Annotated in this window: 42 protein-coding genes; 22 read left to right on the forward strand and 20 right to left on the reverse strand. The window is 62.5% G+C overall.

Translation table 11 applies throughout. From position 1 onward, the window contains the following. Positions 1-11: 11 nt before the first annotated feature. From JMY28_RS03735 to JMY28_RS03745, 3 genes are all read right to left on the reverse strand, one after another. The gene (locus tag JMY28_RS03735) at positions 12-986 is read right to left on the reverse strand and encodes a LysR family transcriptional regulator (RefSeq protein ID WP_201694533.1); all 975 of its coding nucleotides are present in this window, start codon (positions 984-986) and stop codon (positions 12-14) included. 186 nt (positions 987-1,172) lie between these two features. Then, positions 1,173-2,270 carry a porin gene (locus JMY28_RS03740; RefSeq protein WP_201694534.1) on the reverse strand — a complete coding sequence of 366 codons (1,098 nt, stop codon included), beginning with the start codon at positions 2,268-2,270 and terminating at the stop codon, positions 1,173-1,175. 545 nt (positions 2,271-2,815) lie between these two features. After that, positions 2,816-3,388, reverse strand: coding sequence for a hypothetical protein (locus JMY28_RS03745; RefSeq protein ID WP_236596666.1), 573 nt, complete (start codon positions 3,386-3,388; stop codon positions 2,816-2,818). Positions 3,389-3,953: 565 nt separating this feature from the next. Here JMY28_RS03745 and JMY28_RS03750 point away from each other — a divergent pair. Next, entirely contained in the window at positions 3,954-5,000 is a 1,047-nt protein-coding gene (locus JMY28_RS03750; protein WP_201694536.1) for a bile acid:sodium symporter family protein, read from the forward strand. Between the two features lie 259 nt (positions 5,001-5,259). Further along, entirely contained in the window at positions 5,260-7,116 is a 1,857-nt protein-coding gene (locus JMY28_RS03755; RefSeq protein WP_201694537.1) for an EAL domain-containing protein, read from the forward strand. Between the two features lie 107 nt (positions 7,117-7,223). On the opposite strand, the gene JMY28_RS03760 is transcribed toward JMY28_RS03755, so the two are convergent. Then, a complete protein-coding gene (locus tag JMY28_RS03760) occupies positions 7,224-7,379 on the reverse strand; it encodes a DUF3309 family protein (protein WP_042296285.1) in 156 nt (51 codons plus the stop codon). A gap of 230 nt (positions 7,380-7,609) precedes the next feature. Here JMY28_RS03760 and JMY28_RS03765 point away from each other — a divergent pair, with 230 nt between their 5' ends. From JMY28_RS03765 to JMY28_RS03795, 7 genes are all read left to right on the forward strand, one after another. Next, complete coding sequence (locus JMY28_RS03765) at positions 7,610-8,665, forward strand: LacI family DNA-binding transcriptional regulator (RefSeq protein WP_201694538.1); 1,056 nt, start codon at positions 7,610-7,612, stop codon at positions 8,663-8,665. Between the two features lie 63 nt (positions 8,666-8,728). Beyond that, entirely contained in the window at positions 8,729-10,048 is a 1,320-nt protein-coding gene (locus tag JMY28_RS03770) for an AGE family epimerase/isomerase (protein WP_407945461.1), read from the forward strand. 16 nt (positions 10,049-10,064) lie between these two features. After that, the gene (locus JMY28_RS03775) at positions 10,065-11,048 is read left to right on the forward strand and encodes a carbohydrate kinase family protein (RefSeq protein WP_201694539.1); all 984 of its coding nucleotides are present in this window, start codon (positions 10,065-10,067) and stop codon (positions 11,046-11,048) included. Between the two features lie 237 nt (positions 11,049-11,285). Beyond that, positions 11,286-11,507 carry a hypothetical protein gene (locus JMY28_RS03780; RefSeq protein WP_028201740.1) on the forward strand — a complete coding sequence of 74 codons (222 nt, stop codon included), beginning with the start codon at positions 11,286-11,288 and terminating at the stop codon, positions 11,505-11,507. A gap of 123 nt (positions 11,508-11,630) precedes the next feature. Beyond that, positions 11,631-11,876, forward strand: coding sequence for a hypothetical protein (locus JMY28_RS03785; RefSeq protein ID WP_201694540.1), 246 nt, complete (start codon positions 11,631-11,633; stop codon positions 11,874-11,876). Between the two features lie 271 nt (positions 11,877-12,147). Next, positions 12,148-13,086: an ion channel gene (locus JMY28_RS03790; protein ID WP_201694612.1), complete on the forward strand. Its 939-nt coding sequence runs from the start codon at positions 12,148-12,150 to the stop codon at positions 13,084-13,086. A 310-nt stretch (positions 13,087-13,396) separates the two neighbouring features. Further along, positions 13,397-17,020 carry an indolepyruvate ferredoxin oxidoreductase family protein gene (locus tag JMY28_RS03795; RefSeq protein WP_201694541.1) on the forward strand — a complete coding sequence of 1,208 codons (3,624 nt, stop codon included), beginning with the start codon at positions 13,397-13,399 and terminating at the stop codon, positions 17,018-17,020. Between the two features lie 61 nt (positions 17,021-17,081). Here JMY28_RS03795 and JMY28_RS03800 read toward each other — a convergent pair whose 3' ends face one another. Together JMY28_RS03800 and JMY28_RS03805 are read right to left on the reverse strand one after the other, a co-directional pair. Beyond that, positions 17,082-17,795, reverse strand: coding sequence for a copper homeostasis protein CutC (locus tag JMY28_RS03800; protein ID WP_201694542.1), 714 nt, complete (start codon positions 17,793-17,795; stop codon positions 17,082-17,084). Between the two features lie 49 nt (positions 17,796-17,844). After that, complete coding sequence (locus tag JMY28_RS03805) at positions 17,845-19,110, reverse strand: EAL domain-containing protein (RefSeq protein ID WP_201694543.1); 1,266 nt, start codon at positions 19,108-19,110, stop codon at positions 17,845-17,847. 529 nt (positions 19,111-19,639) lie between these two features. Here JMY28_RS03805 and JMY28_RS03810 point away from each other — a divergent pair. After that, complete coding sequence (locus JMY28_RS03810; protein WP_201694544.1) at positions 19,640-21,307, forward strand: Na+/H+ antiporter; 1,668 nt, start codon at positions 19,640-19,642, stop codon at positions 21,305-21,307. An 86-nt stretch (positions 21,308-21,393) separates the two neighbouring features. Here the strand turns inward: JMY28_RS03810 and JMY28_RS03815 are convergent, their stop codons facing one another. The 6 genes from JMY28_RS03815 to JMY28_RS03835 all read right to left on the reverse strand — a co-directional run bounded on the left by JMY28_RS03815 (position 21,394) and on the right by JMY28_RS03835 (position 27,563). Then, positions 21,394-22,698 carry a solute carrier family 23 protein gene (locus JMY28_RS03815; RefSeq protein ID WP_201694545.1) on the reverse strand — a complete coding sequence of 435 codons (1,305 nt, stop codon included), beginning with the start codon at positions 22,696-22,698 and terminating at the stop codon, positions 21,394-21,396. Between the two features lie 387 nt (positions 22,699-23,085). After that, a complete protein-coding gene (locus JMY28_RS03820) occupies positions 23,086-23,709 on the reverse strand; it encodes a DUF2239 family protein (protein ID WP_201694546.1) in 624 nt (207 codons plus the stop codon). Between the two features lie 90 nt (positions 23,710-23,799). After that, positions 23,800-25,314 carry a sensor domain-containing diguanylate cyclase gene (locus JMY28_RS03825; protein ID WP_201694547.1) on the reverse strand — a complete coding sequence of 505 codons (1,515 nt, stop codon included), beginning with the start codon at positions 25,312-25,314 and terminating at the stop codon, positions 23,800-23,802. 329 nt (positions 25,315-25,643) lie between these two features. After that, complete coding sequence (locus tag JMY28_RS38850) at positions 25,644-26,423, reverse strand: HvfC/BufC N-terminal domain-containing protein (protein ID WP_236596667.1); 780 nt, start codon at positions 26,421-26,423, stop codon at positions 25,644-25,646. After that, a complete protein-coding gene (bufB, locus tag JMY28_RS38855) occupies positions 26,420-27,268 on the reverse strand; it encodes an MNIO family bufferin maturase (RefSeq protein WP_236596668.1) in 849 nt (282 codons plus the stop codon). Before bufB ends, JMY28_RS38850 begins: the two co-directional genes overlap by 4 nt. Before the next feature lie 40 nt (positions 27,269-27,308). Next, the gene (locus JMY28_RS03835) at positions 27,309-27,563 is read right to left on the reverse strand and encodes a BufA1 family periplasmic bufferin-type metallophore (protein ID WP_201694548.1); all 255 of its coding nucleotides are present in this window, start codon (positions 27,561-27,563) and stop codon (positions 27,309-27,311) included. A gap of 274 nt (positions 27,564-27,837) precedes the next feature. Between JMY28_RS03835 and JMY28_RS03840 the strand changes: the two genes are divergently transcribed. Then, complete coding sequence (locus tag JMY28_RS03840; RefSeq protein WP_201694549.1) at positions 27,838-28,146, forward strand: DUF4148 domain-containing protein; 309 nt, start codon at positions 27,838-27,840, stop codon at positions 28,144-28,146. Between the two features lie 262 nt (positions 28,147-28,408). Here the strand turns inward: JMY28_RS03840 and JMY28_RS03845 are convergent, their stop codons facing one another. Beyond that, positions 28,409-28,702, reverse strand: a complete 294-nt coding sequence (locus JMY28_RS03845; protein WP_201694550.1) for a hypothetical protein — start codon at positions 28,700-28,702, stop codon at positions 28,409-28,411. A gap of 148 nt (positions 28,703-28,850) precedes the next feature. On the opposite strand from JMY28_RS03845, the gene JMY28_RS03850 reads away from it, so the two are divergent. Continuing rightward, positions 28,851-29,297 (forward strand): SRPBCC family protein, encoded by a 447-nt coding sequence (locus JMY28_RS03850; RefSeq protein WP_201694551.1) that lies wholly within the window; start codon positions 28,851-28,853, stop codon positions 29,295-29,297. Between the two features lie 44 nt (positions 29,298-29,341). Here JMY28_RS03850 and ggt read toward each other — a convergent pair whose 3' ends face one another. The 6 genes from ggt to JMY28_RS39490 all read right to left on the reverse strand — a co-directional run bounded on the left by ggt (position 29,342) and on the right by JMY28_RS39490 (position 34,462). Continuing rightward, complete coding sequence (gene ggt, locus JMY28_RS03855) at positions 29,342-30,934, reverse strand: gamma-glutamyltransferase (protein WP_201694552.1); 1,593 nt, start codon at positions 30,932-30,934, stop codon at positions 29,342-29,344. A gap of 70 nt (positions 30,935-31,004) precedes the next feature. Next, entirely contained in the window at positions 31,005-31,805 is an 801-nt protein-coding gene (locus JMY28_RS03860) for an amino acid ABC transporter ATP-binding protein (RefSeq protein ID WP_201694553.1), read from the reverse strand. Position 31,806: 1 nt separating this feature from the next. Continuing rightward, a complete protein-coding gene (locus JMY28_RS03865; protein ID WP_201694554.1) occupies positions 31,807-32,574 on the reverse strand; it encodes an amino acid ABC transporter permease in 768 nt (255 codons plus the stop codon). 15 nt (positions 32,575-32,589) lie between these two features. Continuing rightward, entirely contained in the window at positions 32,590-33,408 is an 819-nt protein-coding gene (locus tag JMY28_RS03870; protein ID WP_201694555.1) for an ABC transporter substrate-binding protein, read from the reverse strand. 53 nt (positions 33,409-33,461) lie between these two features. After that, on the reverse strand, positions 33,462-34,145 hold the full coding sequence (locus JMY28_RS03875) for a GntR family transcriptional regulator (RefSeq protein ID WP_201694556.1): 684 nt from the start codon (positions 34,143-34,145) through the stop codon (positions 33,462-33,464). Between the two features lie 206 nt (positions 34,146-34,351). Next, positions 34,352-34,462, reverse strand: coding sequence for a SymE family type I addiction module toxin (locus tag JMY28_RS39490; protein WP_407945462.1), 111 nt, complete (start codon positions 34,460-34,462; stop codon positions 34,352-34,354). Positions 34,463-35,839: 1,377 nt separating this feature from the next. Here JMY28_RS39490 and JMY28_RS03885 point away from each other — a divergent pair. The 10 genes from JMY28_RS03885 to JMY28_RS03930 all read left to right on the forward strand — a co-directional run bounded on the left by JMY28_RS03885 (position 35,840) and on the right by JMY28_RS03930 (position 47,498). Next, positions 35,840-36,025, forward strand: a complete 186-nt coding sequence (locus JMY28_RS03885; RefSeq protein ID WP_201694557.1) for a ribbon-helix-helix protein, CopG family — start codon at positions 35,840-35,842, stop codon at positions 36,023-36,025. Continuing rightward, on the forward strand, positions 36,026-36,436 hold the full coding sequence (locus JMY28_RS03890; protein WP_201694558.1) for a very short patch repair endonuclease: 411 nt from the start codon (positions 36,026-36,028) through the stop codon (positions 36,434-36,436). It begins immediately after the preceding gene. Continuing rightward, a complete protein-coding gene (locus tag JMY28_RS03895; RefSeq protein ID WP_201694559.1) occupies positions 36,429-37,622 on the forward strand; it encodes a DNA cytosine methyltransferase in 1,194 nt (397 codons plus the stop codon). Before JMY28_RS03890 ends, JMY28_RS03895 begins: the two co-directional genes overlap by 8 nt. A gap of 19 nt (positions 37,623-37,641) precedes the next feature. Then, the gene (locus JMY28_RS03900; RefSeq protein WP_236596669.1) at positions 37,642-39,990 is read left to right on the forward strand and encodes an ATP-binding protein; all 2,349 of its coding nucleotides are present in this window, start codon (positions 37,642-37,644) and stop codon (positions 39,988-39,990) included. Position 39,991: 1 nt separating this feature from the next. Next, positions 39,992-41,668 carry a DEAD/DEAH box helicase family protein gene (locus JMY28_RS03905; protein ID WP_201694560.1) on the forward strand — a complete coding sequence of 559 codons (1,677 nt, stop codon included), beginning with the start codon at positions 39,992-39,994 and terminating at the stop codon, positions 41,666-41,668. After that, on the forward strand, positions 41,665-42,201 hold the full coding sequence (locus JMY28_RS03910; RefSeq protein ID WP_201694561.1) for a hypothetical protein: 537 nt from the start codon (positions 41,665-41,667) through the stop codon (positions 42,199-42,201). The genes JMY28_RS03905 and JMY28_RS03910 overlap by 4 nt, the downstream gene beginning before the upstream one ends. Before the next feature lie 213 nt (positions 42,202-42,414). Then, positions 42,415-43,530, forward strand: coding sequence for a DUF262 domain-containing protein (locus JMY28_RS03915; protein ID WP_201694562.1), 1,116 nt, complete (start codon positions 42,415-42,417; stop codon positions 43,528-43,530). Then, complete coding sequence (locus JMY28_RS03920; RefSeq protein WP_201694563.1) at positions 43,527-44,717, forward strand: AAA family ATPase; 1,191 nt, start codon at positions 43,527-43,529, stop codon at positions 44,715-44,717. The genes JMY28_RS03915 and JMY28_RS03920 overlap by 4 nt, the downstream gene beginning before the upstream one ends. Positions 44,718-44,719: 2 nt before the next feature. Continuing rightward, positions 44,720-45,676: a hypothetical protein gene (locus JMY28_RS03925; RefSeq protein WP_201694564.1), complete on the forward strand. Its 957-nt coding sequence runs from the start codon at positions 44,720-44,722 to the stop codon at positions 45,674-45,676. A gap of 1,363 nt (positions 45,677-47,039) precedes the next feature. Further along, positions 47,040-47,498: a hypothetical protein gene (locus JMY28_RS03930; protein WP_201694565.1), complete on the forward strand. Its 459-nt coding sequence runs from the start codon at positions 47,040-47,042 to the stop codon at positions 47,496-47,498. 239 nt (positions 47,499-47,737) lie between these two features. On the opposite strand, the gene JMY28_RS03935 is transcribed toward JMY28_RS03930, so the two are convergent. After that, the coding region (locus tag JMY28_RS03935) for a tyrosine-type recombinase/integrase (protein WP_407945463.1) at positions 47,738-48,184 on the reverse strand (447 nt) is incomplete at its 5' end.

Raw genomic sequence — 48,184 nt, forward strand, 5'->3', positions numbered from 1 at the left:
CAAGGCCGAGTTCAGCGGGCAGCGGAGCCGGTTCGTGCGGCGTCGGCCTTGACGGCCGCCGCGCGGATCGCCTCCACGCCGGGCCAGAGTTCGCGCTCCGAAAAGCGCGCGGCGAGGAAATCGACGAACGAGCGCACCTTCGCCGAGAGATGGCGGCGGCTCGCGTACACGGCATAGATCGGCAGTTCGCGCGGCGGCAACGCGTCGACGAGCAGCGGCACGAGGCGCCCTTCGGCGATATCGTCGCCCACCACCTCGGTGCCGAGCATCGAGAGCCCGCCGCCCTGCAGCACCACCACGCGCAGCGCTTCCAGGTGATTGACGATGAGGTTGCCGCCCGGCTTCGGCTTCACGCCGCCCTCGCCCTCCGCGAACGGCGCGAGTTCCTGGGCCGAAGCCCCCGCGTAATGAACGAAGTTGTGCCGGGCCAGATCGGCCACGGTCTTCGGCACGCCGTGGCGGCGCAAGTACTCCGGCGACGCGCACAGCACAATGTGCGCGGTGGCGAGCGGCCGCGCGATCAGAGACGAAGACTTGAGCCCCGAAGGCGCGGCGCGGATCGCCACGTCGAAGCCCTCGTCGATCAACTCGACCACGCGGTCGGAGAGCGTGATGTCGACGGTCACCTGCGCAAACGCGGCGGCATAGTCGGCGACCGCGCCCATCACATGACGCAGCCCGAACGCCGTGAGCGACGACACGCGCAGCCGCCCCTGCGGCACGACGCTCGCCGCGCCCACCGCCTGGCCGGCTTCGTCGAGTTCGGTGAGCGCCGTGGCCACACGCTCGTAATACTCGCGCCCCGCCTCCGTCGGCGCGACACGGCGCGTGGTGCGGTTCAACAAACGCGCGCCAAGTTGCTGCTCGAGATGCATCACATGCTTGCTCGCCATCGCGGCGGACATGTTCATGCGCTCGGCCGCCGCGACAAAGCTGCCCGCCTCCACCACCTGGCGGAACACTTTCATGCTGACGAGGGTATCCATTGCGCGAGCTTCAAGTCGAACATAAATGAGTGGGAATCAATCGGCGATATTTTCCTTGTTTTATCAAATGCGGGTGTTGAAACGTGCAAGTGGGCTTTGGATCAGGCAACCCAGAAAGCAAAAAACCCCGCGCTGCACGCAGCGCGGGGTTTTCCAGCCGAACGTCGACTTGGGAGGCAGCGTCGATCAGAACTTCGCGCGCAGGCCCACGCCGTAGGTTTGGCCGCTCGACATGTTGTCGAAGTGGTCGTACATGTACGCCGCGTAGACGTCGGTGCGCTTGGAGAGCGGGTAGTCGTAGCCGATGGCCGCCGTCTGGCGCGTCTGGTTCAGACCGCCGCCGTTGCGCGAATACGCGTACGAGGCCATGACCGTGCCCGGACCGACCGGCGCCGTCACGCCGCCCTGTGCGGTGTTCACGTGCCAGCTGCCTTCCTGCTGCCAGTTCGCCGTGTACATGTACTGGCCGAAGAACTTCACGAACTTGAGGTCGTACGAGAGGCCGAGTTGCGCGACGCCCTGGCTCTTCAGGCCGACGATGGTCGTGTCGCCGCTCACAATGCTGCCGATGTCGCCCGGCGTGTTGTTGAAGTTCACGTACTGATAGACGGCCGTGGCCGCGAACGGGCCATGGAAGTACAGGCCCTGCACGCTCCACTTCTTCGAACCGTTCTCGCCGGCCTGATTGCCGAAGGCGTACATCGCCGAACCGGAGAGGCCGTTGAAGTTGGGCGTCGAATACTGGACCGCATTGTTCCAGCCCGAGTCGCCCACCACGCCCTGGTCGGTCGTGTAGGTCGGGAACGTCGAGAGGCCGAGGTACACGTGGTACACCATCGGCGAGAAGGTGTACGAATCGCCGAACGGGTTGAAGAGAATCGTCGAGACGAACAGCTGCGTCGTCAGGCGCCCCGCCGTGACCGTGCCGTAAGGCGATTCGAGGCCGACGTACGCGTTGCGTGCGAAGAACGTGTCGCCCTGGAAGCGGCCGTACTGGCCGTTCTGCGCGCGGAAGAAGCTTTCCAGCGTGAAGATCGCCTTGTAGCCGCCGCCCAGATCTTCAGATCCCTTCATGCCCCAGTACGACGTGGACATGCCCCCTCCGCCCACGTTCCAGGCGGTCTGGCTGCCCGGAAATTTCGTCGCCCCGACCCATTCGTCGACCTGGCCGTAGAGCTGAACGCTCGACTGCGCAAATGCCGACGACGACGCGGCGGCAAGAACAGCGGCGAACGCGCTCGCCTTGAGGGTGGTGCGCAGCGCGCGGCTGACGGTTGTATTCATGGGTTCTCCAGTCTTTGTCAAAAAAGGGTGTCGGGCGGCTGAGGCGCTCGCGCAAAGCTTTGTTTTTCGTCGTTCGCAGGCGTGGCCGTTCTGGGCGGATCCATCTTTGCGGACCATTTTTATGGTCAAAAATAAACGGTGTTATTGCCGGTATATCGGGCGGATTAGTTTGCCGTCCGTAAGACCTTTTTTGCCGCGCTCGACGCCGCCTTCCGTTGCGCTGCGTCACTTCGAATCGCAGCCTGCCGGGCCGCGCCCAGTGGGGCGCTCCCGCACGCGCGGGGGCTGCAGATGACGCGCCGCCGAAGCGAAAGCGAGATTTGAGACGAAAGGATTCTGTATGACGAGAGATTTCCAAAAAAGTGTGGTATCCACGCGTCAGTTTTCGCAGCGTGGACGAACCGAGCTTCTTGGGGACGTGTTTCGACGGCGCTAGCCGGTCAGCGCCTGAAGCGAATCCCGAGGCGAATCAACTGGAGAAAGCGGGAGAAAAACGCAGAAAGCGTGAGGCGGGGAGAAAGCGAAAGCAGCTGCGAGCGCAGCGCTCAATTGCGGTAAGGCGAGGGCATGGGCGGGCGCGGAACCTCGCCGCCGTTGCGCGGGAACGGCCGGAAGGTACCGCCGCGCTCTTCGTTGTACCGGGCGACGTCTTCGCGAATCGAGCCCGCGCGCACCGGCGAGTCGGCCGGCGGGTGCGGCACCTGACGCGATTCCGCGCTCACGGGCGTAATGGGGTTGCCGCGGGGGTCGCCGCGATAGCCGCCGTAGCCGCCGCCGAACGGCGTGCCATAGCTGTAGTCGCGACGGGGAGCCTGCTGCTGGACCTGCCCTTGCCACTGATTCGGTGCACGATTGCCGCCGCGCTCATAGCGGCCGCCCTGATCGGCCACGCGCATGGGCGTTGCTGTAGGGCCGCGGCCGCGCTCGGGGGCGCCGTGGTAGCCGCCGCCCCATGACATGCCGGCCCGCGGCGCGGGCATCGAGTGCATGGCGGGCATGGAAGGCGCGCGCGCGAAGCCGCCGCCCCCGCCGTGCCCCGGAAAACCGGGCTGCGCATGGGCGAGCGCAACGAAGGCCGCCAATCCGGCCCCGAAGATCCACTGTCCCAGTTTTGACAACCCTGCGTGCATTGTGACGTTTCACCTGCCCGACGTTTGCGCTTGGCAACCCGCCACTCGGGCCATGGCGGGCCAGTCCCGGGACGCCCGCCGCGCAGCGCGTAACGATTGCCGCCACAACGATTTTGGCGTCCCTTTGACGGTAATTTATGGGCGTGCCGTATGGGTGTCGAGCCAAAAGATGTTATGCCGCCCGAAGGGTTGTAACACCATGTTACTGCTAGGTTTTCCGGATCTGGAGGCGGTCTCGGAAGGCCGCCCAGCAAGGCGCTGCGGGCAGGTATAGAGTGGTCCGCCTTATGCTTGAGCACGGCCTCAACATCTGAAGAATGCGCGGACTCCTGACGACTTTTGCGGCACGGGAATGCCCCTCGCATGTCGATGAGGAATCCGGCATAAAAGAGTCATCGACATGGGCGATCCATGCGCTGCTTTCATTAATCGATGCTTCAAATGAATTTGCTTTTTCAATCGGCTTGCGCCGACAATAGACGTCCCGATTCACCCGTTGCACGCACACCGATTGCGCGCAGCCAGCGCCCAGGCGCGCACTAGAGATTGTCCGATGGCACGTCCGAAATTCCTGCCCGATAACTTCACCCTCTGCCTTGTCGGCACGGTGATTCTTGCGAGCCTGTTCCCGGTGCACGGCCAGGCCGCCACCGGTTTCAACTGGCTCACCAACGTAGCCGTCGGCCTGCTGTTCTTCCTGCACGGCGCCAAGCTGTCGCGCGAGGCGATCGTCGCCGGTGCGACGCACTGGCGGCTGCACATCGTCGTACTGCTCAGCACTTTCGTACTCTTTCCGGCGCTGGGGCTCGCGCTCAAGCCGGTGCTTTCGCCGCTCGTCACCCCGGCGCTCTATGCGGGCGTGCTGTTCCTCTGCACGCTGCCTTCCACGGTGCAGTCGTCCATCGCCTTTACCTCGATCGCGCGCGGCAACGTGCCCGCCGCCGTTTGCAGCGCTTCGGCGTCGAGCCTGATCGGCATCTTCGTCACGCCCGCGCTCGTGAGTCTGGTCGTCACGAACCAGAGTGCGGCCGCCGGCTCGGCCTGGCACACCGTGTGGAACATCGTGCTGCAACTGCTCGTGCCGTTCGTGGCGGGTCAGTTGCTGCGCCCGGTGATCGGTCACTGGATCGAGCGCAACAAGGGTGTGCTCAAGTTCGTCGATCAGGGCTCGATCCTGCTCGTCGTGTTCGGGGCGTTTTCCGAGGCCGTGAACGAAGGGCTCTGGCATCACATTCCGCTCACCGCGCTCGGCGGCCTGCTCGTGGTCAACGCGGTGCTGCTCGCGCTCGCACTCGGCATCACGATGTACACGAGCAAGAAGCTCGGCTTCTCGCGCGCCGACCAGATCACCATCATTTTTTGCGGCTCGAAAAAGAGCCTCGCGGCCGGCGTGCCGATGGCAAAGGTCATCTTCGCCTCGAACGCCGTGGGCGCGGTCGTGCTCCCGCTCATGCTGTTCCACCAGATCCAGCTCATGGTGTGCGCGGCGCTCGCCCAGCGCTGGGGCGAGCGCGACATGAGCGCCGAGCGCGCCGCCAACTCGGGCGACGAATCGCGTGCCGGCACGAGCGAGCGCACTGCTACGGCCGCGCGCCGATAAGCGCCGATAAGCGCCACTGAGCGCCACCAAGTGGCGTTCAATACGTCGTTCAGGGCGGCGAGAAGTCGTCGCCCTGCTGCAGCAAACGCCACGGCCTGGCCGCGGCGCCCCCCTCTCTGCCTCCAGCTACCCTCCCCCCGTTCCGCGCGCATCCGCCGCACGCCCAAAGAGGGCTCCACCGTACTGTCACCAAAAATTCATTGAATTCATCCGATGATATGCCGTTAAGTTCAACGTCTTCGCCCGTTCCAGCCTGTCCATGTCTGCGTCCGCTCGCGCGCCATTCCTTCACGCCACGCCCGGCGTTGGGGCACTGATCGCCCAGCGTCAGCTGCGCGCCGTCTTCCAGCCCATCGTCGATTTCGAGGGTGGCGTGATCCTCGGCTACGAGGGCCTCATTCGTGGACCGGCCGGCTCGCCGCTCGAAACGCCCGCCGCCCTCTTCGCGCGCGCAGGCGACGAACAATGCACCGCCGCGCTCGAACGCGCGGCCGCCCGCACCTGCATCGAAACGTTCGCCGGGCTCGACTGCCCCGGCAAGCTGTTCCTCAATTTCAGCGCCGACGCGCTGCGCCAGCTCACCGCCGCCGGCGACGCCGCGCTTGCACTCTTCGACGGCCCGATCGACCCGACGCGCGTCGTGATCGAACTCACCGAGCAGAGCGCCATCCACGACCTGCGCAACTTCTCGCCCGTGGTGGAAACGTTGCGCGCGGCGGGCGCCCAGTTCGCGCTGGACGACTACGGCACGGCCAACGCCAGCCTCAACCTCTGGGTGCAATTGCAGCCCGATGTCGTGAAGATCGACCGCTTCTTCATCCATGACATCGCCAACGACGCGCTCAAGTTCGAAGCCGTGCGCGCCATGCAGCATTTCGCGCAGGCGAGCGGCGCGCGCCTCGTGGCGGAGGGCATCGAGAATGCCGCCGACCTGATCGTGCTGCGCGACATGGGCATCGACTGCGGCCAGGGCTTTTTCTTTGGCCGTCCCAACGTGGAACCGCTGCGCGTGCTCGCACGCGAAGCGCGCGAGGCGATTCGCGCGGACCATATCGCCGTGTTTCCCGAGGCCACGCGCAGCGCCGCCACGCAGCCCGCGGGGGGCACCGCGCCCGCCAGCAAGATGCTCGTGCGCGCGCCCGCGCTGCCGCGCGAGGCAACCAACAACGACGTGCTCCAACTGTTCAACGGTCAACCCGATCTGCACGCGGTGGCCGTGGTGGAAGACGAAGCGCCCGTCGCGCTCATCAACCGGCGCGCGTTCATGGACCGTTATGCGCTGCCATACCACCGCGAGCTGTTCGGCAAGAAGGCCTGCCTGCAATTCGCCAACGCGCAGCCGGTGCTGATCGAGCAGTCGATGACCGTCGAGCAGATGGCCACGCTCCTCGCCAGCGACGACCAGCGCTATCTCGCCGATGGCTTCGTGATCACCGACAACGGCCGCTATGCCGGACTCGGCACCGGCGAGAGCCTCGTGCGCGCGGTGACGGAGGTGCGCATCCAGGCCGCGCGCTACGCGAATCCGCTCACCTTCCTGCCGGGCAACATTCCGATCAGCTCGCATATCGAGCGCCTGCTCTCGCACGACGCAGGCTTTCACGCGTGCTACGTCGACCTGAACCAGTTCAAGCCCTTCAACGATCAGTACGGCTACTGGCAGGGCGATGAGGTGCTCAAGTTCGCGGCGACGGTGCTCGCCGACGCCTGCGACCCCACGCGCGATTTCCTCGGCCACGTGGGCGGCGACGACTTCCTGATCCTGTTCCAGAGCGAGACGTGGCGCGAGCGCGCGCGCCAGGCGATCGAAACGTTCAACGAAGGCGCACTGCGCTTCTACGCGCCGGGCGACCGGCTCGCGGGCGGTATTCACGGCGAGGATCGCCACGGTAACGCCACCTTTTTCACCTTCGTGACGATGGCGATAGGCTGCGTGCGCGTCGCGCCGGGCGAAGGCGCGCAGCACAGCAGCGACGCCATCGCCTCCCTCGCGGCCCTCGCCAAACGCCGCGCGAAACAGGAAGCCACCGGACTTGTCGTGATCGACGGGAGCGCGAGCGCCAACCTCCTCCCCGCGCTCGGCACGACACCGGGCGAAGCCGCCAGCGCGTCATAACGGCCTGAATTTCCCCCTGCGGCAGCCCCAAAAAGTGTGGGCCGGCCGCGCGGCTCATGCCGCGCGCCGGCCCATTTTGCTTTTGTTTCCTCGCTGCTGCGCCGTCGCTAGATCGTTCCCATCAACACCAGCACGACCACCACGATAACGACGATGCCGAGTGTGCCCGAAGGCGCGTAGCCCCACGAGCGGCTATGCGGCCACGCTGGAAACGCGCCAATGAGCAGCAGGATCAGAATGACCAGAAGCAGGGTGCCGAGCATGACGCCTCCGAAAGTCGAATGTTAGTGCCCGGCTTACCGCAACCGCCGTGCCCGCACCCGTTTAGTTAATTTTACTAAACATACAAGTTTGCGTTTATTTCATTGTTTACTGGTATTTACCTGGAATTCATGGCGTAGATTCGGGTTTTTGGAACATATTTTTACTATACAATCGCCGCACACCTGACCACTCCCGGAACGCTCACCGCGCTCACCGCTTGCCAGGAATCATGGGGACAACCATTCGTGACGTCGCGCAGGCCGCCAACGTGTCGATCGGCACCGTGTCGCGCGCGTTGAAAAACCAGCCGGGTCTTTCCGAAGCCACGCGCGAACGCATCGTCGAAGTCGCGCGCGCGCTCGGCTACGACTGCGCGCAACTGCGCCCGCGCATTCGCCGGCTCACCTTCCTGCTCCACCGCCAGCACAACAACTTCGCGGCGAGCCCGTTCTTCTCGCACGTGCTGCACGGCGTGGAAGACGCCTGCCGCGAACACGGCATCGTGCCCGCGCTGCTCACGGCCGGTCCCGCCGACGACACCGTCCAGCAGTTGCGCCTGCACGCGCCCGATGCCATCGCCGTGGCGGGTTTCGTCGAGCCGGAAATGCTCGCCGCGCTCGTCGCGCTGCAACGGCCGCTCGTGCTGATCGACCTGTGGGCGCCGGGCCTGCGCTCGGTGAACATCGACAACGCGGCGGGCGCCGCGCTCGCCATGCAGCATCTGTTCGAGCTGGGGCGGCGGCGCATTGCGTTCATCGGCGGGTCGCTTGCGCACTACAGCATCGCGCAGCGCGCGCTCGGCTACCGGCGCGCGTTCTTCGAGGCGGGCCTCCTGTTCGACCCATCGCTCGAAACGACGATAGACGGCGGCCTCGATCCGGACACGGGCGCGTCGCTCGCCATGCAGCGTTTGCTCGATTCGGCGCGAGCCGCATCGCGCCCGCCGCCCGACGCCCTGTTCGCCTACAACGACGCCGCCGCGCTCGCAGCCATGCGCGTGTGCCTCGCCAACGGCCTGCGCGTGCCCGAGGACATCGGCATCGTCGGTTTCGACGATATCGCGGGCGCCACGCACGCCACACCACCGCTCTCGACGATCGCCGTCGACAAGGAAGCGCTCGGGCGGCGGGGCGTCGAACTACTGCTCGAAGAAACGCCTGCCACGAGCGAGATCCGTTTGCCGGTGCAGCTCGTCGCACGCGCGAGCACCTTGGGTGCGGCGTCATCGAATCTCATCGCCGCGCACGCTGTCCGTCACACTGCAAGCACACCACAGAGCGCCTGAGGCGCTCCGTTGAAAACACGTTGAAACTACGCTGAAGCCACGTCCAAGCCAGAAGAGAAAGCCATGACGATGACCGCCGACACCGCCTCCTTAGCCACCGCACACCCTGTCGCCGCGCCGGGCGTCGCGAGCTTTCGCGACCGCGGCTTCCTGCTCAGCCACGTGCAGGACACGCTGCGCTTCTACGCGCCGAACGTGCTCGATCCGTCGGGCGGCTTCTTCCATTACTTCCGCGACGACGGTTCGATCTACAACGCGCACTCGCGGCACCTCGTGAGCAGCTGCCGTTACGTCTTCAACTATGCGATGGCGTACCGCGAGTTCGGCGATCCGCAGCACCTGGAATACGCGCGCCACGGCCTGCAGTTCCTGCGCGAAGGCCACTGGGACCCGCAACTGCAAGGCTACGACTGGGAGATCGACTGGCGCGACGGCAAGAAGCGCATGCTCGACGCCACGCGCCACTGCTACGGCCTCGCGTTCGTGCTGCTCGCATACGCGCATGCGGCGATGGCCGGCATCGAGGAAGCACGGCCGATGATCGGCGCGACGTTCGATCTGATGGAACATCGCTTCTGGGACGGCGCGGCGGGCCTGTACGCCGACGAGGCGAGCGCCGACTGGATCGTCTCGGGCTATCGCGGCCAGAATGCCAACATGCACACGACCGAGGCGCTGCTCGCGGCCTACGAGGCGACGGGCCATCTCGTGTATCTCGACCGCGCCGAGCGCGTCGCGTCGAACATCACGCTGCGCCAGGCGAAGCTCTCGCAAGGGCTCGTGTGGGAGCACTTTCACGCGGACTGGTCGGTGGACTGGCATTACAACGAAGAAGACAGCTCGAATATCTTCCGCCCGTGGGGCTTCCAGCCGGGGCATCAAACGGAATGGGCCAAGCTGCTGTTGCTGCTCGAGCGTCACCGGCCGCTGCCCTGGCTGCTGCCGCGCGCGATCGAACTCTTCGACGCCGCCATGGCGCACGCCTGGGACAACGATCACGGCGGCCTCTACTACGGCTTCGGCCCGGACGGCACCGTGTGCGATCACGACAAGTACTTCTGGGTGCAGGCGGAAACCTTCGCCACGGCGGCGCTGCTCGGCAAGCGCACCGGCAACGAGCGCTTCTGGGACTGGTACGACGAGATCTGGCGCTACAGCTGGGCGAATTTCGTCGATCATCGTTACGGTGCGTGGTATCGCATCCTCACCTGCGACAACCGCAAGTACAGTGACGAGAAGAGCCCCGCCGGCAAGACCGACTATCACACCATGGGCGCGTGCTACGAAGCGCTGAACGCGCTGCCTGGACGCGGCATGGCGCCGATCGTCGGCCGCGAGGAAGCCGCCGCTGGCGACATGACCGGCACGACCGGCCAGAACTAAATAGAGGAACACGACGATGAGCACCTGCAGCACCGGCCCGGACTTCTCGTCCGGCTTCCCGGCCTTCATCTCGGCCGGCGACATCCTCACCGATCTCGTGCGCACCCCTGCGCCCGAAGGCACGCCGCACAGTTCGCCGCCGGGCGCACCGGGCATGGACTCGCACTGGCGCGCACACCCTGGCGGCGCGGGCTGGAACGTCGCGCGCGCGGTCGCGCGCCTCGGGCTGCCGACGGCAAGCGTGGGAGCGCTCGGGGTGGACAACTTCTCGGATGAACTCTGGAACGCGAGCGTGGCCGCTGGGCTCGACATGCGCTTCATGCAGCGCGTCGAGCGCGCGCCGCTGCTCGCAATCGTGCATCAGACGCATCCGCCCGCGTACTACTTCATTGGCGATAACAGCGCCGACCTGGCCTTCGATCCCGCGAAGCTGCCCGAAGGCTGGCGCGCGCATGCGAAGTGGGCGCACTTTGGCTGCATCAGCCTCGTGCGCCAGCCGCTCGGCGAAACGCTCGCCACGCTTGCCGCCGAGCTGCGCGCGGCCGGCGTGAAGATCAGCTTCGATCCGAACTACCGCAACCTCATGGCGCACGGCTACGAGCCGATCCTGCGCCGTATGGCCGCGCTCGCCGATCTCATCAAGGTCTCCGACGAAGACCTGCGCATGCTGTTCGAAGGCAAGAGCGAGGCCGAAGCCATCGAAGCCGTGCGCGCGCTCAATCCGGCCGCCACGCTGCTCGTCACGCGCGGCGCGCAGGCGGCCACGCTCTACGTGGGCAACGAGGTGATCGAAGCGGCGCCGCCGCGCGTCGAGGTCGCCGATACGGTGGGTGCGGGCGACGCGTCCATCGGCGGGCTGCTGTTCAGTCTCATGAGCGCGCCGCAGCGCAACTGGCGCCAGCATCTCGCCTTCGCGCTCGCCGCGGGCGCGGCCGCGTGCCGCCGGCCCGGCGCGCATTCGCCGACGCTCGACGAAGTCGTCGCGCTGCTCGCCGACTGAAGGCACAAGGCGAGGCGCGTCGCCTGGCGTGTCGCCAGGCGCACTGCAAGGACACGGCGCGGTGCTGACACGAAAGCGCCGCGCCGGCGTCATATGCGTGTCCCGCAGCCGCGCGGGCAACGTGCTAGCATGGAATTTCCCTCTTGTTGCGGGCGAGGCGCGACGCTTGCGCGCTTCACCGTGCGCGGCCCGATCCACCCGGCCCGTCGAGGGGTTTCCTTCCGCGAGGAGCACGTTATGGAAGACGTCAGCTACACCAAGGGGATCTACACGGCCGTCGCCTCTGTGCGGCCCATGAACGCCGGCCAGTACCAGGGCCTGGTCTCCCTGGCGCGCGACGACGGCGAGGAACTCGAAAACGCGGTGTATGAAGTGGAAGCCGCATCGGGCACGCCGGAAGAAGCTCTCGAAGAAGCCAAGGCGCTGGCGCATCGCATTCTCGGCGAGCTCGAACTGTAAGTCGCGCGGGGTGAACCCAGCGCCCGTTCAGGGTCTGCTGGCAGCGCTACATGCGACGGGGGTGCTCTGCATGGGACCCGAGTCAGTGCTAAAGCACTAACTCTGGTCGACAGGAGGTTAGCCATGTCCGAACAGCTCTTTCTTTACGGCGTCTACGCCATTCACGTGCATCCCCTCGCACTGCAGGGTGCTCGCTGGGACGCCGAGTATCAGATCACGCATCGCGACAAAGCCGTGCAGCCGTGGGTCACGGTCGGCGGCAACGCGGGCTTCGATGCGCCCACGCAAGCCGTGGACGCCGCACGCCGCCAGGCCATCGCCGATATCGAACACGGCGCGGGCATTCCGAAGCCGCACGGGTTTCCGTAAGCCCACCGCTCGCCCCCGCGCTTTGCTGCCGCTCACTCCCGCCGCGCTGCGGGAGTGAGCGGCAGCGCATCGTCCCCGCATCGCTTTGCCAATACCTTCTTGCGGTACGCTTGACGTGTCGCCTTGCCGCGTTGCTTCGGCATTGCTACGCTCCCACTCCCTTTTCAGAACCGCCAGGAACATCATGACGTCGGAATCGCCGGAGCGCGTCGCAAACCACGAAGCGGCCCAGCAAGCCGAATCGGCGCCTCAGCCTTCGCCGGGCGTGGACATGGCCGCCTGCAAGGCCGAGTCACCCAGAGCAGGCAAGCCGGGCGTCAAGCGCGGCGCGCCGCGCAAGCTGATGGTGGGCTCGCGCGAAGTGCTCGTCTACGGCATGCCGCAGAGCTGGGGCGACTTCTACCACACGGCGCTCACCATGCGCTGGCTCACATTCTTCGCCTCGCTCGCAGCCCTCTTCCTGTTCATGAACGGCGTGTTCGCGTGCCTCTACCAGCTCGGCACCGCGCCCATCGCCAACCAGTACCCGAAGGGCTTTCTCGGCGCGTTCTTCTTCAGCGTGGAAACGCTTGCGACCGTCGGCTACGGCGACATGCATCCGCAAACGGTCTACGCGCACATGGTCGCCACGCTCGAAATCTTCGTCGGCATGTCGGGCGTCGCATTGGCCACTGGTCTGGTGTTCGCACGCTTCTCGCGCCCGCGCGCGAAGATCATGTTCGCGAGCCAGGTGGTGGTGCACCCCATCGAAGGCCGCATGACGCTGATGGCGCGCGCCGCCAACGCCCGCCAGAACGTGATCGCCGAAGCGGGCGCGAAACTGCGGCTCATCCGTATCGAGACCTCTTCGGACGGCTTTCGCGCGCGGCGCATCCACGACCTCAAGCTCGTGCGCAACCAGCATCCGCTCTTCACGCTGGGCTGGAATCTCATGCACGTGATCGACGAGTCGAGCCCGCTCTACGGCGTCACGCCCGAGACGCTGGCCGAGCAGCACGCCACGCTCCATGCCGTGATCGAGGGCTCCGACGAGTCCACCGCGCAGACCATGCAGGCGCGCTTTAGCTGGTCGGATCGGCAGATCCGCTGGCAGTACCGCTACGTCGACCTGCTGAGCGACGAGAACGGCGTGAGCACGATGGACTACACGCACTTTCACGATGTCGTGCCATTCGACGGGGCGATACCTTACGTACCGATTACGATCTGACGGATTCCCCCGAAAGGTCGATCCAGACGGGATCGCAGCGGGGCAGGGAAAATCTCTCTCCAAATTCACCGGGCGTGGGCAGGCTCTCGCGCGAATAGCCGGTAGCGCCGGAGAGTTAGCAAAAAATTTCCGTCATTGGCGAGAAAGAATAGAGGCTCTTTCGCCGCCCTCTCAACAGGGCCATGCGAACGCAATAGCTTTGCATAGGATCGCAGTCAGTGCTTTGCATGGGCCCGGAGTAAGTGCTGAAGCACTAACTCCGGCCGACAGCTGAAGCGCTAACTGCGTTCGATAAACGGAGACTCCCCCAATGACCGCGCGCCCCGCGTTCGGCGACACCCCCTCGCCGCTTGATACGCCGCCTCTCGCTGATTACAAGCTCACCGACAACCTCACCGCCACGCGCGGCCGCATCTTCCTGACCGGCACGCAGGCGCTGATCCGGCTCGCGCTCATGCAGCGCGCGCTCGACCGCGCGCATGGTCTGAACACCGCGGGCTTCATCAGCGGCTATCGCGGTTCGCCGCTCGGCATGGTCGACCAGCAGGCGTGGAAGGCGAAGAAACTGCTCGAAGCCGCCGACGTACGCTTCCTGCCCGCCATCAACGAAGAACTGGGCGGCACGGCCGTGCTCGGCACGCAGCGCGTGGAAGCGGACCCGGAGCGCACCGTCGAAGGCGTGTTCGCGATGTGGTACGGCAAGGGACCGGGCGTCGATCGCGCCGGCGACGCGCTCAAGCACGGCAACGCCTACGGCTCGTCGCCGCACGGCGGCGTGCTGGTGGTGGCCGGCGACGACCACGGCTGCGTGTCGTCGTCCATGCCGCATCAGAGCGACTTCGCGCTGATGGCGTGGCACATGCCTGTGGTGAATCCGTCGAACATTGCCGACATGCTCGAATTCGGCCTGTATGGCTGGGCGCTCTCGCGCTACTCGGGCGCGTGGGTGGGCTACAAGGCGATTTCGGAGACGGTGGAATCGGGCTCGACCGTCGATCTCGATGCCATCAAGACCGACTGGCAAGCGCCTGAAGGTTTCACGCCGCCACCGGACGGCCTGCATAACCGCTGGCCCGATCTGCCGAGTCTCGCCATCGAGCAGCGTCTGGCGGCCAAGCTCGACGCCGTGCGCCACTTCGCGCGCATGAACAGCATCGACAAGTGGATCGCGCCGAGCCCGCACGCGAACGTGGGCATCGTCACCTGCGGCAAGGCGCACCTGGACCTGATGGAAACGCTGCGCCGACTCGATCTCACCATCGAGGATCTGGATCGCGCGGGCGTGCGCATCTACAAGGTGGGCCTCTCGTTCCCGCTGGAGATGTCGCGTATCGACGCGTTCGTCGCCGGCCTCACCGACGTGCTCGTGATCGAAGAAAAAGGCCCGGTCATCGAGCAGCAGATCAAGGACTACCTCTACAACCGCAAGGAGGGCGCGCGCCCGACCGTGATCGGCAAGCACGCCGAAGACGGCACGCTGCTGCTCTCCGAGCTTGGCGAGCTGCGCCCCTCGCGCATCCTGCCCGTGTTCGCCGCGTGGCTCGCGAAGCACCGTCCCGCGCTCGACCGCCGCGAGCGCGTGGTGGATCTCGTCGCGCCGCAAATCCTCTCGAACGCCGCCGACGCCGTGCGGCGCACGCCCTACTTCTGCTCGGGCTGCCCGCACAACACGTCGACGAAGGTGCCCGAAGGCTCGATCGCCCAGGCCGGCATTGGCTGCCACTTCATGGCTTCGTGGATGGAGCGCGACACCACGGGCCTCATCCAGATGGGCGGCGAAGGCGTCGACTGGGCCGCACACTCGATGTTCACGAAAATGCCGCACGTGTTCCAGAATCTCGGCGACGGCACTTACTTTCATTCAGGCATCCTTGCGATTCGCCAGGCTGTAGCGGCGAAGACCAACATCACCTACAAGATCCTCTACAACGACGCCGTGGCGATGACGGGCGGCCAGCCCGTGGACGGCAGCATCTCCGTGGCGCAGATCGCGCGCCAGGTGGAAGCCGAGGGCGTCTCGCGCTTCGTGGTGGTGAGCGACGAGCCCGAGAAATACGACGGCCATCACGGCCTGTTTCCGAAGGGCACGACGTTCCATCACCGCAGCGAACTGGACACCGTGCAGCGCGAACTGCGCGAAACGCCGGGCGTGACCGTGCTGATCTACGATCAAACGTGCGCCGCCGAAAAGCGCCGCCGCCGCAAGAAGGGCGAATTCCCCGATCCGGACAAGCGCCTCTTCATCAACGAGGAAGTGTGCGAAGGTTGCGGCGACTGCGGCGTGCAGTCGAATTGTCTTTCGGTCGAACCGGTGGAAACGGAACTGGGCCGCAAGCGCCGCATCGACCAGTCGTCGTGCAACAAGGACTATTCGTGCGTGAACGGCTTCTGCCCGAGCTTCGTGACCATCGAGGGCGGCAAGCTCAAGAAGGCCGCTGGGGCCGCGTTCGATCCGCAGGCGCTCGCCGCGCGCGTGAAGGCGCTGCCGGTTCCGGCCACGCATCTGGACAACGCGCCGTACGACATCCTCGTGACGGGCGTGGGCGGCACGGGTGTCGTGACCGTGGGCGCGCTCATCAGCATGGCCGCGCATCTGGAAGGCAAGAGCGCTTCAGTGCTCGACTTCATGGGCTTCGCGCAGAAGGGCGGCTCGGTGCTGTCGTTCGTGCGCTTCGCCGCGACGGATGCGCTGCTCAACCAGGTGCGCATCGACACGCAGCAGGCCGACCTGCTGCTCGCCTGCGACATGGTGGTGGGCGCGAGCGCCGACGCCCTGCAAACGGTGCGGCACGATCGCACGCGCATCGTCGTGAACACGCATGAGATTCCAAATGCGTCGTTCGTGCAGAACCCCGAAGCCAACCTGCACGCCGATGCGCTACTGGCGAAGATGCGGCACGCGGCGACCCATGGCGCAACACCTGCGCAAGATCCGCTCGCTGCGTGCGATGCGCAGGCGCTCGCACAGCGCTATCTCGGCGACACGATCGGCGCGAACATCGTGATGCTTGGTTTCGCGTGGCAGCTGGGCCTCGTGCCGGTTTCTTTCGCAGCGCTCACGCGCGCCATCGAACTGAACAACGTGGCCGTGCAGGCGAATCTGCTCGCGTTCTCCATCGGCCGCATGGCCGCCGCCGATCCCACCGCGCTCGAAGCGCTCGAGACGCAACGCGCGGCGGCCGCCAAGGCTACGGCGCGCAAGCTCACGCAAACGCTCGACGAACTGATCGCCGATCGCGAAGCGCGTCTCCTGGCCTACGGTGGCGCGAGCTACGTGAAGCGCTATCGCGCACTGGTCGATGCCGCTCGCAGCGCGGACAAGACCGCAGAAAACGCGCTCGCGCGCGCCGTCGCGACCACGTTCTATCGGCTGCTTGCCGTGAAGGACGAATACGAAGTCGCGCGCCTGCACGCCGACCCGGCGTTGCGCGCCGCGCTCGAAGCGCAGTTCGAAGGCACGGCGGGCAGCGATTTCACCGTGAAGTTCAACCTCGCGCCGCCGCTCATCGCGCGTGAGAAGAACGGCCAGGCTCCGCGCAAGATGCAGTTCGGCCAGTGGATGTGGAGCGCGTTCGGGCTGCTGAAGAAGGGACGCAGCGTGCGCGGCACATGGCTCGATCCGTTCGGCAAGACGCTGGAGCGCCGCATGGAACGCGCACTCGCCGGCGACTACGAGGCGACGCTGCGCGGTGCGTTCGCCAGCCTCACCGCCGAAAACGCCGACGACATCGCCAGGCTCGCCAACCTGCATCAGCGTGTGCGCGGCTATGGGCACGTGAAGCTCGCGAACCTCGCGGCGGTGAAGCGCAGCGAGCGTGAACTGGCTGCGCGCCTTGCCATCGAGGTGAAGACAAGCGCTGCGGTGCAAGAAGCCCTCGCGTCGTTCAAGGGCGCGGGCGCGTTACGCGGCATCCCGGTGGTGGTGGCGAAGTAAGATGAAGTGAAGTCAGGAAAGCGCGCGCCGTTCATTTGAATGGCGCGCGCTTTTTTATGGGTCAGGCGTCGAGCAGGGTTCGCACGCGCCGCACCTTGTTTTCGTCGACAGGGGCTAGGCCCTTGCCGTCAACGCGCACGCCGGAGCCGAAGTGAACCGCGTGCACACGCGTCGCGCCCACGAACCCGGCTACGCGATCGAGCGTCAGTCCCGCGCCCGCGAGGACCGTGCAATGCGTGTGCGCCGCACGCTGCACGAGCGTTTCGATTTGCGCCTGCGCATCCAGCACCGAAGGCTTGCCGCCCGAGGTGAGCACGTTCGTCACGGCTTCGAAACCGAGCAACACCTCGAACGCTTCCCGCAGATCGCGCGCTTCGTCGAACGCGCGATGAAACGTGAGCGGCATGCCGTCGGCGGCGTCGATCGCGCGCTGCAAGCCGTCGCGATCCACTTCATGCGATGGCGTGAGCATGCCGATCACGACCGCATGCGCGCCCGCCAGCTTCGCGGCACGCACGTCGCGCAACATCACCGCATAGTCATTCGAATCGTAAATGAATGAGCGGCTGTGCGGCCGCACGATCACGTTCACGGGAATTGTCACGGCCTCGACCACGGCTTCAATCATGCCGATGCTCGGTGTGAGGCCGCCCTCGCCCATCGCGGTCACGAGTTCGAGACGATCCGCGCCGCCGCGCGCGGCGGCTTGCGCGTCGGCGACCGTGGTCGCGATGACTTCCAGCACCACCCGTTCACGCTGTTGTGTGATTGGCATGTTTGCGCGCCATGTCGTTTAAGAACACGACATGATCGCAGATGCCTGCCTACTCGAACCAGTCGATATCGCCGCACAGCACGCACAGGCGCTCGCCCACCTGCACCGTCATGGAAAGCGTCATGCACGGCAGCGCCTCGTTGATCGACAGATACGGTCCGGTCACGTGCACGCGCCCCGGCGAAACGAGCGCCGTGCGGAAGTACGGCCTGCGCAGCCAGCTCGCACCTTGTGCGTCTTCCAGCGGCAGAAAGCGCGCATCGCGCTCCGCGCGATCGACGCGCAGCACGACGTTGCGGCCCGCCTGCCTGCCGTTCGAATCGAGCAGATAGCAGCGCGCCGCGTGATCTAACGCGAGGAAGTTCCAGCACACCTCTTCCATCGGCTCGCCAGCGGAAAGTCGTTCTGCCGCGCGCTCGAATGCACGCAGGTAGGGCGCGAGGCGATGGGTCTCGCCCCGCTCGCGCGTTTCGGTCTGCTGACGAAAACGCTCCGTCGCTTCGGCGATCACGCCTTGCACCTGCGCGGCGTCGGTGAGCCCGGGCGCGGGCCGCGCGAAGAAAAAGCCCTGCACGAAGTCCGCGTTGCACGCGAGCGCGAGCTGCGCCTCGTGTTCCGTCTCCACCCCCTCGATCAGCACGAGCTTGCCCGCGTCGTGTAGCAACGCCACGAGCGCGGGCAGCGTCGCGGCCATGTCGGCGCGATGCTGCGCGTGCATCAGCATGATGCGGTCGAGCTTGACGATATCGGGGTTGAGCTGCCACACGCGGCCAATATCGACGTTGCCCGCGCCGAAGTCGTCGAGCGCCACCAGAAAGCCGCGCTCGCGAAACGCCGCCACGGCCTGCGCGAGCGCGTCGAGGTCCGTCGCTTCATCTTCCAGCACCTCCAGCACCACACGCCGCGGCGCGATATTCAGCCGCCGCAGGTTCGCAAGCAGCGCCGCCGAGTGATACGCCTCGATCAGCGTGCCCGGATGCACGTTGAGAAAGAGCCACTCGCGCTCCGCGCCCAAGAGCGCGAAGTTCTCCAGATGCAGCCCCTGGGCGAGCCGGTCCACCAGCAACGCTTCGCCCACGCGCGCGGCGTCGCCGAACACGTCGAGCGGCGACACCGGGCGGTCGAGTGGATCGTGCGCGCGCAGCAGCCCTTCGTAGCCCACCGCACGCATGTGCGAGAGGCTGAACACCGGCTGGAACACGCTCGTAAGCGTGAGGTCGCCGTGATGTGCGCTGTAGCGCTGCAGCCCCGAAGTGACGCTGAGATCGAAGCCGTGAGGGGCCACGGCTGTTTTGTCCTGTTGCTCTGTGATCATGCCATCCTCTAGCGCGTAGGAAGGACGCCGCCGTCCGCACAACCTTTGCACGGCCTGCGCGTTCCTCCGTAGCCTGCTTTTCATTGCGTCACGGGAGGGATCAAGCAAGGTCCGTGCTCGCTCGCACTGCGATCTGCGATCTGGCACGCATCGGGAAATGCGCTCACGCCCATCGCGTGCGCCGCGAAAGGGCACGCCATGCACCGTGCGAGGCATTGCAGGGTGCACCGATATCGTGCGCCTTTCCTCGCGCCTTTGCTTCGGTGGTGGCGCACACAGGCGGGCAAATTGCCGCATTTTTGGCACCCTGCCACAGGCGAATGCGGGCTAAATGTGCGCTTCGCCATGCACAAGCTCTGCGCGCTTCGCGGCGGCTTACAGACGCGTCAGGCTAAACTCTTCCTCGACCGGCGCGCCCCTCTCTAATGCGCGCCAGAACGCAGTGCCGTACCGCGCGTGAGGGCAGACCAAGGCTTCCCTCTTCGGCGCTCCCCCGCATAGTCCCGTTTCGCCCCCGCTACGTTTTTCGATGGACATCCTCTTCACCGTTCTCATTTTGCTGCTTGCTGTCGCCGTGTCCGGCGTCATCGCGCGCACCGTGCCCCTGAAGCTGCCGTTGCCACTCGTGCAGATCGGCATTGGCGCGCTGCTCACGTTTCCGCTCGTGAATCCGCACGTCACGTTCGATCCCGACATCTTCATGGCGCTGTTCATTCCGCCGCTGCTGTTCGCCGACGGCTGGCGCATGCCCAAGCGCGAGTTCTTCATGCAGCGCCGCGCGATCCTCATGCTTGCGCTCGGCCTCGTGCTGCTGACGGTCGTCGCCGTGGGCTATTTCGTGCACTGGCTCGTGCCGCAAATGTCGCTGCCCGTCGCCTTCGCGCTCGCAGCCGTGCTCTCGCCCACCGACGCCGTGGCACTCGCGGGCATCGCCGGCAAAGACAGGATTCCCTCGCAGCTCATGCACATCCTCGAAGGCGAAGCGCTGATGAACGACGCCTCGGGCCTCGTCGCGCTCAAGTTCGCCGTGGCGGCCGCGCTCACCGGCTATTTTTCGCTGCGCGCGGCGGCGCTCAGCTTCGTCCTGATCGCGGCGGGCGGTCTCGCGCTGGGGGCGGTGATCGGCTGGCTCTTCAGCTTCGTTTCGGAGCGCTTTCTCAACGTGACCGAAGACGGCGACCCCGCGCCGGGCGTCGTGCTCACCTTGCTGATTCCATTCGCGGCGTACCTGTTCGCCGAGCACCTCGAAGTGTCCGGCGTGCTCGCGGCCGTGTCCGCCGGCATGACGATGAACTACACGAGCGTCGCGCACAAAGGACCGGTGTCGACGCGCGTGCGCGCATCGAGCACGTGGTCGATGATCGAGTTCGTCTTCAACGGCATGGTGTTCACGCTGCTCGGCCTGCAGTTTCCTGGCATTCTCGGCAAGGCGCTGCTCGACGCGCACCACACGAGCAACGTGCAGATGCTGCGGCTGCTCGGCTATATCGCCGCCGTGCTCGCGGCGCTCTACGCCATGCGCTTTGGCTGGGTGTGGCTGCTGCGCTGGGTGGCGAGCCGCGGCGCCGCGCGTCACGGCGTGGCGAACGCGGTGCCGGGCCTGCGCACGGTGGCGATCACCACGGTGGCGGGCGTGCGGGGCGCGGTGACGCTCGCGGGCGTGCTCTCGCTGCCCGTGGCGCTCGCGAACGGCAACCCGCTGCCGGGACGCGACAGCGCCATTTTCATCGCGACGGGCGTGATCCTCGCTTCGCTGCTGGTGGCGATCGTGGGCCTGCCGCTCTTGCTGCGCGGCGTGCGGCGCGGCGCACAGGGACCGCACGCGGCCGAGGAGCGCCAGGCGCGCATCCAGGCCGCACAGGCGGGGATCCGCGCCGTCGATGCCGTGCACGAAAAGGTGAGCGAGGATCTCGACGAATCGCAGGCTGCCTATGCCGCCGACACGACCGCGCGCGTGATGGACACCTACCGTCGGCGCCTCGCCTCGCTCGACGCCGACCGCAATCGCAGCGCGCACGCGCGCCGCTCGGACGCGCTGGAACTGGAAATGCGCCTCGCGGGCATGCGCGCCGAACGCGCGACGCTGCTCAAGCTGCGCAACCAGATGCAGATCAACGACGAAACGCTGGCGAAGCTGATGCGCGAAGTCGATCTCTCGGAAACGGCGATGACGACGCGTGGACACAATCGCAATTGAGCACGTGCTTGCGCAGACCGGAACAACGAGAGGGAAAGCGCGGCGCCGAGGACCGGCGCCGCATGAGCGGTGAATAGCGGTGAGGCTTAAACCGCCGCTTCCTGCGCCGGCTTGCGGCGCAGCAAAGCGTAGAGAATGATCGCGCCGAACGTGGCGGTGCCGATGCCGCCCAGCCCGAAGCCGCCGAGCTTGAGCGAGAAGTCGCCGGCGCCGAGCACGAGCGTGACCGCGGCGACGATGAGATTGCGGTTGTCCGAGAAGTCCACCTTGTTGACGACCCAGATGCGCGCGCCCGTCACAGCGATAAGACCAAACACGACGATCGAGACGCCGCCGAGCACCGGGCCCGGAATCGTCTGAATGACGGCGCCGAACTTCGGCGAGAAGCCGAGCACGAGCGCGATGAGCGCGGCGATCACGAACACGAGCGTCGAGTAGATTTTCGTCACGGCCATCACGCCGATATTTTCCGCGTAGGTCGTCACACCCGTGCCGCCCGCGAAGCCCGACACGATCGTGGCCAGGCCGTCGCCGATGAACGCGCGGCCCACGTAGCGGTCGAGGTTGTAGCCCGTCATCGCGGAAACCGCCTTGATGTGGCCGAGGTTTTCCGCCACCAGAATCACGGCGATCGGCACGAGCAGCGCCATGGCGTGCGGATCGAACACGGGCGCGGTGAACTTCGGCATGCCGAACCAGGCGGCGTTCGCGACGATCGAGAAGTCGATCGGCTTGCCGAGGCCCATGCCGTTCGTGATGATCGCGTAGATCACATAGGCGATCAGGAGGCCGACGAGAATCAGGAGGCGCTGCAGCGTGCCGCGCGTGAACACGGCCACGCCGCCCACGCAGAGCACGGTGACGATAGCCATCCACGAGTCGAAGATCGAGCCGCTCACGCCCTTCACCGCGATGGGCGCGAGATTCAGCCCGATCACGCAGACGATCGCGCCGGTCACCACCGGCGGCATGAGCGTTTCGATCCACTTGGTGCCGACGGCCGAGACGAGCAGGCCGATCAGCGTATAAGCCACCCCGCACGCGATGATGCCGCCGAGCGCCACGGGAATGTTGGGATTGGGTCCCTGCCCACCGTAGCCCGTCACGGCGATTACAAGGCCGATGAACGCGAAGCTCGAACCGAGATAGCTCGGCACGCGCCCGCCCACCACCACGAAGAACAGCAGCGTGCCAACACCCGACATGAAGATGCACAGGTTCGGATCGAAGCCCATGAGGAGCGGCGCGAGCACGGTCGAGCCGAACATGGCGACGACGTGCTGCACGCCCATGGCGAACATCTGCGGCCAGGCGAGGCGCTCGTCGGGGGCCACGACGCTGCGGGCGTCACCCGTCTGCGCGCGCCAGCGGGGGAAGTAGGAGTCGGACATGGGTTCCTCTTGTCGGCGTGATTTGCGGTCTTGTTTCTGGTTTTGATTGTTGGCGCGCGCGCGTCGAAGCAACGGCCGCCCTTGATGCAAGTCAGGCGGGAGTGTACGGAGCCGCAATCCGCGTGGCAAGCCGGATGTCGGGCGTCCGAAACAATGCCGGCCGCCATCGATTCGATCTCTTAAGTAAACGCGGAATGGAGTTTAAGACTCCTCCTATATTCGGGACGGAATGCCGGATCTAGACTTTCCTTTCTGCGTGACCCCCATGAAAGTCCACGCTGAGGTTGTAAGTTGTAAACTCTCCGACTTCTCCGCTCTCGCTCCCCCGCTTGAGCGGTTTTTTTTTGCCCGCTCAGTTTGGCCGCTCTTCGGCCGCCGCTCCCGCATTCAGCCGAATGCGGCCTCCGCCAATTCCCGCGCGTATGCGCGCACGTCCTCCGGCCAGGGTGCATTCGCCGCTTCGAAGCGGCTTCGCTCGCCCGCGTAGAGCGCGCGCAGCGCCTCCTCGTAGTTCGGCAAATTGCCGGCCAGCGCGGTCATGAAGCGATGCGCAGCTTCCTGGCTCGCGCGCACGCGTTCGCGCGCCTCGCTCGCGTGGCGCGCGCAATCCACGAGCCGGCGCAGCACGACGGAGGCGCCGCCCGGCTGCGCGCCGAGCCAGTCCCAATGACGCGGCAGGAGCGTCACCTCGCGAGCGACCACGCCAAGCTTCGGGCGGCCGCGGCCGCGCGGGGCGTCGTCGGGGGTTTCTTCGTCGATGACGTTCTGCGCGGCTGCGTCCTGCTCGCCGCGCGCCTGCGAGGCGATGCGCGCCTCGATGTCCTTTTCCGTGCCGCGCAGATCGATTTCAACCGGGCGCGCGTCGCGGTCGTCGAAAACCAGCACTGCCGCGCCGTTTTCGGTTCCTTCGCGCTCGAGTTCCGCCTTGACCGCCAGCGCCACCTGAAGCGGCGCGCCCCGCGCGATCAAGCGCGTACCCGCAAATGCCGTGCAGCCGTTCGCCACCATCATGGCTGTCTCCTTCTCGATATCCAATGATGGGCGAATATTACCCGGGTAAATTATGACACGCAATATCATCCGGGTAAAATTTGACCACGGTCAGCCGGAGCGGTCTTCGACATCCGCGTCGCGTGCGTCGTCGGTCGTGGCGGGCAGCCATGCCGCCACGCGGTTGCGGCCGGAGCGCTTGGCGGTGTAAAGGGCCGCGTCGGCGGCGTCGGCCAGCGCGCGCCAGTCGGCGAACACGCTTTGCGTCGTGCACGCCACGCCCACGCTCACCGTGAGCACGCCATTCGGGCTGTCGGCGTGCGGCAGCGCCAGCGCCTCGATCGCGGCGCGCACCTTCTCGGCCAGCGCGAGCGCCTGGGCCTCGCCCGTTTCGGGCAGCAGCAGCACGAACTCCTCGCCGCCATAACGCGCAGCACAGTCCGCCGCGCGGCGTGCGTGTGCGCCGAGCGCGTGCGCGACGGCCGCAAGCGCGTCGTCGCCCGCCAGGTGGCCGTAGCGGTCGTTGTAGAGTTTGAAGCGGTCCACATCGAGCAGCACGAGTGCGAGCGGGCCGCCCGAGCGGCGCGCGCGCGCCCATTCCTGGTCCACACGGGTTTCGAAGGCGCGCCGGTTCGCGAGCGACGTGAGCGCATCGGTGTCCGCCTGCACGCGCAACTCCGCCTCCACCGCGCCGCGCTGGCGCAGCTGGCGCGTGAACATGAGCGCGAGCGCGATCAACGAGACGTCGAGCACCGCCGTGAGCGTGCCGATGATCCAGGCGCGCACGCGCCATTCACGGTAGATGTCGTCCGCCGCGACGGCCACGCTGAACACGAGCGGATAGCCCTCCACGCGCCGCAGCGCGAACCAGCGCCGCACGCCGTCTATCGGGCCGAGCGAGAAAAAGCCGCTGGACTGTGATCGCTCGAAGTGCCGGAAGAGCACAGATTCCGCAACGCTTGTGCCGATCAGCTCCGGGACGTACGGGCGACGCATGAGCAGCGTGCCGTCGGCGAGCGTGAGCGCCACCGTGCCGTTCGTGCCGATGTTCACGCCGGCGAACAGTTGGCGGAAATAATCGAGCCGCATCGTGCCGACCACGACGCCCGCGAACGAGCCGTCGGGGTTCGAGAGGCGGCGGCTCATGCCGATAGTCGCGTTGGCCGGCCCGTCGCGTGGAATGAACGGGTGGCTCAGATAGAGCCCCGCGTGCGGCGAGTCGCGCTGTGCGATGAAATAGTCGCGGTCGGCCACGTTGACCGCGCGCGGCGGTACCGAACGCGAATCAAAAACCACATCGCCCGCGGCGTTGGTGACAAAGATCGCGCCGAGATTCTTCGCCGTGGCCGAGCGGTCGAACAGCACGTTCTGGCGGATGTCGGCGGGCAGTGCGGCGAGACGCGGATCGTCGATGGCGTCGATGACGGCTTGCAGCGAAAGGTCGTAGACGTCGAAATTGCGGGCGGTGTCGCGCTCGAAAAGCAGCGCCATGTTGGACGCGGACGCGCGGGCGCTCGCAAGCGCGTCGTGCCGCATTTGCGCCATGACCCATGCGGCGACCAGCGTCAGCACTGCGGCGAGCGCAATGCCGATAGCAAGCACGGCGTTCGGTCGGCGGATCATCATCTCTGGTCTTCGGGGGCTGGCCTTGCAGTGGCGCCGATTGCCGGGCGCTTGCCTGCGCCCGACCACGGACGATGCCCGGCGCCGCGCGCGCCGGGACGCAACCGAGTGTACAACGGCCGGCGGGCGCATGCTGTGCGTATGCATTCATCCTCGCATGCCGCGTGAAACGTCGCTATGCGGGCAGGTTCGGCGGAACCGGTATTTGGGGCGGGGCTCGCTTTTGCGGCCTATTCGCCTGAGTAAAGTGCAACTCGAGAGGATGAACCGTTGTTAGTTTGGATTCCTCTACTTTATGGCGAGGCTGCGTATGCGCTTGGCATGCTGCATGCTCAGTCGCCGCGCACGCCGACGATTGCATGCGCCTCGATCCACACGCGCCACTGCCTACCGAAGTCGAAAGCCGGGTCGATGTCGAATGCCTGGGCAAGCGCATCGTCGAGTGTGGCGCCGTCGCGCAGTGCGACGAACGCTGCGTGTGCGGCGTGCGTGTGCAGGAACACCGTGGGCCGCCACTGCGGCCGGGCCACGAGCGCGCACGTCGGCACATCCACGCGCTCGGGCCATACGCCGCCCGGCTGATGCGCCCGCCAGATCGCCACAGCGTCGAAGCGCAAAGCGAGCGCAGCGCATGCGGGATGCACCAGGAGGTGCGATTGCGCAAGACGCTCTGCGCCCAGCGCTTGCCATTGCTGCGCGTTGAGCGGCGTGGCGTTCGCTGCGTAATTGGCGGTGTGCAACGCCCATTCGAGTCGCGCGACATCGGCGAAATACGCGTAGCGTGCGTCGGTCTCGTAACCTTCGACGATTTCAGGCAACTGCACACCGAAGCGGTTCAGGTCCGCATCGCGCGAAGGATGCGCGCGCGCGTACGCTAGCGCGAGTGCATCGAAGTAGGTTTCGCCGGTCAGCGCCGCAAGAACTGGATACGCGTTCGCGAGCGCAAGTCGCCGCGCCGCGCGAGCGTTGCCGCGATAGAGACCCATGCGCTCGTGCAGCAGCGTTGTGTCGGCGGGGAGCATCTCGCTGGCTAGCGCCGCATCGGCGTTGGGATCGTCCAATGCGGCGGCGAAGGTTCGCTGCATCGCTTCCAGCGTGTTGCGCGCAGTCATGAGCGCGGCTCCGTTGCGCGATGCATGTGCTTCGCGAGCCGTTCGCGCGCGAGACGCGCCTCGTCGAGCAGCACCTCGATCGCCGGCACTGCCGTGTCCCACTCGATGAGCGTGGGCGTCGCGCCAAATCGCTCGAGTGCGGCCTCATACAGCGACCAGACCGGCGGCGCGACGCGCGAGCCGTGATCGTCGATCACGGCGGCAGGCGTTGCGCGATGGCCGGCCAGATGAATCTCGCCGACGATCCGCGTCGGCAGTGCGGCCATGGCCGCCCGTGCATCCTCACCGTGGTTGCACTGATTCACGTAGAGATTGTTCACGTCAAGAAGTACGCCGCAACCCGTGCGCTGCGCGAGCGCTGCAAGGAATTCCGCCTCACTGTAGGTATCGCTGCGAAATCGTACGTAGGTCGAAACATTTTCGATCAGCACGGTCCGGCCCAGCGCGTCCTGCATCTGCGAGACTCGGGCGCTCAAGTGATCGAGTGAGGCTTGCGTGAGCGGCATTGGCAGCAGATCGTGCAGCGCGCCTTGCGCGCTCGCGCCCCAGCAAAGATGCTCGGAGATGACAGCGGGCTCGATGCGTGCCACCAACTGCGCGAGCCTCGCGAGATGCGTCGTATCGAGCGGCGCAGCGGAGCCAAGTCCAAGCCCCACGCCGTGCAGGCTCACCGGCAAATCGCGGCGCACGGTTTCGAGCACGTGCAGGTCGTAGCCACCAACGCCAAAGTAGTTCTCGCTGTGAACCTCGATCCAGTCGACGGCAGGCGGCCCCGCCATGAAGGCCTCGTAATGCGCGTGACGCAGGCCAATGCCCACGCCACTTAGTGCGCCTGGCGCGCTCATCGTGCGCCTACCTTTACGCGCGCCCGCTCAACCGCAAGGCTCATTTTTCCGGCGTGCCGCCCAGTTTCTCGCACGAGCCCTTCGGCATGGTCTTGAAGTCGCCCTTGTCGTGATCGACCTTGGCCTGGCCCGCGCAGTCGTGCACGCCGGTCTTGCTCGAACAATCGTTCTGACCGGCCTTGGCGACGCCGTAGCAATTCACGGTGTCGTCCGCCTGGGCCACGCCCGCGCCGGCCGTCGCAAGACCCGCCAACGCCGCGGCAATCAGCGCCTGACGGCCGAGAGAGTTCTTCATGGCGTTTCTCCTTGAACTTCGAAATAGGTTTCGCGGTAAGCGATTGGGATACGCAGCCATCGCAACGCGCGGCCTTAAGCGCCCTATTTTGCCCCACCAGGCCGCGCGTAGTCGGGTCGGAGCGCCGCAGATCGACGATATTGTTGCAATAACGGTAAATATGTTTGATGAATTACGGCATTTTTCTTTGAAGTGCACTGCAATAAAGTCTCGTCAACGGTTCGAGCAACATGATTGTTACGAATCGACAACATAATTTTCGGAGGTTGTTACCATGAAGAATCTGATTGCTGCTGCACTCGCCGCTACCGTCCTCGCCGCTCCGGCCCTGTCGTTCGCACAAGCCGAGCAGGCGCCCGTGACGCGCGCTCAAGTTCGCGCCGAACTGGTCCAACTGGAAAAGGCCGGCTACCGTCCGAATCTCTCGAGCCCGTACTACCCGGAAGACCTGCAAGCTGCCGAGGCGCGCGTCGCCCAGCAGAACGGCGCAGCAGAAGCCACGGCTTACGGCGCATCGACGAACGGCAGCGTCCAGTCCGGCACCCGCGCACCGAACATCAAGCCGACCTACTTCGGCCAGTAATTGCGGCTCACGCGTGGTGCTAGTGCACGACGCGTTCGACGCCTGGCGGGCCCGCTCTCCCGATTGAGAGAGAGCGGGCCCGCTGTTCATTTCTGCGCCGCGTGTGCAACGCGCGCGGCAGAACGAACGGCACGCCCACGAACACGAACACCTCCGCCGCCGGAAATCCGGTGGCTTTGCCCGGACTGCGGTCCGGGCCTTTTTCCTCCTTCCCTCTCGCGACGCATGCGGCCCGCGCGCGAAGGCGGCTCGGTCGCCCGGCTCAGAATCCGTGAGTGACGAGCGAGAGCACGGAAAGATCGGGGTGCGTGCCGTCGATGATGCTACGCCCCACGTGCACCGCCTCTTCGGTCGCATCCTGCTCGCTGCGCCAGGTTTCGTCGCCGTTCGCGTGATAGGCAACCGTCTGGCCCGGCTTCGCGGGATTCGCGCCGGGATGGCAGACGTAGGCCGTATAGGTGTAGCCGTTCGCGCCCTCTCCGGTTGGCGTGGCGCTGACATGGATCTCGAAGCCTTCGTAGTCGACCTGATGCATCGCAAGCGGTTGAGCGCTCATGGTGACCTCCGGGTGCCGCGGATGAGCGGCTGCGGGCTATCCGGCCGCTGGGTGCGCGGCCGGGCGTTCGGTATTGGGAAGTTTAGGCGATGGGTCCCGGGCGGGTGGCCTACTATTGCAGGGCGATCCACCACCCTGGGAGCTAGACATGGCATCGAACACCGTCCGCCTGCATCGTGTACTGCGTGCGCCGCCCGAACGCATCTATCGCGCCTTCCTCGACGCCAGCGCGGTCGTGAAATGGTTGCCGCCCAACGGCTTCACCTGCACGGTTCATGAGCTCGACGCGAAGGTCGGCGGCCGTTACCGGATGTCGTTCAAGAACTTCACGGCCGGCCACGGTCATTCGTTCGGCGGCGAATACCTCGAGCTCGTGCCGAACGAGCGTTTGCGCTACACCGGTGTGTTCGACGATGAGCATCTGCCCGGCGCCATGCAGACGACGGTGGAATTGCGCGCGGTGTTTTTCGGCGCGGAAATGACCGTTGTGCAGGAAGGCATACCGGAGATCATTCCGGTCGAGGCGTGTTATCTCGGCTGGCAGGAGTCGCTGGCGTTGCTCGCGAAGCTCGTTGAAGCCGAAATCCAGCAGTAGGGAGAAAGGGGCTCGCGCCCCTTTCTTTTTGATCGCGCGCTGCTTCAATACCCAAGCGCGCAGCCATCCTTGCGATGATCGGACGCGCCGGTCAGCACGCCCCGCTCCCAATCGATACGAATAGCCTGCGAGCCGCCAATCGCGCTGGCTGCCGGCACGAGCTTGAAGCCGCGATCGGCGAGCGCCTCACGCGTGTTGGCAGGCAACGTCGATTCGATTTCCACGGTTCCGGTGCCCGGGCGCGGAAAGACGCGCGGCAGATCCATCGCGGCCTGCATGTCGAGGCCGTAATGCAGCACCTTCGAGAGGAAATGCGCGTGGCCCATCGCCTGATAGTGGCCGCCCATCACGCCGAAACTCATCTGTACGCGGCCGTCGCGCGCGACCATTCCCGGGATGATGGTGTGCAAAGGACGCTTGTGCGGCGCGATGGCGTTGGGATGACCGGGCTCGACAGAGAAACTCATGCCGCGGTTATGCAGCATCACGCCGGATTCCTTGCCCATCAGTCCGCTGCCGAATGGATAGAACAACGAATTGATGAAGCTTACGCAGTTGCGGTCGCGATCGACCACGGTGATGTAGACCGTGTCGCGGTGCTCCACCTGAGTGAGCGCAGCGGCTGGGTCCAGCACGCTTTCCAGGTCGATGCGGCTGCGTAGCTTGTCCACATAGTCGTCGGAAAGCAGGCGATCGACATCGACGGCGCCATGGCGCGGGTCCCCTAGCACGGCGTCGCGCACCGCGTAGGCGAGCTTCGCCGCCTCGATCTCGCGATGCAGACGGTCGGGGTCCAGCGGGCTGCCTTCGGCGTCGTACTTGTCGAGCAGACGAAGCAACAGCAGCGCGATGACGCCCTGCCCCGCCGGCGGACATTCGATCACGTCGTAGCCGCGGAATTTAGCGCGGATCGGCGTGACGTATTCGCCACGGAATTCGGCGAAGTCTTCCAGCGTGTGCAAGCCACCGTGCGCCTGAAGTTGCGCGACGAGATCGGCGGCGATGGCGCCTCGGTAGAACGCCTCGCGGCCCGTTTCGGCGATTGCGCGCAGCGTGTTCGCGAGGCGTGGCTGACGGTGCGTCGAGCCGGCGCGGGGCGCTGCGCCATCCACGAGCATGGTGGTGCGCGCTACGGCGTCGCGGGAGAGCGTTTCGACTTCCGCCGCCCAGTCATGGGCGGTGCGCGGCGCGACGGCGTAACCTTCTTCCGCGAAACGGATGGCCGGTGCGAGCACGTCGCGCAGCGGCAGGCGGCCGTGGTCGCGATGGAGCGTGGTCCATGCGTCCACCGCGCCCGGTACGGTGGCCGCATGCGGCGAATGGCGCTGGATTGCCTCCACGCCCATGGCGCGCAAGCGCTCCGCGCTCGCGGCGGCGGGGGCCCAGCCTGAGCCGTCGTAGGCGATTACGTCATCCGTGCCGCCGCGAGAATACAGCGCGAAGCAGTCGCCGCCCACGCCCGTCGAGCCCGGCTCGACCACGCACTGCACCGCACACGCGGCAATCGCGGCGTCCATGGCGTTGCCGCCGGCGGCGAGAATCTGCACGGCCGCGAGCGTCGCGCTCGGATGCGAGGTCGCGGCCATGCCATTGCGAGCCATAACGAGCGAGCGGCCCGGCGTTTCGAAGTTACGCATCGAAGCGTTCTCCTTTTTGGTGTCCTGATGATGTTGTGTTTCAAGTGACGCAGCATGGTGGCTACGTCTACTACGCGGACGCGGGCATTGCAGTGCGCAAAGTGCGCTTCAAGAACGTCTGCGTACGCGGATGCGAAGGCGCGGTGAAGATGCGTTCGGGCGGCCCCTCTTCGATCAGCTCGCCCTGGTCGAGCACGACCACGCGGTCGGCCACCTCGCGAGCGAAGCCCATTTCGTGCGTGACGACGACCATCGTCATGCCGTCTTCCGCAAGCTCTTTCATCACCTGCAGCACTTCGCCTACGGTTTCCGGGTCGAGGGCACTGGTGGGCTCATCGAAGAGCAACACCTTCGGCTGCATGGCGAGCGCACGCGCGATGGCGATGCGCTGCTGCTGGCCGCCGGAAAGCTGCGACGGATAGTGGTCAGCGCGATCGGCAAGACCCACGCGCGCGATTAGCGCTTTCGCTTGCTTGATCGCTTCTTCGCGCGGCATCTTCAGCACGTGAATGGGCGCCTCGATCACGTTCTCCAGCGCCGTCATGTGCGGAAACAGATTGAAGCGTTGGAATACCATGCCGATATCGCGGCGCTGCCGTGCGAGCTGGCGCGCGGAATCGCGCACCAGCGTGCCGTTCGGGCGCTCGACATAGCCAAGCAGATGACCGTTCACGCGCACCCGCCCGCTGTCATACGACTCGAGCAGATTGAGGCAGCGAATGAACGTGGTCTTGCCCGACCCCGAGGAGCCGATCAGCACTACCACTTCCCCCTTCGCGACGCTCAACGAAATACCATTGAGCACCTTGGTCGCGCCGAACGACTTGTGAATGTCCGACGCTTCGATAACGATTTCGCGTGCTTCGTTCATATCAACGACCTCGCAGCAGTTTCATCGTTTGCGCGCCGAACAGACGCGTATTCGCAGCCGGCTTCGCCTCGCCGCGGCCAAAGTGCGCTTCGAGTCGACGCTGCACGAAACCCCAGAGCGTGGTGAGCGCGAGGAAGTAAATGCCGAGCACGAGATACAGCTCGAACACGCGGAAGTTCACCGAGGTGATCATCTGCGTGCTGAGCAGCAGTTCCGGCACGCCGATCACGCTCACAAGCGTAGTGTTTTTCAGCATGACGTTGAACTCGTTGCCGAGCGGCGGCACGATCACGCGGAACGCTTGCGGCAGCACGACGCGGCGCATGAGCAGCACCGAAGTCATGCCAAGCGAGCGTGAAGCTTCGTACTGGCCTCTGTCCACCGAACTCAAGCCCGCGCGAATGATCTCCGCCTGATACGCCGCCGAATTCATGCCGAGCGCGAGGACGGCCGCCTGAATATTGCCAGGCAGCGAGATGATGCCGAAGTCGAGATCGTGAAAGTGAAAGATGTTCGCCGCGGCAAACGCGGTGTACAGGAACACGATCTGCATGAGCAACGGCGTGCCGCGCATGACCCAGATATAGCCGCGTGCGAGATACTGCACCGGCAAACTCGACGAAAGCCGCATAAGCGCGACGATAAGCCCGAGCGTGGCGCCGAACGCGATCGCGCAGGCGCTGATCGAGAACGTGAGCCACAAGCCGTGCAGATACGCCGGGCTCGGGTCGAGCAGGAATTTCCGGAAGATTTCCCAACTGAAATTCATGGCGTCACTCCGCGCTCACAGGCGATCGTTTTCGAGCTTCCAGGTTCCGAGCATCTTGCTGTAGCGATCGCTTTTCACGAGATCGGCCACGGCCTTCGCCACCGCCGGAGAAAGCGGCTCGCCCTTGCGCGCGCCAATGCCGGTCGCGATGCGATTGAAGCCCTGCACCGCCTCCTCGAACATGTCGCCCGAGACTTGCTGGAAGTGCGCGGCGGTTTCCGACGTGGTGCCGTAGGCATCGACCTGATTCAGACGGAAGGCCTGAAATGCATCGGCATCCGAACTATAGACAACGATGTTCATGGGCGGCTTGCCTGCGGCTTTGAGCTTCTCGTTTTCCTTATCGAGCAGCGTGCCGATGGTCGTGCCATTGAGCACCGCGACCTTCATGCCAGAGAGATCGTCGAGCGAGCGCACGTGACGCGGGTTGCCGCGCGGCACCATGATCGACTGGCTCGAATACATGTAGTCGACAATGTCGATGATCTGGCGACGCTCGGGTTTGTCGAAGAGCTGGCCGATCACGAGATCGCACTGTTTCGCCTGCAGCGCCGGAATCTGCCCGCTGAAGGACATGACCTTCCACTCGACCTTGAGATTGCCGAGCTGCTTCGCGACGTCTTGCGCCACGTCGACGGAGAAGCCGCGCGGCTGCTGATTCTCGTCGTAGGACGCGAGCGGGGGCGCGTCCATGCTCGAACAGTACGTGAGCGTGCCGCCTTTCACGAGACCCAGATCGGCGGCGTGCGCCGCGGAGGCGCCGGCAACCTGTGCGAGGAGCGCAAAGCCTGCGCAGGCGGCGAGACGAAGACGCTTGAACTGTTTTGCTGACATCGAGAGGCTCCTGGCTGAGAGTGAGGTACGACGACAGTTAGGACGCCGACGCGTCATCTTTGTGACGCGGGCGATTCGAGGAACTTGATGATCTGGGGAACGGTTGATTCGAGGTGCTCGCGTAGCGCTTGCTCGGCTTGCGCGGGGTCGCGGGTGCGCAGTGCGTCGATGAGGATCTGGTGGGCGTCGCGCGCGCGTTTGCGTCTGAAGGTGGCTTGCTCGATCCACAGGCGCATGGGGCCTTCGATCAGCGTGTAGAGCGAGTGGATTTGCTGGTAAAGGCGCGTGCGGCCGCTGATTTCGCACAGGTATTCGTGGAACGCGCAGTGGCGTTGGACCCAGGTGTCTGTGTCGCCTACGCAGGCGTCCATGTCTTCTAAGAGCCGCTGGAGCCTGGTTAGGTGCGCTTCGGTGCAGCGTGGGGCGGCTACGCGCATGGCCAGGCATTCGAGCGCGATGCGCATGTCGAAGATGTCCTGGACTTCTTCTACCGTGAGGCCGCGGACGATTGCGCCTCGGTTGGGGCGCTGGATGATCAGGCCTTCTGCGTGGAGCCTTTTGAGCGCTGCGCGTACTGGCATGCGGCTCATTGAGAGTTCTTCGGCAACTGTCTCGGCGACGATGCGCTGGCCTGCGGCGTAGCGGCCTTCGATGATGGCTTCCAGGAGGAAGCGGTAGGCCTCTTCTTCGGCGGTTAAGGCCAGGGCGGCGGTGCTGCGGACGTTGGTGGCAGGCATTTTTGTGCGGTGCGGGAGGACGTCGCTTAGGTTGCGGTTGTGAGGCAGGTTACTACGAGTGGATTTTTGGATCCAGTCTTTCAAAAAAGATTGGCTTGTATGAGATGAGCGTGGTCGGGGATGTGGCCGTAGAAGGCGTGAAGGCCACGAACCCTCTGGATTCGTGGCCTTCTTCGAGTGGTGCGGGCTTTGGTCCGCGGTGCGGATCAGTCCGGTGTGATCACAAGCCTTTTGTCCTCCACCGTGATTCTTACGCGCTGGCCTGCTTCAAAACCTGCGAGTTCGAGCCAGCGACCGGCTAGCTTGAGCCATGGCAATGCGGTGGTTCAGTTCTTGTCCGCGCGCTGAGGCTGCGGTACCGCCAAGACTGCTGAATGGTTACGCGACGCTCAGGACGAGCGTGCGATGCATTAAGATTGCGTTTCATCGCACGGCTCCTTTCCCAGTGAAAAGTCCGCCGAAAACTCGCTTACATCATGGCACTGTTTACCTGGGGCCGCTCACCGTTTCGTGCTAGGCAAACGACAGACTGGGGCAAGGATTGTGGGTTTCGAGTCGCGTCGTTACGGACGCTCGCGATCGATTTGCGAAGCCATGCCGCAAGTTGAACGAGTTAAGAAGTGCCTGCATGGACATTGCCCCTTTGTTTGCGCCTGTCACATCTGTGCACACGGCGACGTTGATTGGCTGATGCCTGCAAGGTTGACTCTTACGGTCGCGGGAGTCTCGGTAGAGTCGCGAGGTGATTTCTACCAATCACCGATGCGATGCCGGAAGTCGAGGGTGGCGCCACAAATCTGCCACACGCGATATGCAAAGACTTGCGCCAGAATGCAAAACAACGCACTACATCGTAAGACGTAGTGCGTTGTTTTTTAAACGAAATCTTGGTGGGCGGATGAGGATCGAACAATCTTGCTGAGGCACGTAGGGTGCGTAAGAGAGGCTTGCCGTAATTCCAAAAATGCCCCCACGGGGGGACTTGGCGCGAACTCCCTGAAACGGTCAATCAAACTCACGACCGTTTTCGACTGGGTCGACCGTCGCAAACCTGCTATCGCGGCAGTGCTGCAGTCACAGCTGGGAAAACGTACCCCAAGCTCCTCTTCAAATCCGCACGCGACCACGTTGTGGTCGGTGCGCCGGCATGTGTCTGCCTCTCCTGACGAGATCAGAGCTGCGCGTCGAAACCGAGTATACCGACAATGCACGCGACCAATGCAAGGTGCAAGTAAAGTGCCAATCCTCCAATCGATCTTGGCTCCTCGGCCGTGGCGCGAGGCAGCCCATAATGTACGCAAGTCCAGCCGCGCGGTGCAGTTGTTTCATTCTCAGTCCGTCGCACCTAGTCCAGGCCGCTCGGGCATGGCTCGGTTCGCAGAATCCTTTATAGAGCGCGTCAAGAGAATTGGAGCACATGGCCGGTCGGTCCGCATGTTAGCCGTCAGTGGAAACGACGAGCCGCCCCCGGCGCGTGAATGAGTCAAAAATGCGTCGTGTTTGCGCTGTTACTGCGTCGATGTCCTTATCGCATCACGCCGGCCCGCCGCTATATGTTGGGAGAGCGTCGAAATTGCGTCGTTGGTGCGTTGTCGCCCACCGTTCCACGGTGAGCACGTAGATCACTCATGGCGATTGCCCCCTTCGTGCACCAAACTGGTGTAAAGTGGTGCACCTCTCATAAGGACCGAGCAATGAGGAATACAACTGGGCGATCCGACCCGCAAGCGGTTCGGGCCTCCGTCAGTTTTCCGCCCGCTCTTCACGCCGAGCTGGAGCAGATCGCGCGGGACAAGAAAGTGTCGTTAGCTTGGGTTATCCGAGAGGCGGCAGAAAAGTACGTGGCGGATCAGTGGCCTCTGCTAACGCAGACAAAGTAGATGGTGGACAGTGTCAGCCCGTCGCGCCGATCAGAAATCATGGGCTGTGTGCGATCGCGCGACACCAAGCCCGAAATGCTGGTCCGGCGGCTGATCTACTCAATGGGCTACAGGTATCGGCTACATGCGAAGGATCTACCGGGCAAGCCAGATTTGGTGTTTCGATCAAGACGGAAGGTCATCTTCGTCCACGGTTGCTTTTGGCACCGGCATCCCGGGTGCGCGCTGGCACGGCTGCCGAAGTCACGTGAAGAATTTTGGTTGCCGAAGCTTGAGTCGAACAGACTACGTGATCTTAAAAATGACCGATCGCTCCGCGATGCCAATTGGGGCGTGCTTGTAGTTTGGGAATGCGAGCTTGGTGACGTCGCGGTACTAACAAACAAAATAAAGGAATTTCTCGATGCGTAGCGTTGAGCTTTTCGCAGGGGCGGGTGGGCTCGCAATCGGTATGGCGAATGCCGGCTTCCAGCATGCGGCAGTGGTCGAGTGGGATCACGATGCTTGCGAGACCTTCCGCGAAAATCAACGACATCATGCCCACTCGGTCGAAGGGTGGCCTGTCCACGAGGTCGACGCGCGTGGCTTTAATTTTCGTGCGTTGAATGCGGATATTGCTGTCGTCTCTGGAGGTCCGCCGTGCCAGCCTTTTTCAATGGGCGGTAAGCACCAAGCGCAACGTGACGACCGGAATATGTTCCCCGAGGCGGTCCGGGCGGTTCGGGAGTTGATGCCGAAAGCTTTCATTTTTGAAAACGTCAAAGGGCTGACCCGAGAAAGTTTCGCTTCATATTTTTCATATATTCACCTTCAGCTGCAGTATCCAGAGCTTTCGCGTCACAAAGGTGAAAACTGGATACAGCACCGAGCGCGGCTCGAGCAACATCACTCAGGCAATCATGGGGCGCCGACCTATAACGTCCTTTTTGATGTATTAAACGCGGCCAACTACGGGGTGCCCCAGAAGCGCGAACGTGTGTTTTTCGTGGGCTTCCGTTCGGATATCGGTGCTCACTGGTCCTTCCCGGAGAAGACTCACTCCGAAGATGCATTGCTTATCTCCAAGTGGATCGATGGGACTTATTGGGACGAACATAAAATTGGCCGAAAGCAGAGGACCGATGCGCCACAGCGCGTTGCGCAACGGATAAACCGAATTCGGGCAAATCCGTCCTTTCTCGAGGTTACGCGTTGGCGCACTACGCGCGACGCGCTACTGAACCTGCCTGATCCGGAGGTTCATCACGACAACGGGATAGCAAACCACGTCTTCACCCCTGGTGCCCGAACGTATGTCGGGCACACTGGCAGCCTCCTCGACGAACCTGCGAAGACGTTGAAGGCCGGCTATCACGGCGTCCCAGGCGGCGAGAACATGTTTATCAAAGACGATGGTTCGGTGCGCTACTTCACCGTCCGTGAAGCAGCGAGGCTCCAGACGTTTCCCGACGAATATGAATTTCATGGCTCTTGGAGTCAGACAATGCGTCAACTAGGCAATGCAGTGCCTGTGAGGTTGGCCGAAGTAGTAGCCAACTCAGTAGCCGCGAGCTTGGCAGCAGCATGTGACAACAATAACGCGAAGTACATCGCTTGATAAGAAGACGAGGACCGCCGTGACCACCGCTGAATTCGACCTTACACCCGACCCCCGAGTGTTACAGATTCTTGGCGAGATAAATCTCGACCAATGGAAATGTCTCGCTGAGCTTATTGACAACAGCGTTGATGCGTTCATCAATGCACGTCGTGATGAAGTGCCTGTTGCGGCGCCGTCAGTTGTGATTAGTCTTCCGACGCAGGATAGGGAAGACGCGAGCATATCTGTACGTGATAACGGTCCAGGCATGACTTTGGAGCAATTGGAGCGCGCCGTGCGCGCCGGTTGGAGCGGCAACAATCCAGTGGATAATCTCGGCTTGTTCGGGATGGGCTTCAATATAGCCACCGCTCGGCTAGGCATGGTGACGGAGGTCTACACAACACGGGCGGGCGACAACGAGTGGACCGGCTTGCGAATCGATTTGACGGAACTACGCCGGACGCGCACCTATTTGACTCCTCGCTTGGCGAGGCCGAAGCACGATCCAGCGGCTCATGGCACCGAGATTAAGATTCTCCGGCTTAAGGCGGATCAACGCGTATTTTTTTCGAAGGGTGCAAATCATAACAAGATCCGCCGGCAATTAGCCCGTGTATATGCTCCTTTGTTGCTGTCGAAGGACTTGGCGTTTTCTCTTCAGTTGAACGCTCAGAACATACAGGCGAAGCGCCCTTGCCATTGGGACCCGGATAGATCGGTTTTGAGCGGTGACGGAAAGCCGGTGCATGCCGTGGAGCCTTTTGATTTCGAGCTTCCTGCAAGGAACTATTGCCTAACTTGCATGCTGTCGTTTCACGGACCGCAAACTTGTCCCACAGCCGGGCCGGAGTGCCAGATAATTGAGATCAAGCGTCGATTGCATGGCTGGGTAGGACTGCAGAGATACGTGCACGAGGAAGATTTCGGCATTGACATTATCCGCAATGGACGTGTCATCGAGGTTCAAAACAAAGATCTGTTTGTTTGGAACGGCGATGAAAGACCTGAAAGAGAGTACCCGATTGATGATCCGCGAAATCGTGGTCGCTTTATCGGGGAAATTCATTTGGACCATTGTCGGGTCAGTTACACTAAAGATCGGTTCGAGCGAGATGACACCTCATGGGCCGAGATGGTAAGCCTCGTCAGAGGGGAAGGCCCGTTGCAGCCGCAAAAAGCGAAAGCGCTTGGATATGAGCCTCAAATTGCTCCTCTCTATCGTTTATTCCAGGCATTCCGTCGTAGCAGCCCTCAAGGCAAAACCGGACGCTGGTCTCGTGTTCTTGCGGTAAAGAATAACGAACGGGCCATTGAAATGGCCGATCTTTTCCATAAAGGCGATCCCGACTATCAAACAGACGAGAAGTGGTATGAACTCGTCGAGGAGGAGGATCGAGCCGTCGTGGGCGCTACGCCGACGGCGACAGGGCCGGGCTCGGCATCCCCAGCTGTTCCAGACGGCTTTCTTGATGACGATAATATTGCTCCCGCGCCTACCGGAACCGGACCAGAGGTGCCACCGCCTGCTGCTGGCGACGCCGGCGGTACTTCCGTCGCTCCAACTCGGCAGAAGCTGCACGAGCTGTCGCGAGTGTACAAGCATCCGCTGCTGAAGGTCGAGTTCACCGTCGAGGCTTTCATGGTGACAGCGAATGATCCAGACCTGCCTCGCAAGGCTCCTTGGGTGCTAAAGATTGAAGATCCGGGAACACGGACGTTCCTTTTCCTCTTCGATCCAGATCATCCTGTTTTCCGTTCGGTCACGATGACACCGATGGATGCGGTGCTAGCTGAGTTGGCGTTCAAGACATACGAATTTCTGAAGGAGGCAAGCCCCGACTCGGCCGTGTTTGCAACAATTCTTTCGGACTTTCGGGGTGAGTATGCAGATGATTCGAAGCTTGATCCAAAGGGCATTATTGCCTTCGCCGACAAAGCGCTACGCGAAATTGCTCAATCCATCGATGTGGCTGGCGACGCAGGGCTCTTCAATATCCTGTTTGCTGAACTACCTCAGTCCGCTCAAGAGAAGATTCGGCGCAAGATTGCGTCAGTCGGTATAAGTGGCGCTCAAGTCGTAATCGATTCGGGGGAATTTCTCGCCTACGCGGAAGTATCGGACATCCGTCATTTCGTGCGCAGTCATCCAGCGTTATTCTTCGACGGCAAGTTTTGGGCGCAGCCGTATTCCTCTTTAGAATACGGCGACGCGAAAGTGAATGAGGAGGCACGTGAGCGCGTCTTGGAGCGCTACGACTCGTATTTGGCTGATGCAGTGTGGCTCGCGTCGCAGAGCCCCCGGGATCTCGACCGCTGCGACCGTGATGAGATAATTCGCGCGACGCTGTCCGTTCGGTTGCTTGGTCAGGACGGAAGCCTGTGAGATGGAGGGCTACTTCTTAGACTCGCGAAGATTGCTGAACGGTTCATGGCGCGCCTTTGAGCGTGATGTAGCACGCCTGCTGGTACAAAACGCATTCGAGGACGTGCGTATCGTTGGTGGTTCGGGGGACCGCGGCGCTGACGTTCTTGGCGTGAAGAACGGGCAACTATGGGTGGTGCAATGTAAGTTCACGAGCGATAGTTATCCCGACCCGCACGCTGTGGATGAAGTGGTAGAGGCGTCGCGCTACTACGAGGCTGATCGGCTGGCTATTGCAACGTCACGGGCCTTTGGGCCAGCGCTCAACGCTGCGATTGATCGTTGGGCGCGTCTCGGCATCCGGATCGAATCCTTGCCGCCAGGCACTCTAGTGGAGATGATGCGGCGGAGTCCCGAATATCCCCGGGCACGCCGTGAGCTTCGGGACTACCAGGATGTGTGTGTTCAACGTCTGGGCGCTGCGTTGCGTGAGACCGGGCGCGGTCAACTCGTCCTTGCCACAGGACTGGGAAAAACGGTCGTAATGGCGGAGACGACAGCTCAATTGCTGCGGGACGGTGTCATTGACTCGGGACGCGTCTTGGTCCTTGCCGATAAACGAGAACTGGTCGAACAGTTACAGCGAGAGTTTTGGCAGCAACTGCCCAAGAACATTCCAACTCATTTGCTAACTGGCAGTGAGCAGCCTACCTTCTGGGATGGGATAACGTTCGCTACGGTGCAGAGCGTGCTTCCGAGACTGGGCAAACTTCCGGAATTCGGTTTGGTCTGGGTGGACGAAGCGCACCACATTGGGTCGGAGAGTTTCCGCCGCGTGATCGAGGACCTTGGTGCTCCGATGGTCGGAGGTGCCACCGCTACTCCTTGGAGGGGTGATCGTTTTGACATCGACACCGTACTCGGTCAACCAGTGGCGAAGATAGGGATTGACGAGGGCTTGCGCCAAGGGTTCCTCTGCGAGGCCGACTATAGATTGATGGCCGACAATATTGATTGGGAGTTCGTGAGGAAGCAGTCGCGCCATGAATATTCAATCAAGGAGCTCAACACTCGCCTCCTGATTCCTACGCGCGACGAGGAGGCTGCTCGGGTCATCGCAGAGACATTCAGTCGCGAATCGCGCCGCAGCTTGATCGTCTTTTGCGCGGGAGTGGAGCACGCCAAGAGCTTCTCTGCGATGTTAAAGCTCTATGGCTTCAAATCGGCCTACATTACTGGCGAAATGGATCCACGAGACCGCGAGAAGACCATGGCCGGGTTGCGCCGCGGGACTGTTAATGCGGTGACTACCGTGGACATCTTCAATGAAGGCGTCGACGTGCCGGACGTGGATATGCTTGCGTTCATGCGAGTCACGCATAGTCGTAGGATTTTTGTGCAGCAACTCGGACGTGGTCTTCGTTTGGCGCCAAACAAAGACAAGGTTGTGGTTCTCGACTTCGTTAGTGACCTTCGACGTATTGCTGAAGTAATCGACTTGGAAAAGTCGTTAGCCGGTGACGTTGAGCGCCTTGACTTGGTTGAGCGTGTCGTTCAGTTCTCCGATCAGGGCGCCGGTCACTTCATGTTTGAATGGTTGCTTGATCAGGCTGACCTGTTCAATCGTGAGGGCGACGCGAAGTTGGAACTCCCCGAATTCAACTTCCCCTTGCCACCTTCCCCAGGAGCAGTTCAATGAGTATGGCAATGCCCAAGGAGATCCGGGATCGAATCCGACAAAAGATCTGGGATAAAGCGGACGAGCTTGGTTGGGCAACCCTTTCTGATGCCGACCGCACAATATGGTACGAAAATTGGTCAAAGGACAAGGACGTCGGCGGCGCCTTGGCGCATTTCATGGACCCACGGAAAGTCCGCGTCTACATCAAAGATTCCCTCTTAAAACCTTACCTTCGGGGGCGGTTGGAAGGGGATGCTGAAACCGCTCTGCTAGCCGCCGGCCTCGGAGAGGGCCCCCTTTCGATCAAAGCAACCTTCAACAAGCCACACGGCCGATTGCTGTTAGACGGTAGAGTCATTTGTTGGGGGAACAGTCGAGACTGGAAAGCGATAGTCATCTCCGTCTTCGAACGCGCTTATCGACTTGAGTCTGGTATCCCCTACGCTGCCGTGCTACTAGAAACTGGTAGGACGACCAACGACGGCGTACGGGACATGATTCGAGACGTCGCGGCTAGGCTTCAGCTAAATCAAGTGGTATGGCTGGACTAATGTGCACGGCGGATGGCCACCGACCGGCAAGTCGGCAACGGTAATAAGCGAGAGGGCTTCCGTATATACTGCAGGGTTTGGCGCTACGTTCGAGACCATCGCTCAATGGCGGTGATGGTTTCGTGGTCGGTGCAATGGATCCGGGTGCCTCGGCGCATGCCGCGAGAAATCGATTGAACGGTATGCCAGAAGTTATGTCATGGAGATGAAAAAGTGATCGACACCACGGCTGAGCCAACGGATCCAGAGGGTTTGGACGAGACACGAGAAGAAGGCTGGGGCGACTACCCACTGGACTCTGTTTTCGTTCGCAATGAGACTCGCACTGTCGCTGAAGTCGTAAAGCGTATCAAGCTGGGCCGATATCAGCTCGATCCAGACTTCCAGCGCGACTTCGTCTGGCCAACCGATAAGCAATCGAGGCTAATAGAGTCGTGTTTGATGCGAATCCCGTTGCCAGTTCTCTATGTCGCAGAGGACAAGTCCGGAAAGATCGCTGTAGTCGATGGATTGCAGCGACTAACTACCTTTAGTCGATACCTAGAGGATGGCTTTGCCCTATCGCTTCCGTCCAGCGACGAAGAAGATGATCCACATGCGCTTCATGGCCTGCGCTTCTCAGAGCTCCCTATTAATTTGCAGGAGCGTATAGAAGACACTCAGCTAATCGTGTACATCTTGGATGCAAACGCGCCGGAACGAGCCAAGCTCGATATCTTCGAGCGCGTGAACAGTGGTGTTCCACTGACCCGACAGCAAATGCGAAATTGCCTATTCAACGGTCGTGCGACGCGTTGGCTTAAGCGGGCTGCGACGAGTGAGCAATTCATTTTGGCTACTGGCCGTTCCTTGGATGCCAAGTCAATGCGAGACAGGGAAGCTATCAACAGATTTTGTGCATTTTATCTTCTTGGAGAAACTAAATACCGCGGCGACATGGATGCCTTTCTCGCGCAAGCGCTGGAAAAGATGCAGGAAGACTCTGTAGATCTGGACGAGCTGTTCGAGAGATTCACGCTGTCGATGGAGTTCAATCGTGTGCTGTTTGGAGATCACGCGTTTAGAAAATCACTATTACCGTTCGTTAACGGCGAAACATCCGTTAATAGATCGGTGATTAACATTGCATTGTTTGACGTTTATTCCGTTCTTCTTTCGCGAGTCGACGTGGATTTCGTTAAGCGAAATGCAAGAGAATTGCGCGAGCAGGTTAGCGAGTTGCTCGCTGACGGAGAATTTGTGAACGCCATCACTTATTCGACGAACAGCAAGAGGCAGGTGCGAACGCGCTTCTCGATCGCCTCGGAGGCTCTCGGAGAGCTATCATGAAGATAACGCGGTTACACATTGAAAGCCTTAAATGCTTTGCGGCCCTCAGATTGCCGCTGGGTTCCCTCACGCTTTTGACTGGATTCAATGCGGCGGGGAAATCTACTGCGGTTCAGTCGTTGCTTCTTCTCACCCAAGCAATGCGTGATGGCGGTCTAGAGCGAGTTGTGCCCTTGAACGGCAATTTAGTTCAGCTTGGCTCTCCAGGTGAGGCATTGCATGAGGGCGGTGGGAAAGAGCTGACAGTCGGCGTCGAATCAGAGAATGAGAAAGTTGACTGGGTGCTCAGCGCGGACGATCGCAGTTATGGCCACGCGCTTACCGTGGCGCGGATTGACTGTTCTTGGCATGTTGATAGCTCTCTCGCTACGGCGGTCCTTGAAGGGCCGTCCTTGGCGAACCTGAAGCATCTTTTGCCCGCTGAAACATCAGGGGACCTGGTTAAGCTGCGCGAGACTGTTGCCGAAGCGCTGTTTATTTCAGCCGTTCGGGACGGAGCGAGCGACACCTATCCGACACCGCAAACTCCGAACCTTATCCATGCCGACGTTGGGGTTCATGGCGAGTATGCTGCCTGGTGGTTTGAACGCTGCGCTGACGATCCGGTTCTGCCTGAAAGAGTAAATTCAAGCGACACTGTCAATACGCTACGACGCCAAGTTAACGCTTGGCTCGGCCAGATTTTTCCCGGCGCACAGGCGAATGCCGCTCGAATAGCAAGGACTCAAATGGTTCAGCTCGAGTTCAGGAACCGTGAAACCGACAATTGGCGAAGACCTGCAAATATCGGCTACGGTCTTACGTACGCCTTTCCTATCATAGTGGCGGGCCTGCTCGCTAAGAAGGGGCAGGTGATAGTAGTCGACAGCCCTGAAGCGCACCTGCATCCGCTTGGTCAGTCTCAAATGGGGCTTTTTCTGGCGACGCTCGCAGCGTCTGGGGTTCAGGTGATCGTAGAGACTCATAGTGACCATGTCCTAAACGGTGTTCGCCTGGCTGTTAAAAACACAATCCTCTCGCACGATGAGGCAAGAATCCATTTTTTCAACCCGCGACCTAAGGATGCGTCTGATCCCGCGCATGTAATCTCGCCGCAACTCGACCCTCAGGGCAACGTTAGCAATTGGCCGAGCGGTTTTTTTGATCAAGCCGAAAAGGATTTGGCGGCATTGGCGGGGTGGCTTTGACAATGAAATGGTTCGTTAACGATTTGTCATTACAACGCCAATTTGGCTCGGACCATGAATTCCTCGGGGTGCTTCAAGATCTGCTGCGGTTGCGGCACAAGTCGGCTGCGGTAGCCGAAGGCCTGCATTGCTCGAAAAGCCTTCGCGAGGCGCCTGTGACGGCACACTCAAATTTTAGGGAAGCCGTCCAAAAGAGTGCCGACCAGAATCTGCGGCGCGCGGTACTCGAGTGGGTTGCGTCGAAAGGGCCTTTTTGGGAAGACTCTCGTGCAGCCAATGCCGACGATTACTTTGAAGTGCAGACAATTGATGCGACGGACACCGGCGCTGGAGAGGCAGCGCGACAAATATTGATCGGGGCAGCAGCAAGCACATACAGTTTTCAAGGAGCAGCCTATGATTACTCCCCGCTGCGTATAACACACGGGCTCTCAGAAGCGCCTCTGGGGCAGCTAGACGTGACGAACGTCTGGACGGTCGACCAGCTACTTGCAGACGCACACCGGTTGGAGGCTGCGCCTCAAAACTGGGAGCAAGTTATCGAGCGCGCTAAGCGTCGTTTTGATCGTCTTGCCTTTAGCTCTAATATATCGGAGATCCTGCGAGGCGAACCGTTCATCCCTTACGTGGTCGAGCGACTCTTTGAGCTTCTCCGTGTTTTGCAAGAATTCGTTGAATCGAGAAACGCAGATGGAACTTATTCTACTGAGACTCAACGTCTAATTAATGAGCACTTTTCGGGTGAGAAAGCGTGGTTTTCCGGTGAATCTGACGGAAATGAAAATGACTTCCGATCTAAATTGACATTTAGAGATTCCGATGATGGCGAGGACCATTTTTGTCCGTGGCATGGAAAAATAAAAACGCCGCAGTTCAGAGTTCATTTTCCTTGGCCGATGGAGTCTGCGCAAAAAACATTAAAGATATTTTATATTGGACCGAAGATTACAAAAAAATAACATGCAGACTGCAAGATCGCCAGGCTAGAAATCTGGGCAAATACTCGCGCGAAATCCTCGGTACTTGGATGATAGTAGCGCATGGTTTGTATCGTGACGACCAGTGATTGTCGTCAGTTCATTGAGAGGAAATTTTTCGACGAGCCATGATTTCGCTTCATGCCGCAAGTCATGGAAACATAGGTCAATCAAAAATTTGAAGACTGTCGATATGTCATTAGCGCGATCCCCGTAAGCCTTCCTGGCTCATGCTTCCGCCCTCTCGAACGCTCAAGGCACTACGTCGGCACGCGCCAGGAAGAACAATTCGCTTCCATCTTTCGACTGCGATGTCGATCAGGGCCGCCAAAACGCAGACGCAGAACCTACCTTTACGTGAGTAAGTCCGTCGATCGACGCGTCTCTCGGGGTTCGGTCTTTACGTAGGCTTGCTAGCCAGCTCGACGGGGTTGGAAAGACACTCCAGTCACTACTCCTCGCAGACAACCTTGAAGAGATGTGAAATGAGCGCGAGGCGGCGGACAACGGTCGCCGGACTATGGTTTTGGGTGCAAACTTTTTTGCAGCTGTCGAGCACATGAATCGTCGTCAACCGATCCATCTGCAGACAGGGGCAGCTCTATTGCCAACCCCGTAAGACGGCAAATGCTCATCGAGCGGCGCTTTCAGAACAGCTACGCTCGTCTCTGCCTATCCATTGATCAACGTTAAGCGGCTCATGCCGTAATTTTTTCGCCCTTGCAGCACGGTTCATTTAGCGGCTCTGGGCGTACGCAGATGCGTAGCGAACCATGGGTCAACACGACCAGTCTCGTAGATGGCGCCCAAAACCGGCGCGTACCTATCCTGCAATACCTCAATTTCCCTCTATCTTCATCGTGCAATTTGAAACGTTTGCGTAAGCGGCGCCAAACGCTACCGAACTGGCGTAGCACGAGATCGCGGGTCTGTTGGAAAGACCGTCGTTTAGTCTGTCTTCGGTCGTTAGATTCAGCGCAGTAGTGCAAGGAATAGGGGGAAGCCCGCGAAGACTGATTGCCACAAATGAAAAGCTGGATCACAAACGAATTCGACAGGACAGCCATCCGCGATTACGTTCTGCGCGATCCAATGCTGCATATTCGCTCGATGGCTAAACCGGCTCGTCGAAGTCCACGAGTAGCGCTGCCACAATGCATGTCCTGAAATCCAACGCGGCTCCTCCACCACTGACCGGAAAAATGCCGTGTTCCGATGCGTCTCGTGGCCGTCCAATGCGCGCCGCAGGCGTCCACATCCCGCATGAGTATGGCGTTGACGGGCTAACCAATGGCATGCAGGATCGTTAGAAACACCCGATCGCCCAATGGAAACGGAGGCCACCATGCCTGCACCGAAGATGTACACGAAAGCCCAATGGGATGAGTTCGTACGGTTGCTCGATGCATTACCGGAAAAACCTCCGTCGGAGCAGCGCATCACCGTGCGAGATGCAATGCCAAACGTGCGCGTCCACATCGATGCGGCTCGCGCCAAAGGCTATTCGGTCGAGCAACTGATAGATCAGGCAAAGCGGGCAGGTATCGACGTAACGGCCAGTGCACTCCGATACGCACTGCAGGAAGCGAAGAGGCGAAGGGGTACCACTCGTCGAATGGATGGCACATCCGGCGCTCGCAACCGCACGAATACTTCCCACAATCAATCAGCTAAGCCCGCGGCTGGTCAGCAAACCCGCCTCGCATCCCAGTCGAAGACGGAGCGCGAAAACCGCAAACCCGGCTCGATGGTCATCCAGGATGCGTTCAGCTTCCAAATCAGACCTGATACTGAAGACCTTTGAACCTGACGGCGATGCAATCGAATCAGCAACATAGACGCCATCACAACGCATCCAAACGTGATCCGACGAAGCAAGAGCACTGCGCGAATCGGCCAGTAGATGGCGGGGAGCCAATAAAACATCTATATTTCTGCGCACTCGCCTGGTCCGTCGATTGCACATCGCCTTTCAACGGTATTGCGCGGTATATAGCATCACGCGGCACGGCCGCCGAAAAGCCCGACTAGGGACTCGGCACATTAGGACCCTTCCCTCAAAAAATCTCGCTGCCGGATCGGCACGACCTCCGCCCCTGCTTTTAGTCGATCCAAGTAATCAGCCCATGCCTGCATCATCGCGACCCGGTCGTCAATGAAACGTGTCCTGTTGTAGGCGCCGCCGAGTGAGTCGGGAACTCGATGGGCGAGTTGGTGCTCGATGACTTCGGCCGGAAAGCGGAGCCGCTCATGCAGGATGGTCCGGGCCATGGCCCGAAATCCATGGCCGGTAATTTCGGTTTTCGTGTCGAAGCCCAGCCGCTGGAGCGCGGCATTGATCGCCGCGCCACTCATAGGCTTTCTGCGGTCCCGACCCGTTGTCACTGACCGGCATATTCGAGCCATTCCGGGATCGGCGTAATCGAGCCACCGGATGATCGGCGCAATCGGGCCACTCGATGATCGGCGTATTGGAGCCACCGCAGGATC

It is taken from the genome of Paraburkholderia hiiakae, from assembly GCF_904848665.1.
Classification (GTDB): Bacteria; Pseudomonadota; Gammaproteobacteria; order Burkholderiales; family Burkholderiaceae; genus Paraburkholderia; species Paraburkholderia hiiakae.

What these genes read in the sequence shown, in the direction of transcription:
- JMY28_RS03890 (WP_201694558.1), top strand. Translation starts at nt 36,026, where the DNA reads ATGGTGGACAGTGTCAGCCCGTCGCGCCGATCAGAAATCATGGGCTGT.
- JMY28_RS03840 (WP_201694549.1), top strand. Translation starts at nt 27,838, where the DNA reads ATGAAGAATCTGATTGCTGCTGCACTCGCCGCTACCGTCCTCGCCGCT.
- JMY28_RS03895 (WP_201694559.1), top strand. Translation starts at nt 36,429, where the DNA reads ATGCGTAGCGTTGAGCTTTTCGCAGGGGCGGGTGGGCTCGCAATCGGT.
- JMY28_RS03905 (WP_201694560.1), top strand. Translation starts at nt 39,992, where the DNA reads ATGGAGGGCTACTTCTTAGACTCGCGAAGATTGCTGAACGGTTCATGG.
- JMY28_RS03870 (WP_201694555.1), bottom strand. Translation starts at nt 33,408, where the DNA reads ATGTCAGCAAAACAGTTCAAGCGTCTTCGTCTCGCCGCCTGCGCAGGC.
- JMY28_RS03845 (WP_201694550.1), bottom strand. Translation starts at nt 28,702, where the DNA reads ATGAGCGCTCAACCGCTTGCGATGCATCAGGTCGACTACGAAGGCTTC.
- JMY28_RS03735 (WP_201694533.1), bottom strand. Translation starts at nt 986, where the DNA reads ATGGATACCCTCGTCAGCATGAAAGTGTTCCGCCAGGTGGTGGAGGCG.
- JMY28_RS03805 (WP_201694543.1), bottom strand. Translation starts at nt 19,110, where the DNA reads ATGATCACAGAGCAACAGGACAAAACAGCCGTGGCCCCTCACGGCTTC.
- JMY28_RS03920 (WP_201694563.1), top strand. Translation starts at nt 43,527, where the DNA reads ATGAAGATAACGCGGTTACACATTGAAAGCCTTAAATGCTTTGCGGCC.
- JMY28_RS03910 (WP_201694561.1), top strand. Translation starts at nt 41,665, where the DNA reads ATGAGTATGGCAATGCCCAAGGAGATCCGGGATCGAATCCGACAAAAG.
- JMY28_RS03755 (WP_201694537.1), top strand. Translation starts at nt 5,260, where the DNA reads ATGTCTGCGTCCGCTCGCGCGCCATTCCTTCACGCCACGCCCGGCGTT.
- JMY28_RS03770 (WP_407945461.1), top strand. Translation starts at nt 8,729, where the DNA reads ATGACGATGACCGCCGACACCGCCTCCTTAGCCACCGCACACCCTGTC.
- JMY28_RS03790 (WP_201694612.1), top strand. Translation starts at nt 12,148, where the DNA reads ATGGCCGCCTGCAAGGCCGAGTCACCCAGAGCAGGCAAGCCGGGCGTC.
- JMY28_RS03810 (WP_201694544.1), top strand. Translation starts at nt 19,640, where the DNA reads ATGGACATCCTCTTCACCGTTCTCATTTTGCTGCTTGCTGTCGCCGTG.
- JMY28_RS03860 (WP_201694553.1), bottom strand. Translation starts at nt 31,805, where the DNA reads ATGAACGAAGCACGCGAAATCGTTATCGAAGCGTCGGACATTCACAAG.
- JMY28_RS03865 (WP_201694554.1), bottom strand. Translation starts at nt 32,574, where the DNA reads ATGAATTTCAGTTGGGAAATCTTCCGGAAATTCCTGCTCGACCCGAGC.
- JMY28_RS03850 (WP_201694551.1), top strand. Translation starts at nt 28,851, where the DNA reads ATGGCATCGAACACCGTCCGCCTGCATCGTGTACTGCGTGCGCCGCCC.
- JMY28_RS03775 (WP_201694539.1), top strand. Translation starts at nt 10,065, where the DNA reads ATGAGCACCTGCAGCACCGGCCCGGACTTCTCGTCCGGCTTCCCGGCC.
- JMY28_RS38850 (WP_236596667.1), bottom strand. Translation starts at nt 26,423, where the DNA reads ATGACTGCGCGCAACACGCTGGAAGCGATGCAGCGAACCTTCGCCGCC.
- bufB (WP_236596668.1), bottom strand. Translation starts at nt 27,268, where the DNA reads ATGAGCGCGCCAGGCGCACTAAGTGGCGTGGGCATTGGCCTGCGTCAC.
- JMY28_RS03760 (WP_042296285.1), bottom strand. Translation starts at nt 7,379, where the DNA reads ATGCTCGGCACCCTGCTTCTGGTCATTCTGATCCTGCTGCTCATTGGC.
- JMY28_RS03925 (WP_201694564.1), top strand. Translation starts at nt 44,720, where the DNA reads ATGAAATGGTTCGTTAACGATTTGTCATTACAACGCCAATTTGGCTCG.
- JMY28_RS03885 (WP_201694557.1), top strand. Translation starts at nt 35,840, where the DNA reads ATGAGGAATACAACTGGGCGATCCGACCCGCAAGCGGTTCGGGCCTCC.
- JMY28_RS03785 (WP_201694540.1), top strand. Translation starts at nt 11,631, where the DNA reads ATGTCCGAACAGCTCTTTCTTTACGGCGTCTACGCCATTCACGTGCAT.
- JMY28_RS03740 (WP_201694534.1), bottom strand. Translation starts at nt 2,270, where the DNA reads ATGAATACAACCGTCAGCCGCGCGCTGCGCACCACCCTCAAGGCGAGC.
- JMY28_RS03750 (WP_201694536.1), top strand. Translation starts at nt 3,954, where the DNA reads ATGGCACGTCCGAAATTCCTGCCCGATAACTTCACCCTCTGCCTTGTC.
- JMY28_RS03820 (WP_201694546.1), bottom strand. Translation starts at nt 23,709, where the DNA reads ATGATGGTGGCGAACGGCTGCACGGCATTTGCGGGTACGCGCTTGATC.
- ggt (WP_201694552.1), bottom strand. Translation starts at nt 30,934, where the DNA reads ATGCGTAACTTCGAAACGCCGGGCCGCTCGCTCGTTATGGCTCGCAAT.
- JMY28_RS03930 (WP_201694565.1), top strand. Translation starts at nt 47,040, where the DNA reads ATGCCTGCACCGAAGATGTACACGAAAGCCCAATGGGATGAGTTCGTA.
- JMY28_RS03795 (WP_201694541.1), top strand. Translation starts at nt 13,397, where the DNA reads ATGACCGCGCGCCCCGCGTTCGGCGACACCCCCTCGCCGCTTGATACG.
- JMY28_RS03825 (WP_201694547.1), bottom strand. Translation starts at nt 25,314, where the DNA reads ATGATGATCCGCCGACCGAACGCCGTGCTTGCTATCGGCATTGCGCTC.
- JMY28_RS03780 (WP_028201740.1), top strand. Translation starts at nt 11,286, where the DNA reads ATGGAAGACGTCAGCTACACCAAGGGGATCTACACGGCCGTCGCCTCT.
- JMY28_RS03815 (WP_201694545.1), bottom strand. Translation starts at nt 22,698, where the DNA reads ATGTCCGACTCCTACTTCCCCCGCTGGCGCGCGCAGACGGGTGACGCC.
- JMY28_RS03765 (WP_201694538.1), top strand. Translation starts at nt 7,610, where the DNA reads ATGGGGACAACCATTCGTGACGTCGCGCAGGCCGCCAACGTGTCGATC.
- JMY28_RS03800 (WP_201694542.1), bottom strand. Translation starts at nt 17,795, where the DNA reads ATGCCAATCACACAACAGCGTGAACGGGTGGTGCTGGAAGTCATCGCG.
- JMY28_RS03835 (WP_201694548.1), bottom strand. Translation starts at nt 27,563, where the DNA reads ATGAAGAACTCTCTCGGCCGTCAGGCGCTGATTGCCGCGGCGTTGGCG.
- JMY28_RS03875 (WP_201694556.1), bottom strand. Translation starts at nt 34,145, where the DNA reads ATGCCTGCCACCAACGTCCGCAGCACCGCCGCCCTGGCCTTAACCGCC.